The 57513-nt window shown below is 69.3% G+C and carries 48 protein-coding genes and 1 tRNA gene (2 of these 49 cut by a window edge); 25 read left to right on the forward strand and 24 right to left on the reverse strand.

Going from position 1 to position 57513, the window contains the following annotated elements; translation table 11 throughout:
• On the forward strand, positions 1-2007 hold the 3' portion of the coding sequence (locus ACLNGM_RS08385) for a GumC family protein (protein WP_416357941.1). 78 nt of this gene lie to the left of the window's left edge; only the last 2007 of its 2085 coding nucleotides appear in the window; its start codon lies off the left edge, out of view; it ends in the stop codon at positions 2005-2007.
• A 12-nt stretch (positions 2008-2019) separates the two neighbouring features.
• On the opposite strand, the gene ACLNGM_RS08390 is transcribed toward ACLNGM_RS08385, so the two are convergent.
• The 10 genes from ACLNGM_RS08390 to aceA all read right to left on the reverse strand — a co-directional run bounded on the left by ACLNGM_RS08390 (position 2020) and on the right by aceA (position 16049).
• Positions 2020-3975: a polysaccharide biosynthesis protein gene (locus ACLNGM_RS08390; protein WP_416357942.1), complete on the reverse strand. Its 1956-nt coding sequence runs from the start codon at positions 3973-3975 to the stop codon at positions 2020-2022.
• A gap of 114 nt (positions 3976-4089) precedes the next feature.
• Entirely contained in the window at positions 4090-5904 is a 1815-nt protein-coding gene (edd, locus tag ACLNGM_RS08395) for a phosphogluconate dehydratase (RefSeq protein ID WP_416357943.1), read from the reverse strand.
• 42 nt (positions 5905-5946) lie between these two features.
• Positions 5947-6648, reverse strand: coding sequence for a 6-phosphogluconolactonase (gene pgl / locus ACLNGM_RS08400; protein WP_416357944.1), 702 nt, complete (start codon positions 6646-6648; stop codon positions 5947-5949).
• Between the two features lie 7 nt (positions 6649-6655).
• The gene (zwf, locus tag ACLNGM_RS08405) at positions 6656-8134 is read right to left on the reverse strand and encodes a glucose-6-phosphate dehydrogenase (protein WP_090962913.1); all 1479 of its coding nucleotides are present in this window, start codon (positions 8132-8134) and stop codon (positions 6656-6658) included.
• Between the two features lie 127 nt (positions 8135-8261).
• Complete coding sequence (locus ACLNGM_RS08410) at positions 8262-10850, reverse strand: HWE histidine kinase domain-containing protein (protein ID WP_416357945.1); 2589 nt, start codon at positions 10848-10850, stop codon at positions 8262-8264.
• Positions 10847-11455, reverse strand: coding sequence for a biliverdin-producing heme oxygenase (locus tag ACLNGM_RS08415; protein WP_416357946.1), 609 nt, complete (start codon positions 11453-11455; stop codon positions 10847-10849). The genes ACLNGM_RS08410 and ACLNGM_RS08415 overlap by 4 nt, the downstream gene beginning before the upstream one ends.
• Before the next feature lie 66 nt (positions 11456-11521).
• Positions 11522-12814 carry an NAD(P)/FAD-dependent oxidoreductase gene (locus tag ACLNGM_RS08420; protein WP_416357947.1) on the reverse strand — a complete coding sequence of 431 codons (1293 nt, stop codon included), beginning with the start codon at positions 12812-12814 and terminating at the stop codon, positions 11522-11524.
• On the reverse strand, positions 12807-14360 hold the full coding sequence (locus ACLNGM_RS08425) for a glutamine synthetase family protein (RefSeq protein WP_416357948.1): 1554 nt from the start codon (positions 14358-14360) through the stop codon (positions 12807-12809). Before ACLNGM_RS08425 ends, ACLNGM_RS08420 begins: the two co-directional genes overlap by 8 nt.
• A 109-nt stretch (positions 14361-14469) precedes the next feature.
• Positions 14470-14727: a hypothetical protein gene (locus ACLNGM_RS08430; protein ID WP_416357949.1), complete on the reverse strand. Its 258-nt coding sequence runs from the start codon at positions 14725-14727 to the stop codon at positions 14470-14472.
• 35 nt (positions 14728-14762) lie between these two features.
• Positions 14763-16049 carry an isocitrate lyase gene (gene aceA / locus ACLNGM_RS08435; protein ID WP_416357950.1) on the reverse strand — a complete coding sequence of 429 codons (1287 nt, stop codon included), beginning with the start codon at positions 16047-16049 and terminating at the stop codon, positions 14763-14765.
• A 187-nt stretch (positions 16050-16236) separates the two neighbouring features.
• On the opposite strand from aceA, the gene ACLNGM_RS08440 reads away from it, so the two are divergent.
• From ACLNGM_RS08440 to ACLNGM_RS08470, 7 genes are all read left to right on the forward strand, one after another.
• Positions 16237-17646, forward strand: coding sequence for a helix-turn-helix domain-containing protein (locus tag ACLNGM_RS08440; RefSeq protein ID WP_416357951.1), 1410 nt, complete (start codon positions 16237-16239; stop codon positions 17644-17646).
• Positions 17647-17715: 69 nt separating this feature from the next.
• A complete protein-coding gene (locus ACLNGM_RS08445; protein ID WP_416357952.1) occupies positions 17716-18525 on the forward strand; it encodes an aspartyl/asparaginyl beta-hydroxylase domain-containing protein in 810 nt (269 codons plus the stop codon).
• Complete coding sequence (locus ACLNGM_RS08450; RefSeq protein ID WP_416357953.1) at positions 18522-19046, forward strand: GNAT family N-acetyltransferase; 525 nt, start codon at positions 18522-18524, stop codon at positions 19044-19046. Before ACLNGM_RS08445 ends, ACLNGM_RS08450 begins: the two co-directional genes overlap by 4 nt.
• Before the next feature lie 84 nt (positions 19047-19130).
• A complete protein-coding gene (locus ACLNGM_RS08455; protein WP_416357954.1) occupies positions 19131-20222 on the forward strand; it encodes a polyamine ABC transporter substrate-binding protein in 1092 nt (363 codons plus the stop codon).
• Between the two features lie 65 nt (positions 20223-20287).
• A complete protein-coding gene (locus ACLNGM_RS08460) occupies positions 20288-21439 on the forward strand; it encodes an ABC transporter ATP-binding protein (RefSeq protein ID WP_416357955.1) in 1152 nt (383 codons plus the stop codon).
• Positions 21440-21444: 5 nt separating this feature from the next.
• Positions 21445-22350, forward strand: a complete 906-nt coding sequence (locus tag ACLNGM_RS08465; protein ID WP_416357956.1) for an ABC transporter permease subunit — start codon at positions 21445-21447, stop codon at positions 22348-22350.
• Positions 22350-23168, forward strand: coding sequence for an ABC transporter permease (locus ACLNGM_RS08470; protein ID WP_416357957.1), 819 nt, complete (start codon positions 22350-22352; stop codon positions 23166-23168). Before ACLNGM_RS08465 ends, ACLNGM_RS08470 begins: the two co-directional genes overlap by 1 nt.
• Here the strand turns inward: ACLNGM_RS08470 and ACLNGM_RS08475 are convergent, their stop codons facing one another.
• From ACLNGM_RS08475 to ACLNGM_RS08495, 5 genes are all read right to left on the reverse strand, one after another.
• Positions 23169-24368 carry a hypothetical protein gene (locus ACLNGM_RS08475; RefSeq protein WP_416357958.1) on the reverse strand — a complete coding sequence of 400 codons (1200 nt, stop codon included), beginning with the start codon at positions 24366-24368 and terminating at the stop codon, positions 23169-23171. It abuts the gene before it with no gap.
• Between the two features lie 44 nt (positions 24369-24412).
• On the reverse strand, positions 24413-26296 hold the full coding sequence (locus tag ACLNGM_RS08480) for an AsmA-like C-terminal region-containing protein (protein ID WP_416357959.1): 1884 nt from the start codon (positions 26294-26296) through the stop codon (positions 24413-24415).
• Positions 26297-26420: 124 nt separating this feature from the next.
• Positions 26421-28115, reverse strand: coding sequence for an ABC transporter permease (locus ACLNGM_RS08485; protein ID WP_416357960.1), 1695 nt, complete (start codon positions 28113-28115; stop codon positions 26421-26423).
• Positions 28116-28194: 79 nt separating this feature from the next.
• Positions 28195-29241 carry a Fe(3+) ABC transporter substrate-binding protein gene (locus tag ACLNGM_RS08490; RefSeq protein ID WP_416357961.1) on the reverse strand — a complete coding sequence of 349 codons (1047 nt, stop codon included), beginning with the start codon at positions 29239-29241 and terminating at the stop codon, positions 28195-28197.
• Positions 29242-29472: 231 nt separating this feature from the next.
• Entirely contained in the window at positions 29473-32463 is a 2991-nt protein-coding gene (locus ACLNGM_RS08495; RefSeq protein ID WP_416357962.1) for a PAS domain-containing protein, read from the reverse strand.
• A gap of 243 nt (positions 32464-32706) precedes the next feature.
• Between ACLNGM_RS08495 and ACLNGM_RS08500 the strand changes: the two genes are divergently transcribed.
• From ACLNGM_RS08500 to ACLNGM_RS08515, 4 genes are all read left to right on the forward strand, one after another.
• Positions 32707-33195 carry a phasin family protein gene (locus ACLNGM_RS08500; RefSeq protein WP_090962927.1) on the forward strand — a complete coding sequence of 163 codons (489 nt, stop codon included), beginning with the start codon at positions 32707-32709 and terminating at the stop codon, positions 33193-33195.
• A gap of 81 nt (positions 33196-33276) precedes the next feature.
• Positions 33277-33353, forward strand: a tRNA-His gene (locus ACLNGM_RS08505).
• A 144-nt stretch (positions 33354-33497) separates the two neighbouring features.
• Positions 33498-34475 carry an ABC transporter ATP-binding protein gene (locus ACLNGM_RS08510; protein ID WP_416357963.1) on the forward strand — a complete coding sequence of 326 codons (978 nt, stop codon included), beginning with the start codon at positions 33498-33500 and terminating at the stop codon, positions 34473-34475.
• Positions 34472-35233, forward strand: coding sequence for an ABC transporter permease (locus ACLNGM_RS08515; protein WP_416357964.1), 762 nt, complete (start codon positions 34472-34474; stop codon positions 35231-35233). The genes ACLNGM_RS08510 and ACLNGM_RS08515 overlap by 4 nt, the downstream gene beginning before the upstream one ends.
• A gap of 21 nt (positions 35234-35254) precedes the next feature.
• Here ACLNGM_RS08515 and ACLNGM_RS08520 read toward each other — a convergent pair whose 3' ends face one another.
• The 7 genes from ACLNGM_RS08520 to ACLNGM_RS08550 all read right to left on the reverse strand — a co-directional run bounded on the left by ACLNGM_RS08520 (position 35255) and on the right by ACLNGM_RS08550 (position 40200).
• Positions 35255-35572 (reverse strand): ester cyclase, encoded by a 318-nt coding sequence (locus ACLNGM_RS08520; protein ID WP_416357965.1) that lies wholly within the window; start codon positions 35570-35572, stop codon positions 35255-35257.
• 132 nt (positions 35573-35704) lie between these two features.
• Positions 35705-36301 (reverse strand): glutathione S-transferase family protein, encoded by a 597-nt coding sequence (locus ACLNGM_RS08525; protein ID WP_416357966.1) that lies wholly within the window; start codon positions 36299-36301, stop codon positions 35705-35707.
• Positions 36301-36864 carry a glutathione S-transferase C-terminal domain-containing protein gene (locus tag ACLNGM_RS08530; protein WP_416357967.1) on the reverse strand — a complete coding sequence of 188 codons (564 nt, stop codon included), beginning with the start codon at positions 36862-36864 and terminating at the stop codon, positions 36301-36303. The genes ACLNGM_RS08525 and ACLNGM_RS08530 overlap by 1 nt, the downstream gene beginning before the upstream one ends.
• Positions 36789-37220, reverse strand: coding sequence for a glutathione S-transferase family protein (locus ACLNGM_RS08535; protein WP_416358416.1), 432 nt, complete (start codon positions 37218-37220; stop codon positions 36789-36791). Before ACLNGM_RS08535 ends, ACLNGM_RS08530 begins: the two co-directional genes overlap by 76 nt.
• On the reverse strand, positions 37112-38500 hold the full coding sequence (locus ACLNGM_RS08540; RefSeq protein WP_416357968.1) for an iron-containing alcohol dehydrogenase: 1389 nt from the start codon (positions 38498-38500) through the stop codon (positions 37112-37114). Before ACLNGM_RS08540 ends, ACLNGM_RS08535 begins: the two co-directional genes overlap by 109 nt.
• 250 nt (positions 38501-38750) lie before the next feature.
• A complete protein-coding gene (locus ACLNGM_RS08545) occupies positions 38751-39698 on the reverse strand; it encodes a LysR substrate-binding domain-containing protein (RefSeq protein WP_416357969.1) in 948 nt (315 codons plus the stop codon).
• A gap of 118 nt (positions 39699-39816) precedes the next feature.
• Complete coding sequence (locus ACLNGM_RS08550) at positions 39817-40200, reverse strand: hypothetical protein (RefSeq protein ID WP_090962935.1); 384 nt, start codon at positions 40198-40200, stop codon at positions 39817-39819.
• 348 nt (positions 40201-40548) lie between these two features.
• On the opposite strand from ACLNGM_RS08550, the gene ACLNGM_RS08555 reads away from it, so the two are divergent.
• From ACLNGM_RS08555 to ACLNGM_RS08590, 8 genes are all read left to right on the forward strand, one after another.
• The gene (locus ACLNGM_RS08555; protein ID WP_416357970.1) at positions 40549-41607 is read left to right on the forward strand and encodes a sugar phosphate isomerase/epimerase family protein; all 1059 of its coding nucleotides are present in this window, start codon (positions 40549-40551) and stop codon (positions 41605-41607) included.
• A 13-nt stretch (positions 41608-41620) separates the two neighbouring features.
• On the forward strand, positions 41621-42799 hold the full coding sequence (locus tag ACLNGM_RS08560; protein ID WP_416357971.1) for a Gfo/Idh/MocA family protein: 1179 nt from the start codon (positions 41621-41623) through the stop codon (positions 42797-42799).
• A 303-nt stretch (positions 42800-43102) separates the two neighbouring features.
• Complete coding sequence (locus ACLNGM_RS08565; RefSeq protein ID WP_416357972.1) at positions 43103-44680, forward strand: sugar ABC transporter ATP-binding protein; 1578 nt, start codon at positions 43103-43105, stop codon at positions 44678-44680.
• Positions 44677-45675: an ABC transporter permease gene (locus ACLNGM_RS08570; protein WP_416357973.1), complete on the forward strand. Its 999-nt coding sequence runs from the start codon at positions 44677-44679 to the stop codon at positions 45673-45675. The genes ACLNGM_RS08565 and ACLNGM_RS08570 overlap by 4 nt, the downstream gene beginning before the upstream one ends.
• A 78-nt stretch (positions 45676-45753) precedes the next feature.
• Positions 45754-46701, forward strand: coding sequence for a substrate-binding domain-containing protein (locus ACLNGM_RS08575; protein ID WP_416357974.1), 948 nt, complete (start codon positions 45754-45756; stop codon positions 46699-46701).
• A 130-nt stretch (positions 46702-46831) separates the two neighbouring features.
• Complete coding sequence (locus ACLNGM_RS08580; RefSeq protein WP_090962941.1) at positions 46832-47290, forward strand: RrF2 family transcriptional regulator; 459 nt, start codon at positions 46832-46834, stop codon at positions 47288-47290.
• Between the two features lie 126 nt (positions 47291-47416).
• Entirely contained in the window at positions 47417-48052 is a 636-nt protein-coding gene (locus ACLNGM_RS08585) for an RBBP9/YdeN family alpha/beta hydrolase (protein ID WP_416357975.1), read from the forward strand.
• Positions 48053-48241: 189 nt separating this feature from the next.
• A complete protein-coding gene (locus ACLNGM_RS08590) occupies positions 48242-48577 on the forward strand; it encodes a response regulator (RefSeq protein WP_416357976.1) in 336 nt (111 codons plus the stop codon).
• A 135-nt stretch (positions 48578-48712) separates the two neighbouring features.
• Here the strand turns inward: ACLNGM_RS08590 and ACLNGM_RS08595 are convergent, their stop codons facing one another.
• Together ACLNGM_RS08595 and efp are read right to left on the reverse strand one after the other, a co-directional pair.
• The gene (locus tag ACLNGM_RS08595; RefSeq protein ID WP_416357977.1) at positions 48713-51667 is read right to left on the reverse strand and encodes a PAS domain S-box protein; all 2955 of its coding nucleotides are present in this window, start codon (positions 51665-51667) and stop codon (positions 48713-48715) included.
• A 114-nt stretch (positions 51668-51781) separates the two neighbouring features.
• The gene (gene efp / locus ACLNGM_RS08600) at positions 51782-52351 is read right to left on the reverse strand and encodes an elongation factor P (RefSeq protein ID WP_416357978.1); all 570 of its coding nucleotides are present in this window, start codon (positions 52349-52351) and stop codon (positions 51782-51784) included.
• Positions 52352-52501: 150 nt separating this feature from the next.
• Here efp and epmA point away from each other — a divergent pair, with 150 nt between their 5' ends.
• From epmA to ACLNGM_RS08625, 5 genes are all read left to right on the forward strand, one after another.
• Positions 52502-53554, forward strand: a complete 1053-nt coding sequence (gene epmA / locus ACLNGM_RS08605) for an EF-P lysine aminoacylase EpmA (protein ID WP_416357979.1) — start codon at positions 52502-52504, stop codon at positions 53552-53554.
• Positions 53551-54600 (forward strand): lysine-2,3-aminomutase-like protein, encoded by a 1050-nt coding sequence (locus tag ACLNGM_RS08610; RefSeq protein ID WP_416357980.1) that lies wholly within the window; start codon positions 53551-53553, stop codon positions 54598-54600. Before epmA ends, ACLNGM_RS08610 begins: the two co-directional genes overlap by 4 nt.
• A 171-nt stretch (positions 54601-54771) precedes the next feature.
• Complete coding sequence (locus ACLNGM_RS08615; RefSeq protein ID WP_416357981.1) at positions 54772-55338, forward strand: NUDIX hydrolase; 567 nt, start codon at positions 54772-54774, stop codon at positions 55336-55338.
• A 105-nt stretch (positions 55339-55443) separates the two neighbouring features.
• Complete coding sequence (locus ACLNGM_RS08620) at positions 55444-56835, forward strand: Wadjet anti-phage system protein JetA family protein (protein WP_090962951.1); 1392 nt, start codon at positions 55444-55446, stop codon at positions 56833-56835.
• Positions 56825-57513 carry the 5' portion of a DUF4194 domain-containing protein gene (locus ACLNGM_RS08625; RefSeq protein ID WP_416357982.1) on the forward strand. 16 nt of this gene lie beyond the right edge of the window, so the window shows 689 of its 705 coding nt (coding positions 1-689); it begins with the start codon at positions 56825-56827; its stop codon lies beyond the right edge, outside the window. Before ACLNGM_RS08620 ends, ACLNGM_RS08625 begins: the two co-directional genes overlap by 11 nt.

The following is a 57513-nucleotide window of genomic DNA, read 5'->3' on the forward strand; positions in this document are numbered from 1 at the left end:
CACGAGAGCTTCCTCGATCCGGCCTATCTCGCCGCCTCGGTCTGGCGGGCGAGACGCAAGATTCTGCTGGCGGGCGTTCTCGGCGCTGCGGTCGCCGGCGCCTTCGCCCTGTCGCAGCCAAAGCAGTACACCGCCACCGCGCAGATCGTCCTCGACCCGCGCGAGTTGAATCTCGTCCAGAACGAGCTGACCCCGACGGCGAACGGCCTCAACACCGACGCCGCGCTCGCCCTCGTCGAGGGCCAGATCTCTGTGATGACCTCGAACAGCGTGCTCCTGCGCGTCGTTCGCGAGGCGAACCTCACCGCCGACACCGAGTTCAACGGTCTGCGCGAGACGTGGCTCGGCAATCTGTCGGCGACCCTCTCCGCGCTGATGTCGGACGATCCCGTCGCGGCGGCCGACACGCGCGAGCTGCGCACCGTCACCAACCTGTGGCGCCATATCTCGGCGGTGCGCAACGCCAACAGCTTCGTCATCAACGTCTCGGTGACCAGCGAGGACGCCGACAAGGCGGCGCGTCTCGCCAACCTGACGACCCAGAACTTCATCGCCGAGCAGGGACGCGCGCAGTCGGACCTTGCCCGGCGCGCGACCGAGGCCCTGTCGTCGCGCCTCGCCGAACTTCGCGCCCGCGTCGTCCAGGCCGAGGACGCGGCGGAGGCCTACAAGGCGCAGAACCAGCTCGTCGGCGTCGGCGGACGGCTGATCGACGACGACTACATCACCCGCGTCAACAACCAGCTGGCGGACGTCCGCTCGCAGATCACCTCGCTGAACGTGCGCGCCCGCTCGCTGCGCGAAGCGAGCGTCGAAGACATCGCCGCCGGCTCCTTCCCGGAAGGCCTCAACTCGGAATCGCTCCTGCGCCTGCGTCAGGTCTATTCGGAGGCCGCGCAGAACCAGGCGATCCTCGCCTCGCGCCTCGGGCCCCGCCATCCCCAGCGCATCGCCGCCGACCAAGCGCTCTCCACCGCGCGCCGCGCGATCGAGACCGAACTGTCGCGCATCGTCGCCTCGGCCCAGACCGAACTCGCCAGAGCCCAGGCGACCGAGCGCGACCTGACCGGCCAGATCGACACCCTGCGCTCGCGCCAGATCGAGACCAGCGGCGCCTTCGTGCGGCTGCGCGAACTGGAGCGCGAGGTCGACGCCTCGCGCGCGGTCTACGAGGCCTATCTTCTGCGGGCCCGCCAGACGAGCGAGCAGGAGCGGCTCAACACCACCAACGTGCGCGTGATCTCCGACGCCACGGTGCCGTTCCAGCCCTCCAGCCTGTCGCGCAAGATCGTGGTGATCCTCGGCTTCGTCGGGGGCATCGGCCTCGGGATCGCGCTGGCGCTTCTCGTTGCGATGGTGCGCGCCATCAACGGCACCGCCTCGCCCGCGGTCGCGGCACCGGCGAAGGCCACGCGCGCCAGGGAGCGCAAAATGCCGGATCACATGGCGGAACCCGCCGTCGTGCCGGTCGCCGCGGTCGCTGCGGCAGCGCCCGTCGCGGCATCGCCCGAGCCCTCGACGCCCGAACCTGCCCCGGCGCTCGACACCAGCGAGGGCGACTGGTCGCTGCGCGGCGGCTCGTTCGACGCCGCCGATGCGGAGCCGGAGGAAGCCCGCCAGACGCCTATCGTCGCGACGGGCGCCGAAGAGGACGACCGGATCGTCGAGCTGGTCGCGGTCGAGGCGCCGGAGGAAGCCATCCACGAGCCGGTGGCCGAAGCCGAGCCGCCCGTGGTGCCCCGGATCGACGAGACCCCTTCCGACGACGAGGATGACGCTCCGACGGGCGTCAGCGAGATCGAGGCACGCCGCGAGGCGCTGCGTCAGAGAATCCGCGAGCTCGGCGCCGTGCGCGGCGCCCGCAGCCTCGGCGCGCCGCATCTCGCACCCGCTGCGCCGGAGACCCTGTCTGCCGACGAACGGCGCGAGCGCATCAGCCTGCGCCTCGCGGCCGCTCGCGGGCGCCGTGCCGACATCGCCGACCGGGCCGACGTCGAACACGGCTGAACGCCAGGGGCGCTACGCCTCCGGGCGCGGCGCCGGCAGGGCGGGGCTGATGAGGGCCGCGTTCGACAGGCGCGCGCGGCCGAACTCCGGCACCACGTCCGAGAGAAGCGCGACGGCCGCTGGGGCGTCGCCGGCGGCGATCGCCTCTGCGATCGCTTCGAAGCGGGCGCCCAGGAAGGCGACGTCCGAAACGCGCGAGCGGGCGATCAGAAGCCCAGGCAGGCCGGTGTCCTCGCGGGTTTCGCCCTCGCCGAACAGTTCCTCGTAGAGCTTCTCGCCCTTTCGAAGCCCCGTGTACTCGATGCGGATGTCCTTGTAGGGCCGGAGGCCCGCCAGCTGGATCAGCCGCTCGGCGAGTTCCGTGATGCGGATCGGCTCGCCCATGTCGAGCACGAAGATCTGCCCCTCCGCCGCGCGGTCGGCGATGCCGTGGCCGGCGGCATGGAGGATCAGCCGCGAGGCTTCCGGGATCGTCATGAAGAAGCGGGTGATGTCGGGATCGGTGACGGTGAGCGGCCCGCCGCGCGACAGCTGGTTCTGGAAGAGCGGGATCACCGAGCCCGCCGAGCCCATGACGTTGCCGAAGCGCACGGTCATGAAGCGCGTGCCGGCTTGGCCGAGGTCCAGCGCCTGGCAATAGGCTTCCGCCGCGCGCTTGGTGGCGCCCATCACGTTGGTCGGGTTCACCGCCTTGTCGGTCGACACCATGACGAAGGCGAGCGCCCCGCAGCCGAGGGCGGCGTCCGCGACGTTGCGCGAGCCGAGAAGATTGGTCTCGATGCCCTCGAGCGGGTTTTCCTCGACGATCGGCACGTGTTTCAGCGCCGCCGCGTGGAAGATCACCTCCGGCTTCCACTCGTCGAAGATCGCCATGATGCGCGCACGCTGGCGCACGTCGGCGACGCGCTCGACGGTCTCGACGCCCGGATGCTGGTCGGCCATGCGGCGGCCGATCGAGTAGAGGTTGAACTCGCCGGCGTCGATGAGGACGAGGCGCTTCGGTTTGAACGAGGCGATCTGCGCCACGAGCTCGGAGCCGATCGAGCCGCCGGCTCCCGTCACCGCGATGCAGCGGCCTTCGATCAGCCGCGCCACCTCGTCGATGTCGAGCCGGATCTCGCGGCGGCCGAGGAGGTCTTCGAGCGAGACGGGAAGCACTTCGATCGGCGCCTCGCCGAGATCGCCGGCGCGCGAGATATCGGGCAGGCGCTTCACCGCGATCTTGAGGGGCGCCGCAACCTCGACCACGGCCGCGAGCTCGGCGGGCGGCACCTGGGCCTTGGCGACGATCAGCTGGTTGATCGGCGTCGCGCCGAGCTCGGCCCGGCGGGCGATCTCGGGCAGGTCGGCGAGGGCCCCGAGCACCTTCACGCCGTGAAGCTGGCGCCCCTGGTTCTTCGCCTTTTCGTCCACGAGACCGACGATGTGGACGCCGTGGTGGGAGCGCCGGGCGTCGCGGATAAAGAGGTCGGCATTGTCGGCGAAGCCGTAGATCACGACGTTCTCGACCGGCACGCGGATGCCGCTCGTGTCGAAGAAGCGCGCCGACAGGCCGCGCTCCTTCCACAGGCGGTAGGCGAGGCGCGGGCCGCCGAGACCGACGATCATGATGAACCACGTCATCACCAGCGAGGAGCGCGGCAGATAGAGGCCGCGGAAGAGGATGAAGTGGCCGGCGAGGAAGACGACGTTGATCGCCGTCACCGCCTTGATGATCGACAGGACGTCGAGGAGCGAGGCATAGCGCCAGGCGCCGCTGTTCAGCGAGAACAGCGGGAACATCGCCGCCGACAGCGCCGTGAACGCGACGATCAGCGACCAGATCTGCCAGTTGTTGAAGGTGATGCGGAAGCCGAAGGCGAGGCCGAGCGACAGCGAGATCGCGATGGCCGCGATCAGGACGTCGTGGACGATGCCGAGCGAGCGGAACGAGCCGCGGGGCAGAAGGGACAGAAGGCGAGGCAGCATCGGCAGTTCCGAAGGGCAGGGGCGCGGAAAAGCCGCCGGGGCGGCTTCACCTCCTGCGAACCTCTAACCGAACGGCGGCAAATGTCACGCGAACGGCCGGCTGCTGTGCCGGCGTCAGAAGACGCTGGCACCCGTATCGGCGGTGCCGACGGCGCGGCGGAACACGGCGAAGAGCTCGCGCCCGAGCCCGACCTCGTTGCCCGAAAGGTCGGCTTCGGCGTTGGGGCGACGCGCGAACTCGGCGGGATCCACCAGCACTTCCAGCGTGCCGGCTTCGCCGTCGAGGCGGATCAGATCGCCGTCGCGGATCTTGCCGATCGGCCCGCCGTCGAGGGCTTCCGGCGTCACATGGATCGCGGCCGGCACCTTGCCGGACGCGCCGGACATGCGCCCATCGGTGACAAGGGCCACCTTCTGGCCGCGGTCCTGCAGAACGCCGAGCGAGGGCGTCAGCTTGTGCAGCTCGGGCATGCCGTTGGACTTCGGTCCCTGGAAGCGCACGACGGCGACGAAATCTCCCGTCAGTTCCCCCGCCTTGAAGGCGCGCTGCAGCGAGTCCTGGTCGTGGAAGACGCGGGCTGGCGCTTCGACGACGCGCTTTTCCGGCTTCACCGCCGAGACCTTGATGACGGCCTTGCCGACATTGCCGTTGAGGACGCGAAGGCCGCCGTTCGAGGAGAACGGCTTGTCGGCGGTGGTGAGAACCTTCGGATCGCCGCTTTCGGCCGGCGCCGGTACGCGCACGACCTGCCCCTCGTCCCCGAGCTTCGCCTCGACCGTGTAGGCCGAGAGGCCGGTGCCCCAGGCGGTGCGCACGTCGTCGTGCAGGAGCCCGTGGGACAGGAGCTCGCGGATCAGGAAGCCCATGCCGCCGGCCGCCTGGAAGTGGTTCACGTCGGCGAGCCCGTTGGGATAGACGCGCGCGAGCAGCGGCGTGACCTCCGAGAGGTCTGAAATGTCGGCCCAGGTCAGCTGGATGCCGGCTGCGGCGGCCATCGCGACGAGATGCAGCGTGTGGTTGGTCGAGCCGCCGGTGGCATGGAGGCCGACGACGCCGTTGACCACCGCCCGCTCGTCCACCACGAGGCCGGCCGGCGTATACTCGTTGCCGAGCGCGGTGATCGAGAGGGCGCGGCGCGTCGCCTCGCGGGTCAGGGCGTCGCGCAGCGGCGTGTTCGGATTGACGAAGGACGAGCCCGGCGTGTGCAGGCCCATGATCTCCATCAGCATCTGGTTGGAGTTGGCCGTGCCGTAGAAGGTGCAGGTGCCCGGCCCGTGGTAGCTTTTCGATTCGGCCTCGAGCAGCGCGTCGCGGCCCACCTTCCCTTCCGCGTAGAGCTGACGGATGCGCGCCTTCTCATCGTTGGGCAGGCCCGTCGTCATCGGGCCCGCCGGCACGAAGATCGCCGGCAGGTGGCCGAAGGAGAGCGCCGCGATGACGAGCCCCGGCACGATCTTGTCGCAGACGCCGAGATAGACGGCGGCGTCGTACATGTCATGGCTGAGGCCGACAGCGGCCGACATGGCGATCACGTCGCGCGAGAAGAGCGACAGCTCCATGCCGATCTGGCCTTGCGTGACGCCGTCGCACATGGCCGGCACGCCGCCCGCGACCTGCGCCGTCGCGCAAGCCTCGCGCGCCGTCTGGCGAATGATCTCAGGGTAGGTCTCGAACGGCTGATGGGCCGAGAGCATGTCGTTGTAGGACGTGATGATGCCGAGATTGAGCGTCGTGTCGCCGGTCAGCCGCGCCTTGTCGGTCGGGCCGCAGGCGGCAAAGCCGTGGGCGAGGTTGCCGCAGTTGAGGGCGGTGCGCTTGGGCGCGCTCTCGCCCTTCAGGCGGATGCGGTCGACATAGGGCTCACGCGTCGGCTTGGAGCGCTCGCGGATGCGGTTGGTGATCTCTTCGATGCGGCGGTCGGCGGCCATGGCATCATCCCTTCGGGTCGCAGGGGTGTGGTTTGCGGCGCGTCAGGGCGCCCAGAAGACTTGCAGGGGTTCCTCGCGCGGCGCGCGCAGGACGGAGCGGACCGGCATTTCGGCGACCGTTCCGTCGGCCAGCGCCTTCTGCAGCGTCTCGCGCTTCTCGTCGCCTTCGATGTGCAGCGCGAGAAGGCGCGCCTCGAGGAGAAAGGGCAGCGCCAGCGTGATGCGCGGCTCGCCGGCGCCCGGCGCCTCGATCGCGAGGACGCGGTGCCCAGCTTGCGGGTCGATCGCCTCGGCTAGGCGATCGGCGCCCGGAAAGAACGAGGCGGTGTGCCCGTCGTTGCCCATGCCGAGGATCACGGCGTCGAACGGGCGGGGCAGGGCCGCCAGGCGCCGCGATACCTCGTCCTCGGCCTCGCGGGCGCTCGCCCCCTCCTCGAATAAAGGTTCGAGCCGCGCGCTCGCGGCCGGTCCCGTCAGGAGGTTCTCACGCACGAGGCGCGTGTTGGAGCGGTCGCTCGTCTCGGGCACCCAGCGCTCGTCGACGAGGCAGACGGTGACGCGCGACCAGTCGAGGTCGGCCTTCGCCAGCGTCTGGAAGAAGAGCTTCGGCGTCGAGCCGCCGGAGACCGCGAGCACCGCCTGGCCGCGCGTCGCGACGCCGCCGCAAAGGACCGCGGCGACGCCGGTCGCCAGCGCCTCGGCCAGCGCTTCGCGCGTCGGATAATGGTGCTCGCGTATTGTCATCCCAGCCTCAATCGGGTTCGTGCCAGGTGCGCCCGTCGCGCTCGATCAGGGCGATCGAGGAGGAGGGGCCCCAGGTGCCGGACGTGTAGCCCTGCGGACGCACGGCGCGCGCGTCCCAGGCCTTGAGGATCGGGTCGACCCATTCCCACGCCGCCTCGACCTCGTCGCGGCGCATGAACAGGGTCTGGTTGCCCCGGATCACATCCATCAGAAGGCGCTCGTAGGCGTCCGGGTTCCGCACGTGGAAGCTCTCGGCGAAGCTCATGTCGAGCGGCACGTGGCGCAGGCGCATGCCGCCGGGGCCGGGGTCCTTGATCATCAGCCACTGCTTCACGCCCTCGTCGGGCTGCAGACGCATGACAAGCTGGTTCTGCTGCACGTGGCCGGCGGCGTTGTCGAAGATCGAGTGCGGGATCGGCCGGAAGGTGACGACGATCTCGCTCATGCGCTCCGACAGGCGCTTGCCGGTGCGGATGTAGAAGGGCACGCCCGCCCAGCGCCAGTTGTTGATCTCGGCCTTGATGGCGACGAAGGTCTCGGTGTCGCTCGTCGGCTCGCCGAGGTCCTCGAGGTAGCCCTTCACGGCGCCGCCGTTGGAGGCGCCGGCCTTGTACTGGCCGCGCACGGTGAGGTGCTCGATGTTGCTCTCGTCAATGCGTTTCAAAGAGCGCAGGATCTTCAGCTTCTCGTCACGCAGCGCGTCGGCGTCCATCGCGGACGGCGGCTCCAGCGCCACGAGGCAGACCAGCTGCAGGATATGGTTCTGCACCATGTCGCGCAGCGCGCCGGCCTTGTCGTAGTAGCCCGCGCGCCCCTCGAGGCCGACGCTCTCGGCCACCGTAATCTGGACGTGGTCGACATAGGCCGAGTTCCAGAGCGGCTCGTAGAGCATGTTGGCAAAGCGCAGAGCCATCAGGTTCTGCACCGTCTCCTTGCCGAGATAGTGGTCGATGCGAAAGACCTGGCTTTCGTCGAAGTGCTCGCCGATCAGGGCGTTCAGGGCCTTCGCTGAGGCGAGGTCGCGCCCGACGGGCTTCTCGACGACGATGCGTGTCTTCTCGTGCGCGAGGCCGTGGCGCTTCACCGAGGAGGCAAGGTCGCCGAAGAGGCTGGGGCTGACGGCGAGATAGAAGGCGCGGATCCGGTCCTGGCCCGCCTCGTCGAGAAGGCTCTTCAGCTCGGCCCAGCCGGTCTCGCTCCTAGCGTCGACCTGGCGGTAGTAGAGACGCGACAGGAAGCGCTCGACGGCCTCCTCGGTGCGATGGGCCTCGCCGACGAAGCTGTTCAGTGCCTCGCGGCCGAAGGCGCGGTATTCCTCGTCGGTGAACGGCGTGCGCGAGGCGCCGATGATGCGGGCGCCGGGCGGGATCTGGCCGTCGAGGTCCCGGTGGTAGAGCGCGGGCAGGAGCTTGCGCTCGGCCAAGTCGCCGTTGCCGCCGAAGACGATGTAGTCGAAGCATTCGACAGGAATGATCTGACTGGACACGCGAAGCCTTCTCCGTTCAGCGGGGAACCAGTTTACAGCCGATCCGATCCCGCAGCCGTGGATAATTCAATCGATTGAAAAAGGAAAGGTCGAACCGTCCGGGCCAAGGCCCGAACGGCGGGACGCATCATGGTTTGCGAGGACGGCGCGCGGCCGCGCGGGCGATCGCGCTGACCAGAAGATCGCTGACGAACGGCTTCTTCACCGCATCGGCCCCGCGTGCTTCCTCGGGAAACTCGATCGCCTCGCCGTAGCCGGTGACGAACACGAAGGGGATGCCCTTGGTGTTGAGGTCGCGCACCAGCGGGAATGAGGTTTCCGAGCCGAGATTGACGTCGAGCAGCGCGACGTCGATCGCCTGACCCTCGATCACCTTGCGCGCCTCGCCGACGCTGGCGGCGGTGAAGACTTCCGTCATCCCGTGTTCGGCGAGCATCTGCTCGGCGTCGAGCGAGATGATGAGGTTGTCCTCGACCACGAGGCCGCGAAGGCCGGCGAGGGCCGCGACGGGCGCCGCGGCGGACTGCGTTTCGACCGGGGCCTGCGCGACGGGCGCGCCCGGATCGCCGGCAAGATGGAAGACGTTGCCGGGCAGGGTGAAATGCGCGCGCACGCCGGCGAGGTGGTAGTCGATGCGCGCCTCGCCCGACAGGTCGTGCGGGATGGAGCGCTCGATGATCGTCGATCCGAAGCCGCGGCGCGTCGGCGCGGTGACGGGCGGTCCGCCGCTCTCGGCCCATTCGATCCGGCAGGCGTCGTTCTCGTCGATGTACCAGTTCACGGCGACGCTGCCCGAGGAGTCCGACAGGGCGCCGTACTTGGCCGAGTTGGTCACGAGTTCGTGGAACACCAGCGCCAGCGTCGAGAAGGTCACGGCCTCGACGACGATCTCGGGGCCCGACATCAGGACGCGTCCCGCCTTCTCGCCGATATAGGCCGAGACCTCGGTGCGGATGATGTCGCTCAGCGTCACCGCGCCCGCGTCGGCGCTGGTGATCTGGTCGTGGGCGCGCGCCAGCGCCTGGATGCGCCCGCCGATGATCGCGGCGAACTCGTCGACGGTCGCGGCGCCCGGCTTCGACTGAACGACCAGCGCCCGGATCAGGCTGAGGACGTTGCGCACACGGTGGTTCAACTCGGCGATCAGGAGTTCCTGGCGTTGCGTCGCCAGCGTCTGCTGGCGCTGCGATTCCTCGTTGAAGCGCAGGAGCACCTCGAGGATCGACACGCGAAGCCCCTCGGCGGCCTTGGTCTCGCTGACGGTCCATGGGAAGCTCTTGCCGTGGACGGTCTGCTTCCACGCCTCGAAGCTCTTGCGCGGCGTCAGGCGCACGCCGTTCGGGCCGACCGTCCGCTCCTTGGTCTTCGGGTCGCCCGCCCAGGTGACGGTCTGGATGATCTCGCGCCGGAAGAACAGGAGATAGTCGCGCGGCGAGCGCGAGATCGGGATCGCAAGGACCCCCGAGGCGCGCTCGATGTAGTCGGCCGCCGGCGGATGGACCGCCGAAATCTCGTCGGTCGCGAAGATCCGGCCGGAGCCTGCGCGATTGAGGAAGCGCGCGAGATGGGCGATCTCTTCGGGCGACGGGCAATGGCCGTAGCACTGCGCCTCGCCCTTCACATAGACCGCGAAGCCGTCGGCCGGGATGATCTCGCGCAGGTCGTCGGCGAACTCGCCGATCGTGTCGAGCGTCGAGGAGGCCGCGACGATGCGCGAGACGAAGCGGTCGTGCAGGACACGACCGGCTTCCTCGAGCTGACGCTGCTCCTTGGCGAGGCGCCCCTCGATGATCAGCGAGACCATCTGGCCGAACAGCTCGGCCGCCGCGCGCACCTCCATCGCGAGATGGCGCGGGGCGTAGTTGTGAAGCGCGAAGAGGCCCCAGAGCTGACCGTCGATGACGATCGAGACCGACATGGAGGCCGAGACGCCCATGTTGGTGAGATATTCGATGTGGATCGGCGAGACCGAGCGCAACACCGACAGCGACAGGTCGAGCGCCTTGCCGTGCGGATCGAACTCCGGGATCACCGGCACCGTCTCGGACTGGACGTCCGCGATGAGGCGCACCTGGTTGCGCACGTAGAGCGCGCGCGCCTGGGGCGGAATGTCGGTCGCCGGATAGTTCAGGCCGAGGAACGAGCCGATGCCGGAGCGCGCGGCCTCCGCGATCACGGAGCCGGCGCCTTCGCTCGCGAAGCGATAGAGCATCACCCGGTCGAAGCCGGTGATGCCGCGCAGTTGGCGCACGCTTTCCTTGTAGAGCCCGTCGAGACCCTGCGTCTTCTGGACCCGCGTGATCATGCTCTTGACGAGCGCGCCGGGATTGGTCGACGGCCGCTCGGCCTGCGGTTCGGCCTCGATGATGATCGAGCCGCCCGACACGTGGATCGCCACGTCGAAGCGCGTGCCGGTGCCGAAGAGGTCGAGGCCGACGATGCGCTCGGCCCCGTTGTCGCCCGACAGGATCTGCAGGCGGCCGCGGATCGAGTGGAGCGCGCTTTCCGAGACGATGGTGAGGACGGATTCGCCGAGAAGACTTTCGGGCTCGCGCCCGACGACGTCACCGATATTGGTCGAGACGCGTTCGATCAGCCAGTCGGTCGACACCGCCAGCAGATAGCCGAAGTTCTGGATCCGACCCAGAAACTGGATCGGCTCGCGCTCGCAGTTGGTGATGTCGACGTCGCCGAACGGCGGTGGCTGGATCGTCAAGCGCGGGTCGTCCTCTTGTCGTCGTCCCCGCACAGCATGCGGAAGTAGCGGAACGTCGCGTCCGCTGCCGCCACGGCCCGCCGCATGTCCGCCTCGCCCGCCGGCTCGGCCGCCATGCGATCGAGCAGCCATGTGAACGGGCGCGCGTCGCTGGAGGCCTCCAGATAGTGAGTCGGCCAGCGCGCGCCAGAAAGTCGCTCATCACGTTTGATGGCGCGCGACATGTATTTAGCGCCCAGGCGCGAGCCTTCCAGCACATAGGCGATGCCGAAAGCCTCGAAGATATCCGGTCGCGGCAACGCAAATGGCGCCGCCGCACGCGGTTCGACGCCGAGGACCTCCGCGTCGCGACGCGCCGCCGCCAGGCGATCGGCATGGTCGCCGTCCGCGCCCGGCCGTCCGAGCGGGCTCTGCGCCAGCACTGGCTCGATTGCTTCGTGGGCCTGAAGGTTCATGGCGATGAAGCGCCGATAATGCCCGCCGGAGGCATCCGCGAACATATCGGCGAAGGATGCGTCGAGCGCCTCGTGCGCCGCTTGTGTGTCCGCGCGCAGCCGATCCCGCAGCGAGGGTTCGGAGCGGGAAGGGGCGGGGATGGCGCTCAAATCCTGAAACTTCTGATAGATCGGACAAAATGGAAACGCGACCGTTCCTTTCGCCCTTTTCCGTCATCACAACCGATCGCGCAAGGCGTACCACGTCATGGCGAGAAACAGGAGCGGCGCGCGCAGCCACGTCCCGCCGGGGAAGGCGGGGATGTCGAGATCGCGAAGGGCGGCGAGCGGGTCGCCGTGGCCGGTCAGCCGGTCGGCGTAGAGCTTGCCTGTCCAGTGCGTCAGCATCACCCCGTGGCCCGAGAACCCGGCGACGACGTCGAGGCCCGGCTGGGTTTCCGCGACATAGGGCATCCGCGGCATAGTGACGGCCACCGAGCCGCCCCAGGCGTGGGTGAAGCGGACGTCGGACAGGTGCGGCCAGATCGAGACGACCTGTTTGCGGATCTGCCCGGCGATGTCGCCGGACGCCGAGGTGTAGGCCTCGCGACCGCCGAAGAGGAGCCGCCCGTCCGCGCTCTTGCGAAAATAGCGGACGACGAAGCGGGAATCGTCCGCCGCCTCGTTGCCCGGCAGCACGCGGTCCGGCTCGGCCAGCGGCTCGGTCGCCGCGATGAAGGAGCGGATCGGCATGACATGGGCGGCGCTCCGCGGCTCCAGCCGGCCGCCATGGGCGTTTGTCGCGAGAAGCACGCGCGCGGCGGTGATCGTGCCGCGCGCCGTTCGCGCCTCCCAGAGCCCGGCGGCAGTCCGCGTCAGTCCCTCGATGCGCGTCTCCTCGCAGAGCCTCGCTCCCGCACGGGCGGCCGCGCGCCCCAGACCGACGAGGAGCTTCATCGGATGGAGGTGGCCGGTGCCGACGTCGCGAAGGCCGGCATGGTAGGTGCCGGAGCCGAGGCGCGCGGCGGTCTCCTCGCGGTCCATGAAGCGCAGATGCGGGTAGTCGTAGCGCTCGGCGAGATGGTCGGCATGCCGGCGGAACTCGTCGACATAGCGCGTGCGATGGGCGAGCGAGATCTGGCCGGGGCGGAAATCGGCGGCGATGCCCTCGCGCACCATGGTCTCGTGCAGCCCGGCCTTGGCCTCCTCCGCCATCGCGAAGAGGCGGCGGGCGGGCTCCAGCCCGTATTTCTCTTCCATCTCCTCCGGCCAGAGGCGCTGGCCGGTGCCGAACTGGCCGCCGTTGCGCCCCGAGGCGCCGTCGCCGAGCCGGGCGGCCTCGCAGACGACGACATCGATGCCGGCGCGGGCGAGGTGGAGCGCGGCGGACAGGCCGGTGAAGCCGCCGCCGATGACGAGCACGTCGGCACGGGCCGAGCCGTCGAGCGCAGGGTAGCGCGGGCGCTCGCCGACGGAGTCCTCGTACCAGGACCGGCCCGGCGAGATCGGGGACTGGTAGGGCTCAGACATTCAGGAGCAGGAACTCGCGCTCCCACGGGCTGATGACCTGCATGAAGGTCTCGTGCTCGCCGCGCTTGATGCCGGCATAGGTTCCGACGAACTCCTTCGACAGCACCTCCTGGAACGCCTCCTCCGCCTCGAAGGCGGCGACCGCCTCGAGAAGGCCGCGCGGCAGCGAGATCACGCCGTCCTCGTTGACGGTCCGGTCGGTCGGCTGGTCCGGCTCCACCGCGTTGACCATGCCGAGCCAGCCGCAGGCGAGCGAGGCTGCGAGCGCCAGATAAGGGTTGGCGTCGGAGGAGGGCAGGCGGTTCTCGACGCGCCGGGCGGCCGCGTCCGACGCCGGCACGCGGAAGGCCGTGGTGCGGTTGTCGAAGCCCCAGGCGTTGTTGGTCGGCGCCGACATGCCGTAGGTGAGGCGGCGATAGGAGTTGACGTAAGGCGCCATCATCACGAGCGCGGCCGGCACGTAGCGCTGCATGCCGCCGAGGAAGTGGTAGAACAGCGGCGACGGCGAGCCGTCTTCGCCGGAGAAGACGTTGCGCCCGGTCGCGAGATCCACCACCGACTGGTGGATGTGCATGGCCGAGCCCGGCTGGCCCTGAATGGGCTTGGCCATGAAGGTCGCGTAGATGTCGTGCTTCAGCGCCGCCTCACGGATCGTGCGCTTGAACATGAAGACCTGGTCGGCCAGCTCCACCGGGTTGCCGTGCCGCAGGTTGATCTCGAGCTGCGCCGCGCCGTCCTCGTGGATCAGCGTGTCGATCTCGAGACCCTGCCCGTCGGAGAAGTGGTAGATGTCGTCGATCAGCTCGTCGAACTCGTTGATGCCGCCGATCGAATAGGCTTGGCCCCCCTGGATCTGGCGTCCCGAGCGGCCGATCGGCGGCGTCAGCGGATAGTCGGGATCTACGTTCTTGGAGACGAGGTAGAACTCGATCTCGGGCGCCACCACCGGGCGCCAGCCACGGTCCTCGTAGAGCTTCACGACGCGCTTCAGCACATTGCGCGGGGTGTAGCCGACCGCCTCGCCCGCCGTGTCGACGAGATCGCAGATCACCTGCGCCGTCGGGTCGGTTTCCCAAGGCACGGCCGACAGCGTCGAGAGGTCCGGCACGAGCTTCAGGTCGCCGTCGTTCGGCGAATAGCGGAACGAGCCGGTCTCCTCCGGGTATTCGCCGGAGATCGTATGCATAAAGAGCGCGGAGGGGAGCGCCAGCGACGTGTTGCCGGTGAATTTCTTGGCCGGCATCATCTTGCCGCGCGCGACGCCCGCAAGGTCGGGCGTGATGCATTCGAGATCTTCGATGCCCCGCACCCGCAGCCACTCGGCGGCTTCCGCCATTGAACGCACGCCGCGCTTGGAGTCGAGGAAGCCGGAGCGGTCCGCGGCCGCGGCCGGCACGGTCTTGGCGATTCGCGGCCGTTCCGCCGGCGCGCCCGACACCTTGCCGATCGTCCGCCCCTCCGGTGCACCGCGTCGCTTGGGCTTGTCGCGCTTGATCTTCGACAAGGCGCCGGCGTCGTGCTTGGGCGGTCGGGTACGGTCCTGCATGCGGTCCTGCTGGCAAGGGGCAGATGGTAAAAGCATAGCCGGTTGCCGGGAAAGCCGAAAGCCTCCGGCGGCGGGCGCTGGAGGCTCAGGTCGAGGGCAGGGCGCCAGCTCAGATGCGGCCGGCGAGCACCACCGGGATCATCAGGTCGCCCCAGCTTCCGTCGCCGCCGTGATGGCGGGCCGAGCGAACGAGCTCCACCGAGACGCCGGCCTCGACGGCGCGCATCACGGACTGGTTGAGGCGGTGCAGGTCGTTGGCGAGGATGCGGATGGCGTTCTGCGCGTCCTCCGACAGCGCGCTCGCCTGCGCCTCGGCGCGCTCGCGGACATGGGTGCGGGGACGCTCGATCGGGCTGACGTTGCTCATGGTGCTTCTCCCTGTCGCGGTTGGGTGGCGGATGGTCATTCAGCGGCGTGACGGAACTGCGCGGCTTCGGTCGAGCCGTGCATGGCGGTGGTGGAGGACGCGCCGCCGCCGATCACCGTGGCGAGGGCGTCGAAGTAGCCGGTGCCGACCTCGCGCTGATGGCGCGTCGCGGTGTAGCCATTGGCCTCCGCCGCGAACTCGGCCTCCTGCAGCTCGGAATAGGCTGCCATCTGCCGGTCGCGGTAGCCGCGCGCCAGTTCGAACATACCGAAGTTCAGCTGGTGGAAGCCGGCGAGCGTGATGAACTGGAACTTGTAGCCCATGGCGCCAAGCTCGCGCTGGAACGTCGCGATCGTCGCCTCGTCGAGATTCTTGCGCCAGTTGAACGAGGGCGAGCAGTTGTAGGCCAGCATCTGGTCGGGGTGCTCGCGCCGCACGGCCTCGGCAAAGCGCCGGGCTTGGTCGAGGTCAGGCTTGGATGTCTCGCACCAGATGAGGTCGGCATGCGGCGCGTAGGCGATGGCGCGCGCGATGCAGGGCTCGAGCCCGTTCCGCACGTGGAAGAAGCCCTCCGGCGTGCGGCCCCGGTCGTGATCGACGAACGGCCGGTCGCGCTCGTCGATGTCGGAGGTGAGGAGCGTCGCGGCCTCGGCGTCGGTGCGCGCGATGACAAGCGTGGGCGTGCCCATCGTGTCGGCGGCGAGCCGTGCGGCCGTGAGGTTGCGGATATGCGCCGCCGTCGGGATCAGGACCTTGCCGCCGAGATGGCCGCACTTCTTTTCCGATGCCAGCTGGTCCTCGAAGTGGACGCCGGCCGCGCCTGCCTCGATGAAGGCCTTGGTGATCTCGAAGGCGTTGAGCGGTCCGCCGAAGCCGGCCTCGGCGTCGGCGACGATCGGCGCGAACCACGTGTCGACCGAATGGCAGCCCTCCGCCGTCTCGATCTGGTCGGCGCGCTGCAGCGTGCGGTTGATGCGGCGGCAGAGCTCGGGCGCGGCGTTGGCGGGATAGAGCGACTGGTCGGGATACATCGCGCCGGCCGTGTTGGCGTCCGCCGCGACTTGCCAGCCCGACAGGTAGATCGCCTTCAGCCCGGCGCGGACCTGCTGCATCGCCTGGTTGCCGGTCATCGCGCCGAGCGCGTTGACGAAGTCCTCCTCGCGGAGAAGCTTCCAGAGCCGGTTGGCGCCGTTCTCGGCGAGCGTGTGGCGGATCGCGACCGAGCCGCGCAGCCGCTCGACATCGGCCACCGTATAGGCGCGCTCCATACCGTCGAAGCGGCCTTCGGGCGCGCTGGGAACGAGCGTGTAAAAATCAGTCATCGCGATGGCTCCTGTGTCCGGTCCGTCCTGGCGCGCCGTCTCGAAGCGGCGTCCGTGGAAAGAAATTGACAAGCCTGGGCTCTCGGAGCGACCCTGATCTGCAGGAATGACCTCGAAATTCGTGTCGGTTTGTCGCGATCTTGACAGGCGGGCCGGTCGGTTTGTTGAATCCAGTCAAGGAGCGGATGTGGCCGACAACAAGGTCTTCGCCGGACCCAAAGTGCGGCGCCTGCGCAACCAGCTCGGCCTGACTCAGACGGCGATGGCCGGCACGCTCGGCATCTCGCCGTCCTATCTGAACCTCATCGAGCGCGACCAGCGGCCGCTGACCGTGCAGCTTCTCCTGAAGATGGCGCAGGCCTTCTCGCTCGACCTCGGGGAGTGGCAGGGGGGCGACCGCGAGAAGGTGGTGGCCGACCTCCGGCGCATCTTTGCCGATCCGCTGATCGCGGGCGAACTGCCGGGCGAGGGCGAGCTCGTGGAACTGGCCGACGCCGCGCCCAACGTCGCCGCAGCCTTCGCCAAGCTCCATCGAGCCTATGGCGAGACGCAGACGCGGTTGTCCGACCTGTCGGCCGCGATGGGTCGCGGCGAGGGGGCGGGGCTCCGGCTGTCCCGCCTGCCGCTCGACGAGGTGCGCGACGTCCTGGAAACCCGCCCGCACCATCATGCCGCGCTGGAGGGCGCGGCCGAGCGCCTGCGCACCGAGGTTGGACCGGTCAGCGAGGACCTCGGCGGCGCGCTGCGACGCTGGCTGCGCGAGCGGCACGACATTGCGGTGCGCGTCCTGCCGGTCGAGGTGATGCCGCTCTGGCGGCGGCGCTACGACCGGCATTCGCGCCGCCTGTTCCTGTCGGAGCGCCTCGACGCCGCGGGCCGCCTGCGCGAGACCGCGGCGGAGGCCGTGCGCCTCGCATTCGGCGACGCTGTGGAGGCCGAGGTCGCGAGCTTCGGCTTCTCCAGCGACGAGGCGCAGCGCATCGCGGTGCGCGAACTGACACGCTACGCGGCGCTCGCCCTCGTCATGCCCTACGGTGCGTTCCGCGAGGCGGCCGTGTCGGTCGGCTACGACGTCGAGCGGCTGGCCGCCCGTTTCGGCGCGAGCTTCACCGACGCCGCGGAGCGGCTGACCTCTCTCCAGCGGCGCACGGCACCTGGGCTGCCCTTCTTCTTCCTGGAAACCGACCCAGTGGGCCATGTCCTCCGGCGGGCAGGCGCGCGGGGTTTTCCAGCGGCGCTCTTCGGCGACGCCTGCGCGAGGCTCCCGCATGTGCGCGCCGGCGATGCGGTCGTCGCCGAGCGCGCCGAGATGCCGGACGGCACGGCCTGGCTCCTCGTCGCGAAGGGAGAGGCCGGCCTGCCCGGCGACTTCCCCGATCCCGGCCGGCGAACGCGCGTCCTTCTCGGCTGCGAATGGGACGCGGCGGCGGAGACGGTCTATGCGCGCGCGCTCGGGACGGCGCGCGCCGTCGGCATCGGCCCGGCCTGCCGGACCTGCGAGCGAGAAGCCTGCGCGTCGCGCGCCGAGCCTCCGCTGACGCGCCCGCTCGCGCTCGACGAATGGGTATCGGGTCTGACGCCTTACGATTTCCGTTGAAACGGGCGTGGAAAGAGCGCCATGCAAAGGACGAACGGCCGCGCGGCCGTGACAGTATCGGACACGATCATGACAGACACGTCGTCGAACAAGGCCGGCCCCCAGCAGACCGGCAAGACGCAAGGACTCGAGGACACGATGAGCCGCCGGGGCACGGCGGCCCGCGTCGTGCAGGGCCTCGTGGACAAGGCCGAGGCGCTGAACCTGAAATACGCCCCCAACGGCAACCCGCCGGTCTATCCGACCGACGAGTTTCCCTGGGCGCGCGAGGTCGAGGCCGAATGGCGCCTGATCCGCGCCGAGCTCGACAAGATTCTCGTCCGCAAGGGCGACCTGCCGGCCTTCCACGAAATCTCGTCCGAGGTCCGCTCGATCTCGTCGGACCAGAACTGGAAGACGTTCTTCCTGTGCGGCTACGGCATCAAGTCGGAGGAGGCGATCCGTCAGTGCCCCGAGACCTGGCGCATCCTGCAGAAGATCCCCGGCCTCAAGTCGGCGATGTTCTCGATCTTCGAGCCCAGCAAGCACCTGCCGCCGCACCGCGGGCCCTATAACGGCGTCCTGCGTTTCCATCTCGGCCTGATCGTGCCCGACCAGCCGGACAAGATCGGCATCCGCATCGCCGACGACACGCGCCACTGGCGCGAGGGCGAGGCGCTGATCTTCGACGACGCCTACGAGCACGAGGCCTGGAACCATTCGGATTCGGTGCGCGTCGTGCTTTTCGTCGATTTCGAGAAGCCGCTGCGCTTCCCGGCCAGCGTCACCAACAAGGCGGTGCTCAACCTTGCCGTCTTCACCCCCTTCATCCGCGAGGGCTACAAGGCCCACAAGGCCTGGGAGAAGATGTTCTACGGCGAGGGGCGCAAGCACCGATGAGCGCGGCCGGCGCTCCCGCGTCCGCCGACTGGCGGGGGATGGTGCCGAGCGACACGGCGGCCGTCGTGGCGCTCGCCGACCGGGTGCACCCGACGTTCCACGAGGACGAGGCCGTCTTCCGCGATCGGCTCTCGCTGTTTCCGGACGGCTCGCTGGTGCTGGCGGCGCCGGGCGGCGGGCTCGCGGCCTATGCGATCGCCTATCCCGTGCGCCGCTTCGCCCCGCCGCCGCTCGACACGGTGCTCGGCCGCCTGCCGGAGGGTGCTGACGCGCTCTATATCCACGATGTGGCCGTCGCGCCGGAATGGCGAGGGCGAGGGCTTGCCGAGCCTGCGATCGCCCGGCTCCTCGCGCTGGCGGAGCCGTTCGGTGCGGCGGTTCTCGTCTCGGTCTACGGCACGCCGCCCTTCTGGGCGCGGCACGGCTTCCGGCCCGTCGAGGACGAGGCGCTGACGTCCAAGCTCGCGAGCTACGGCGAGGACGCCGTGTTCATGCTGCGCGAGACTATGAAGGAAGGATGAAAGTCGGCCGCCGGCCCTAGGCAAATCAGGACGCTTTCGCAATATTGCCTTGCAATACAGCTCGATGCGAAAGGTGCCCGTCCGATGCGATTGACCCCCTTCCTGCTTGCCGGCGTACTCGCCGGTCTCGGCACTCATGCGGCCTTCGCGCAGGAAAAGGTGCTCAACGTCTTCAACTGGTCGGACTACATCGACACCTCGATCATCGACGATTTCACCAAGGAAACCGGGATCCGGGTGGTCTACGACACCTACGATTCCAACGAGATCCTGGAAACGCGCCTGCTAGCCGGCGGCAGCGGCTACGACGTCGTGGTGCCCTCGGCCGAGTATCTGTCGCGCCAGATCGATGCGGGCGTCTTCCAGAAGCTCGACCCCTCGAAGCTGCCGAACCTGAAGAACATGTGGCCGGTGGTCACCGAGCGCGTGGCGGCCTACGATCCCGGCAACGCCCATTCGGTCAACTACATGTGGGGCACGACGGGCATCGGCTACAACGCCGCCAAGGTGAAGGAGCTCGCGCCCGACGCGCCGCTCGACTCCTGGGCCCTCGTCTTCGATCCGAAGTTCGCCGAGCCCTTGTCGAAGTGCGGCATCGACATGCTTGACGCGCCGGGCGAGATCCTGCCGGCGGCCCTCCAGTATCTCGGGCTCGACCCGAACGCGACCGACGCGGATTCGCTCGGCAAGGCGCAGGAGCTCCTGATGAGCGTGCGCCCCTTCATCCGCAAGTTCCACTCCTCGGAATACATCAACGGGCTGGCCAACGGCGACATCTGCGTGGCGGTCGGCTTCTCCGGCGACGTCTTCCAGGCGCGCGACCGCGCGGCCGAGGCCGGGCGCGGTGTCGAGATCGGCTACTCGATCCCGAAGGAAGGCGCGATGATGTGGTTCGACCAGATGGCGATCCCCGCCGATGCGCCGCATGTCGAGGAAGCGCACGTCTTCATCAACTACATGATGCGCCCCGAGGTGATCGCGAAGGCGACGGACTTCGTGTCCTATGCCAACGGCAATCTCGCCTCGCAGCCGCTGATCGAGAAGGAAATTCTCGACGATCCGGCGATCTACCCGGACGAGGCGACGCTCCAGAAGCTCTTCATCAAGCGCCCCTACGACTCGCGCGCCCAGCGCCTGGCGACACGCGCCTTCACCACGGTGAAGACCGGCCGCTGACGGCTGAAACGGCCGGGCGCTCGCGTAGCGCCCGGTGTCAGGCAACCGCGACACGAAGGACGGGCATGGCGGGCGCACAGAAATCCCTCGGCAACATCCGACGCAATTTCGATCCCTGGAACGATCCCACCGCCAAGCCCCTCATCGAGTTCGACCACGTCACCAAGCGGTTCGCCGACTCGGTGGCGGTCGACGACCTGTCGCTCGGCATCTACACCCGCGAGTTCTTCGCGCTGCTCGGGCCGTCGGGCTGCGGCAAGTCCACGCTCCTGCGCATGCTGGCGGGCTTCGAGGAGCCGACGAGCGGCGACATCCGCTTAGGGGGAACAAGCCTCAAGGGCGTGCCGCCCTACCGCCGCCCGCTGAACATGATGTTCCAGTCCTACGCGCTCTTCCCGCACATGAGCGTCGAGAAGAACATCGCCTTCGGCCTGAAACAGGACGGCATGGCGCGATCGGAGATCGACGCGCGCGTCGACGAGATGCTGAAGCTCGTCAAGCTCGAGCCCTTCCGGCGCCGCAAGCCCAGCCAGTTGTCGGGCGGCCAGCAGCAGCGCGTGGCGCTCGCCCGTTCGCTCGCCAAGCGGCCGAAGGTGCTCCTACTCGACGAGCCGCTCGGCGCGCTCGACAAGAAGCTGCGCGAGGAGACCCAGTTCGAACTGATGGACCTCCAGCAGGAGCTCGGCTTGACCTTCGTGATCGTCACCCACGATCAGGAGGAGGCGATGACCATGGCCGACCGCATGGCCGTGATGCGGGCCGGTCGCATCTGTCAGGTCGCCCCGCCCGCCGTCGTCTACGAGGCACCGACCTCGCGCTATGTCGCCGATTTCGTCGGCAACGTCTCGCTGATCGAGGCGGAGGTGGAAAGTGTCGCCGGGGGGCTGGCGGTCCTGCGGTCCGCGTCCGGGCGCATCGAGACCGAGACCACGGTTCCGCTCTCGCCGGGGCAGACGGTCGCCTTCGCGATCCGCCCGGAAAAGGTGCGCCTGTCGCGCCGCGCTCCGGAAGCGGGCGCCGCCAACACGCTGACCGGCACGGTGTGGGACATCGGCTATCTCGGCGACGTCACGCTCTTCAATATCAAGCTCACCGACGGCACGCTGGTGCGCTCCACCGTGATCAACGCGGCGCGCGTCGCGTCCGAGCAGATCGCCTGGGAGGAAGAGGTCACGCTCTCCTTCGCGCGCGACGCCGGCGTCGTGCTGGCGGAGTAGGGCGGATGGCCGAGCCTTCGAAGACCGGCGGCGGATGGTGGCGGGGCGCCGTGATCGGCATCCCCTATCTCTGGCTGCTGGCGCTGTTTCTCGTCCCCTTCGCGATCGTCCTGAAGATCTCGCTCTCGACGACGACGATCGCGCAGCCCCCCTACACGCCGGTCTTCACCCTGGAGAACTGGGACGCCTTCGTCGCGGCGTTCCGCGAGCTCAGCTTCGACAGCTATCTCTGGCTCGGCGACGACCCGCTCTACCTCGACGCCTACCTCTCGTCGCTGCGCATCGCCGCAATCTCGACGGGTCTTGCGCTTCTCGTCGCCTATCCGCTCGCCTACGCCATGTCGCGGGCGTCGTCGACGATGCGCCAGATCCTCGTGATGCTGGTGATCCTGCCGTTCTGGACGAGCTTCCTGATCCGCGTCTACGCCTGGATCGGCATCCTGCGCGGCGAGGGCTACCTCAACCAGGTGCTGCTCTGGAGCGGTCTCGTCTCCTCGCCGCTCGAGATCCTGAACACCGAGACGGCCGTCTTCATCGGCATCGTCTATTCCTACCTGCCCTTCATGGTGCTGCCGATCTACGCCAGCCTGGAGCGGCTGGACGGGCGGCTGCTCGAGGCCGCGAGCGATCTCGGCTGCACGCCGCTGCGCGCCTTCTGGCAGGTGACGTTCCCGCTCTCGCTGCCGGGCGTTCTCGCCGGGGCCTTCCTGGTCTTCATCCCAGCGGTCGGCGAGTTCGTGATCCCCGATCTACTCGGCGGCTCGCAGACGCTGATGATCGGCAAGACGCTCTGGGACGAGTTCTTCACCAACCGCGACTGGCCGGTCGCCTCGGCGGTGGCGGTGCTGCTGCTCCTCGTCCTCGTGATCCCGATCATGCTGTTCCAGCGCGTCCAGGCGAGGGTGAACTGATGGGACGCGGCCTCTCACTCTTCAACGTCGTGTCGCTGGTCGTCGGCTTCGCCTTCCTCTACCTGCCGATCCTGCTTCTCGTGGTCTATTCCTTCAACGCCTCGCAGCTCGTCACCGTCTGGGGCGGGTTCTCGACGCGGTGGTATACGGCGCTGGCCGGAAACCGGCTCTTCCTCGACGCCGCCTTCGTCACCTTGCGGGTCGGCATCGTCTCGGCGACGCTGGCGACGATCCTCGGCACGCTCGCCGCGCTCGCGCTCGTGCGCCACAAGCGCTTCCGCGGGCGGCTCCTGTTCTCCGGCATGGTGTTCGCGCCGCTCGTCATGCCCGAGGTGATCACCGGTCTTTCGCTCCTCCTCCTTTTCGTCGCGATCGACTTCGACCGCGGCTTCTGGACGGTGACGATCGCGCACACGACGCTGACGATGTGCTTCGTGGCCGTGGTGGTGCAGTCGCGGCTGGTGTCGTTCGATCTGTCGCTGGAGGAGGCGGCGCAGGATCTCGGCTGCCCGCCGGGGAAGGCGTTTTTCCTCGTCACCCTGCCGGTGATCTGGCCGGCGGTCGCCGCCGGCTGGATGCTGGCCTTCACCCTGTCGCTCGACGACCTCGTGATCGCGAGCTTCACCTCGGGGCCGGGCGCGACGACGCTGCCGATGCGCATCTACAGCCAGGTGCGCCTCGGCGTGACGCCCGAGATCAACGCGATCTCGACCATCCTGATCGCGGTGGTGGCGGTCGGCGTCGTGATCGCCTCGCTGCTGACGAAGCGCCAAGAGGTCCGGCGGCTGCGCGACGAGCGCCTGGCCGCCGGGGCCTGATCAGCCCTTGCAGCCGCAGCTGTCCGCGTGCGCCGTCTCGATCGCCGAGAAGGTGGCTTCCAGCGCTGCCGGCAGCGGGTGGGAGGGCGCTGCGGCTGCCGCCATCAGATAGTCGAGCGCCTCGAGGTCGGAGAGGGCGCGCACGAAATCGGCGCGCTGCAGCGGATCGGCGGCTGGCTGCACCAGGCGCTGGCGAAGCGCCGCGAGGAGTGCGAGCGAAGGTCGGGCGTCGGACGCGCTCGGTCCCGGCGCCGGGATTGCCCCGGTCTGCATCGGGTCGGTGCCGGCGACCGCGGGGCCGCCGAGGACGCCCGCCGTTTCGGCGCGGCTCGACAGGTCGCGGATCGCGCGCGCGATATCGCTTTCGCTGGCCAGCGCTTCGCTCGCCTTCAGCGGCGGCAGGTGGGGATCGGAACTGCCCTCCGACACGCCGACGTCCTGCCGCGTCGCCACGCGCATCACGGGGCCGTAGATTTCGCTTGCCTGGAAGCCGACGCTGGAGCGCAGGTTGCTGGCGACCAGCGCCTCGCCCGGCCGGTCGTCGGGAGCGAACCGGGGGATGGGCGCCGGCCGGAGCGCGGTGCGGGCGGCGTCGAGGCTGACGCGCGCCGCCTCGCGCTGCGTCTTCACGAGGGCCGCGAGCCGGTCGGGCGACTGGCCGATGCGCGCCGCCTGCGCCCGCAGCGTCGTGAGATAGGCGTCGATGCCGCTGCACAGGAACGGCGTTTCCTTCTGGGACAGGAAGTCGCCGAGATCCTCGCGGATCCGGGCGGCGATCCAGCGCGCGTTGGCGTCGAGCGGACCGACGGTGCGGCCTCTAGCCTTGGCAAGATCGGCTGCTGTACGCAGCGCCGCCGCGTTGCGGCCCGGCTGCGCCCGACCGGCTGGGGGGAAGATCAGAACGCCCGGAAGCGCCGCATCCGACGCACCGGCCTCGGCGCCGGCCGCAGCCTTGAGAGCTGCAAATTCGCTCTCGCGAATGGCGCCGAAGCGGGCGTGGAAGGCGTCGGCGCAGGCAGCGGGCGAGGCGGGCTTGGCTGGCGCCGCGGTGGTCGCCGCAGGCGCCTGCGGCGTCCGAGAGGCCCCGACGACGAGAACCGACGAGGCGACGGCCGGAGTGCCCGAGACGGCGGCCGTGGCGGCGAGGGCGAGGAACAGCGAGCGGACCGCAGCGGTGCGGCGGTGGGTCGTCGTGGCCATGGGCGTCCGGCTCCCGGGCAAGGGTGGCACCCCGCCCGCCGGATTCAGATCGGCGCCTTGGGCGCGTCCACGGTCATGACCGGGCGGGGCCATTCTCCCTGGATCGTAAACGGAATGGGTTGAGAGGAGGTGAACGCATCGCCCGCGCCCGACGCCTCGACCACGGACGATTGCGTCGTGCCGAAGAGATTCAGGCGTCGCGTGTAGGCGTCGAGGACGCCGCGCGCCTCGCTCTTGCCCGCGGTGGTGGTCATCGACAGCGTGTCGAGGCGCATGCGCGTGCCGAACCCTTCGAGCGAGGCGGTGAGCGACTGGAACCCCTGCGCTGCCGAGGCCGTGCCGGCTTCGATCTCGTGGCGGCCGGATGCCCGCATCAGCTCGTTGGCAAAGCCCCGCATCCGCCCGTCCGAGACGCGCAGGGACAGGGTCGAACGCCCATTGGCCAAAAGGTCGCCCCAGCTGGCGGCCGGGCCGCGGAACGAGACGTCGAGGTCGCCCGACCCGGCCGACACCGGCAGGGGCACGCCGGACAGGGCGTCGAGCTCGCTCATGTTGACGGCCGAGAGGCGCAGGCTGGCGTCGACGCTCGGATGCCCGTTCGTCGAGGCGAAGCGCAGGCGCAGGCCGCCGCGCCCGCCGAGCGCCGCCATATCGCCGATGTCGAGCGTGCCGGAGCCGCCGACCACCTTGATGGCGGCGGCGAGTTCGCTCGCCGCCACGGGGCCGAGTTGGGCGCGTTCGGCCGACAGGCGCAGATCGATATCGAGGTCGCGCCCGAGCGCGAAGTGCATCGGCCGCTGGAGATCGAGAACGTTGCGCGGGATCGGGGCGATCGCCTGGAAGGCGCGGCCGAGGTCGAGGTCCGAGAAGGCGAGGGTTCCGGACAGCGAGCGTCGCCCGTCGGCGCTGGAAAGGTCCGCCTCCATCGCACCGCGCGCCTGGTTGCCGCCAAGGTCGAGCTGGACCGCGCCGAAGTTCAGTCGCTCGCCCGACAGCTCGATGCGCGTTTCCAGCGCGAGCGCGCCGAGATCGGGCACCGACGGCTCGCCGAGCCAGCGCGCTGCCCGCGACAGGGAAGGGGTCGCAAGGCGCACGAGGCCGGACAGCTGAAGCGGCGTGCGTCCGGAGCCCTCGCCCGAGAAGCTGACCTCGCCGGAAGGGCCGGACAGGACGAGCCGGAGCGGGCTCGTCTCGCCGTCGAAGAAGGGGACGGGACGGTCGAGCTGACCCTGGACCTTGGCCGGTTGGCCGTTCCAGACGAAGGAGCCGGACAGGTTCGCAGACGCCCCATCGCCGTTCCAGCGGAAGTCGATGTCGGCGCTGGAAACAGGACTGTCCATTCCCGGCAGGCGGACCAGCCCGTCGCGCAGCCGCAGTTCGTTGACGCCCTGGAACCGCGCGAGGAGGGCCCGCATCGCCTCGCGCCCGCCGGCTGGCGTTGACGGCGCGGGCACGGCGGCGGCCGGCGGTGTCCCGGCTGAAGGCGAGCCGGGGGGACTGAGCGTTGCGGGATCGGCAGGGCCGAGTTCCGGCCGCACCATCGTCACGCGGCGGATCTCGGCGCGTCCCGCCAGCGCATCGAGCAGGTTGAAGTCGGCTTCCAGCCGGTCGACGTCGAGCTGCAGCGCCGCGCCGTCCGCCGAGGTGACGGCGCGCACGTCGGAGAGGATCACGCTCGGGCGTGGGAGGAGCGAGAATTCCGCCGTGCCCGCCACCGAGACCGGCGCGCCGACCAGCCGGCCGAGCCGGGCCTCGATTTCGGCCTGCGCCGCGGGCAGGGTGAGGGGAAAGGTCGAGAAGGCCGCGACGAGGCCGCCGCCCAGCACCAGCGCCGCCACGCCGCCGATCGCCAGCGAGCGCTTGACCCCGCGTCGGCGCGGGCTCGCGTCCGTCGGGACACGAGGTGACGGATCGCGCGCTGGGGTCAAGAAGGGCCTTTCGGATGGCGGAATCGGGCGGTCGGTCGGACCGACGGCCGACGGATCGTCCCTTGTGTCGCATCGAATTGTGCCGGAGCCAAGGCGTTGGCGCGTCCGGCTTGCCCGAACCTTGTCAGTCGGCGCGCGGACGGCCGTCCCGTGCGAGGCTTCGCGTGAGCACGATGACGGGCAGGATGCCGGTCGCGACGATGAGGAGGCTGGCGATCGCCCCGTCCTCGAAGGCCGCGCGCGAGGCCTGCGCGTAGACGAAGGTGGCGAGCGTGTCGAAGTCGAAGGGCCGCAGGAGGATCGTCGCCGACAGTTCCTTGGCGGCTTCCACGAAGACGAGGAGCATGGCGGTGAGGAGCGCCGGCCGCATCAAGGGCAGGAGGACGCGCCGCAGCGTGCCGCCCGGTCCGTGCCCGAGCGCGCGCGAGGCCATGTCGAGATGCGGCGACAGGCGCGCGAAGCCGTTGTCGAGCGAGCCGTGGCCCATCGCCATGAAACGTGCCGTGCAGGCGAAGACGATGGCAAAGCCGGAGCCGGACAGGAGAAGTCCGGTCGACACGCCGAACGCGGCGCGAAGGGCGGCATCCAGCGCGTTGTCGAAGGCGGCGAAGGGGACGAGGATGCCCATGGCGAGGATCGTGCCGGGCACCGCGTAGCCGAAGGCGGCCAGACGCGACAGGACGCGCAGCGGCCGGGCGTTGGTCAGGCGGATGCCGTAGGCGACGAGAAAGCCGATCGCGACCGTCAGGAGCGCGGTCGAACCGGCGACGACGATCGTGTTCTGCAGGGCCCGCCAGAGCTGGGGATCGGCGAAGTCCTCCGGGCGCCGGAAGGCGTAGCCGCCGAGGATGGCGAGCGGCACGCCGAAACCGGAGGCGATCGGCGCGAGGCAGGCCGCGGCGGCTGCCCAGCCCTTCCAGCCGGCGAGCTGCTCGGCGCCGGCGCGCACGGTGTCGGAGCGCCCGGCCGTGAAGCGCTGACGCCGCCGGGCGAAGCGCTCGACCCACAGAAGAAGCAGGATGAAGGCGAGCATCAGGAGCGCGATCTGCGTCGCCCCAGCGAGATCCCCCCGGTTCAGCCAGGTCGCGTAGACCGCGAAGGTCAGCGTCTGGACGCCAAGGAATTCGACAGCACCGATGTCGTTGACGGTCTCCATGAGGACCAGCGCGACGCCGACGGCGATTGCGGGGCGCGCCATCGGCAGGAGGACGGTGGCAAGGATGCGCAGGCGACCCGCGCCGAGCGTGCGCGCGACGTCGGCCGCCTTGCGACCCTGCATCAGGAAGACGAGCCGCACCGTCAGGAAGACATAAGGGTAGAGGACGCTGGACAGGACGAGGACGGCGCCGCCGGCCGAGCGGATGTCGGGGAACCAGTAGTCGGAGCGCGTCGTCCAGCCGAACAGCGCCCGGAGGCCGGACTGGACGGGCCCGACATAGTGCAGGAGCTCGTTGAAGCAGTAGGCCGCGATATAGGTCGGCACGGCGAGCGGCAGCACCAGGGCCCAGGCGAAGACGCGCTGGCCGGGGAAGCGGAAGCTCGTGACGAGCCAGGCGGCGAGCGTGCCGACGACGGCGGTCGCAACGCCGACGCCCGCCATCAGCGCCAACGTCGTGCCGGTGGCGCGCGGCAGGACGGTGCGGGCGAGGTGCGACCAGTTCGCGGTGCCGCCGGTGAGCGCGATCGCCACCAGCGACAGGACGGGAAGCGCGACAAGGAGCCCGACGGCAAGCGCCGCGGCCAGGAACAGGCGCTCCGAGCCGACGCTCGCCCGCCGCACCGGCACGATGCCCGCGCTGCCCAACCGCAATTCGCTCAAAGCCGACCCTCGTGCGTCCACGCGTCGGCGCGGGCGGCCTTTCCAGCCGCCCGCGCCATCATTCTTGCGAGAGGAGGGATCAGGACTTCGGGCCGTTGTCGAAGCCGACCTCGTCGACGAGTTCGGAGGCCTTGGCGCGGTTGGCCGCGATGTCGCTCAGCGACAGCGTGTCGGGCTTCAGTTCGCCAAAGCTCTTCACCGTCTCCGACAGGGCGACGCCCGGCTTCAGCGGGTACTCGTAGTTCACCTCGGCGTAGATGCGCTGGGCTTCGTCGGTGGTGAGGAATTCCATGAACTTCACCGCGTTGTCGCGGTTCGGCGCATTCTTGGCGAGGCCCATGCCGGAGATATTGACGTGGGTGCCGCCGTTCTCGAAGGTCGGCAGGATCACCTTGATGGCGTTCGCCCACTCCTTCTGCTCCGGCTCCTTCTCGTTGTTCTGCATCAGGCCGACGTAATAGGTGTTGCCGATGGCGATGTCGCACTGGCCGGCCGCGATGTTGCGCGCCTGGTCGCGGTCGCCGCCCTCGGGCGCCGAGGCGAGGTTGTCGCGCAGGCCCGTCAGCCAAGTCCGCGTCGCCTCCTCGCCATGGTGGGCGAGATAGGCCGCGACCAGGGCGACGTTATACTGGTGCTGGCCCGAGCGGATGCAGATCTTGCCCTTCCACTTCGGGTCGGCGAGGCTCTCGTAGGTGATCGCCTCGTCGCCGACACGCTCCTTCGAGGCGTAGACGACGCGGGCGCGCGAGGTCACGCCCGACCATTCCTTGCCCGAGTCGCGAAACTCCGCCGGGATGTCCTTCTCGATCACCGCATCTTCCAGCGGCTGCAGCACGCCGGCCTGCTTGGTGGCGTCGAGGCGGCCGATGTCGACCGTCAGCACGACGTCGGCCGGCGAGTTCGCGCCCTCCGCCTTGATGCGCTCCTCGAGACCCTTCTCGATGAAGATCGTCGCCGTGGTGAGGCCGGTCTCCTTGGTGAAGGCATCGAGCAGCGGCTGGATCAGTGCCGGCTGGCGCGAGGAGTAGATGTTGACGTCGGCCGCCTGCGCCGCGGCCGGCGCGGACAGGGCGAGGGCGCAGGCGCCCAGTCCGAAAGCGGCGCGGCTCGAAAGAAGCTTGGTCATGTCGGGTCCTCGGGACAGCACCGACGCCATGCGCCGGTCGCGGATGGGGACGGCAGCGCCGGAACGGCCCCGCCGGGCGGCCCGCGAAACTTGCGTTTCGCAGTCCGGTTTCGGATGCCCGAGTCATGAGATGAAATCAAGTAGATCCGGCAGTAACGTTCCGTTCAACTGCCAGATTGGAATCGTTCCAATAGCAACGCGACAATGCTAATGCTTGCGAAGCATTTCGCGTCAGTCGGCCAGCACCCGCTGCGCAGGGAATACGATCTCGACCAGCGTTCCCTCGCCGGGCGTCGAGGCGATGGAGAACTGGGCGCGGTTCGCCTCGGCCATCGCCTTGGTCAGCGGCAGGCCGAGGCCGGTGCCTTCGCCGCGCTCGTCGCGGCCGGCATTCACCTGCTGGAACGGGGTCAGCGCGATCTCGATCTCGCGCTCGGTCATGCCGATCCCCGAATCGCGGAAGCGCAGGGCGACCTCGCCCGCCGCCCCATAGTGGGTCGAGGCGACGATCTGGCCGCCGGCCGGCGTGAAGCGCACGGCGTTGGCGATGAGGTTCAGGGCGATCTGGCGCACCGAGCGTCGGTCGGCGACGACGCTCGGAACGCTCGCAGGCAGCACCGAGCGGACGATGACGCGCTCACGGTTGGCCTGCGGCTGCATCAGCGACACGACCTCGGCGACCACCTCGTTGAGCGACACCGCCTCGAAGGCGAGGTCGACCTTGCCGGCCTCGATCTTGGAGATGTCGAGGAGGTCGTTGACGAGATCGAGCACGTGGTGGCCCGAGCGCTTGATGTCGCCAAGATACTCGAGATAGCGCTCGTGGCCGATCGGGCCGAAGCATTCCGAGGCCATGACGTCGGCAAAGCCGATGATGGCGTTCAGCGGCGTACGCAACTCGTGGCTGATATTGGCGAGGAAGCGGCTCTTGTGGAGGCTAGCGTCCTCGGCGAGGCGACGCGCCTCGATGAGATCGGATTCGGCGCTCTTCCACTGGGCGATGTCGCGGATCACCACGCACCAGCCGCGGCCCTGGCTGAGACGGCCGAGCGTCACGAAGAGCGGGATCGTGCGGTCGCCGCCGGCGACCCGTGCCTCGACCTCGCGCCCGTCGTTGAGGATCGCGGCGAGCCCGTTGTCGCGCAGCGTGCCGATATAGTCGGTAAGGACGCGGCGGCTGTCGGGCGCCAGCAGCTCCTGCAGCGGCAGCCCGACGTAGGACTCGGGCCGCAGGCCGAACAGCGCCTCGGCGGCACCGTTCATCTTGCGTAGCCGCTCGCCCTCGTCGAGGAGGAGAATGCCGTCGGTGGCCGTGTCGAGAACGGCCTGGAGTTCCTCGACCTCGCCCTGGAGGTCGAGAAGGATCGGCGTCATGTCCTCTTCGGGCTCGGCCTCGGCCGGAGGGAAGGACATGAGAAGGCAGGAGCGCCCGGCGACGCTGATGCGCTGGAGATGGAGGCGCGCGCGCTCGAACGAGCCGTCCGCGCACTGGATCAGCGCCGTCTCGTCGTCGAAGCCGGAACCCGACGTCTGCACGAGATAGTCGAGGCCGCCGGCGGCTTCCAGCGCGTCGAGGTCGTCGTAGCGCGTCAGCGTGAAGAAGCGCCGGTTCGCAAAGATCAGCCGCTCCTGCATCTGCACGAGCACCGCGAGCGGGAGCGCGTCGAGCATGTCCTCGAGCTCTTGGACTGGCAGGAGCAAGGTCGAGCCGTCGTCCGTCACGGTCTCGGAGGAAGCGGTCTCGACCGGCACGGGCGCGGCCGCCTGCGCGTCGGCGAGAGCCTCGTGCGCGCGCAGGCCGAGCTTTGCCCCGATCGCCTTGAAGGCGGCGACCTCGGCGTTCGACAGGTTGGCCTCGCGGCGGCGCCGCTCGGCGACCGTCTCGCCGCCAGGTATCGGAGGCGCCGTGCGGCGCCCGAAAGCGGTCGCGGCTTCCGCCTCCGCCGCGTCGTCGGCCGCAGGCAGGCTCGCAGCGGAGACGTCGATCCGGGCGCTGCGCTCGGGGAGCGCGAGCGCAAGGCCGATCGCCGCCGGATCGCTCTCATGCTCGGCCGGACGCACCACGCCGAAGCCGCGGAAGCCGAGGAATTCGCGATCGCGGCTGTAGAGAGGTAGCCCCGCGAGATCGATCGGCGCGCGGCGGTCGGTGCCCTCGATCGGCCACAGGATCGTGCGGCCCGACCACGTGTCGCGCCGCTGCAGGAGGCGCTCGATCTCGCCGGTCTCGTCGAAGCCGAAGACGCGCGCGACATCGGCGAAGGGCCTGCCGATCACGTCCGCCGCGCGCGGGCCGACGATCGCGGCGAATTCTGGCGACAGCTGCGAGAAGCAGGTCTCGGCGTCGGTCTGCCAGACGAAGCGGACGGGCTCGGCGTCGAGGACGGCGCGGAAGGGCTCGACGGACGCAGCCGCCGGAGGTGTAGCGGGCACCGCGTCGAGCATGCCCGCCATCTCGTCCGGAACGCTTTCTTCGGGTTCGGCGAGGACGGGCGCGATCTCGTCGTCCGGTTCCGCTTCGGCATCGGGGGCCGGTTCGGGGGAGCCGGGTTCCGCGATCTTGGCCTCGGTCGACGCTTCGCCGGCGGGAGCCGCTGCCGGCTCGGCATCCTCCACCGCGGCCGGTTCTGCGACAGGTGCTTCGGCCACGCCCGGCATGTCGATATGGATGAGCACCAGCCCGTCGCCGACGCGGGTGAAGGACAGGGCGCCGGCCTCGTCCTCGACCACGAGGCGGTCCTCGTCGGCCTGGAGGAACTCCTGCCCCTGGATGGCCAGAAGCGAGTGTTCGTCCTCGGGCAGGCGATTGGTCGCCGCCAGCAATCCGGTCGGCCCGACGACGCAGGCGAGGGCCTCGGCGAGACCCGCGTCGTGCAGGAACTCGCGCGCCTGTTCGCCGGGCGAGAAGGCCGCGTCAGCGCCGAGCTTCACGGTGAGAAGCGCCAGATGCGTGCGCCCAGCCGAGATCGCCTCGAGCCGCGCCAGCAGCGCCTTGCCGAGGCCGCTGGCTTCGGGCGGGCGCAGGAGAAGCTGGGTGCGGCCCTTGCCCGCGAAGGCCTCGCGCGCCGAGCGGATCTGGCGCATGGCGTCGGCATCCGGTGCTTCGGCCAGCCCCAGCAGCCGGCGACCGGCCGCGTTCATCCAGAGGATCTGCGACAGCCCGGCATCCAGCACGGCCACGGCCGAACCGGTCTGCGCGGCGGCGCGGACGGACTTCAGCGACATGATGTCGAGGGCGGACGGAATGGCCTTGCGCTCCTGCGGGCGGTCGATCGGTTACTGCTTCGTTAATAAGGCGACCGGGAGATCAAATCCAGAACCGACGGCCGCCGCTGCGCTTGAAAGCCGGGGCAGGGTTAACATGGCTGTGTGAATGCCGTGCCGGCCCTGTTCGAGCCCGGCGCACGCCCCTAGTTTGTCGTTGGCGGGCTGTGGATCCGCCATCATCCGGTCGAGGAGAATGCCGTCATGTCCGATACCGAGAACTTCAACTCCGGCGATCCGGCGCGCGACGCCTTCGACAACGCCAAGCGCGCCCAGGCCGCCATGGGCATGGACCCGTCGAAGATGGGCGAAGCCTTCCGCACGATGACGCAGACGTCGATCGAGCAGTCCAAGGAAGCCTATGCCCGCATGAAGTCGGCCGCCGACCAGGCGACGCAGACGCTCGAGGCGACGATCGAGAACGCCCATTCGGGCTCGCTCAACCTCACCAAGCGCGCGCTCGAGGGCATGCGGGCGCAGGCCGATATGAACTTCCAGCATTTCGAGAAGCTCGCCTCCGCCAAGTCGATGGCCGAGTTCGTGGAGTTGCAGACGAGCTTCATGCGCCGCCAGATGGAACTCTTCGCCGATCAGGCCAAGGAGATGCAGTCGCTGTCGCAGAACGTCGCGCAGGACGTCATCCGTCCGAGCCGCGACGCGGCACAGAAGGCCACCGGCCAGGACAATTTCTGAGACGTCAAAGTCTCGGGCGCCGATCGCGCGCCCGAGGCTTGCCTTTGCCGCAAAAGTTTTCTATTGCGGGCCCATCGGTATGCGGTTGTAGCTCAGCTGGTTAGAGCGTCGGATTGTGGCTCCGAAGGTCGGTGGTTCGAACCCACTCAACCGTACCACCGCTTCCCCTTCAGCATGCATCGTCTCGCGCCGCGCTGTGATGCGCGTCCGCTGACCGTATCGGGTCGCGCCGGGACTTGTCCAAATCGCAAGGCGCCCGAATTGTGCGTGCGATCGGCGCCCAAGCGCCGGACGGAGGCCCCATGCCCAATTCCCTGTCCGCGTCCGAGGCCGGCGTGCCGCCGGCTGCGGCGCGCGAGCCCATTCTCTCGGTCCGCCATCTCTCCAAATCCTATCGCTCGGGCGCCAAGGTGCTCGACGACATCAACCTGTCGATCGAGCCCGGCGAGATCTTTGCGCTGCTTGGGCCCAACGGCGCCGGCAAGACGACGCTGATCAGCATCATCTGCGGCATCGTGAACCCGGGCGAGGGCGAGGTTCGCGTCGGCGGCCACGACATCGTGCGCGACTATCGCCGAACGCGCTCTTTGATCGGGCTCGTGCCGCAGGAACTGACCACCGACGCGTTCGAGACCGTGTGGGCAACGGTGAGCTTCAGCCGCGGCCTCTTCGGCCTCGCGCCCGATCCCGCCCATATCGAGAAGGTGCTGCGCCAACTGTCGCTCTGGGACAAGCGCAACGCCAAGATCATGACCCTGTCAGGCGGCATGAAGCGGCGCGTCCTGATCGCCAAGGCGCTGAGCCACGAGCCGCGCGTCCTCTTCCTCGACGAGCCGACGGCGGGCGTCGACGTGCGCCTGCGCCAGGACATGTGGCAGGTGGTGCGGGGCCTGCGGGACGGTGGCGTCACCGTGATCCTGACGACGCACTACATCGAGGAGGCCGAGGAGATGGCCGACCGGATCGGCGTGATCCGGGGCGGGCGCATCGTCCTCGTCGAGGAGAAGGCCGCGCTGATGCGAAAGCTCGGCCGCAAGGAGATGGTGCTGACGCTGCAGGAGCCGCTCGCCGCCGTTCCCCCGGCGCTCGCCGCCTATGATCTGTCGCTGTCCGGCGAGGGGACGGAACTCACCTACGTCTACGACAGCCAGTCGGAGCGGCCGGGCATCAGCCGGCTTCTGGAGGACCTGTCGGCGGCGGGCGTGCGCCTGCGCGACGTGACGACCCGCCAGAGCACGCTGGAAGACATCTTCGTCAGCCTGGTCGAGGCCCGCCCATGAACCTCCATGCGATCCGCTCGATCTATCTCTTCGAGATGGCGCGCGCCTGGCGCACGCTCCTCCAGAGCATCGTCGCGCCGGTGATCTCGACCTCGCTCTACTTCGTGGTGTTCGGCTCGGCGATCGGCTCGCGCATGGATGCGATCGAGGGCGTCTCCTACGGCGCCTTCATCGTGCCGGGCCTCATCATGCTCTCGCTTTTGACGCAGAGCATTTCCAACGCCTCGTTCGGCATCTACTTCCCGAAGTTCACGGGCACGATCTACGAGATCCTGTCGGCGCCCGTCTCGGCGATCGAGATCACCATCGCCTATGTCGGCGCGGCGGCGACGAAGTCGGTGATCCTCGGGCTCATCATCCTCGCCACCGCCGCGCTCTTCGTGCCGCTCAAGATCGAGCATCCCGGCGTCATGCTGGCCTTCCTGGTACTGACGGCCGTGACCTTCAGCCTCCTTGGCTTCATCATCGGCATCTGGGCGGAAGGCTTCGAGAAGCTGCAGATCGTGCCGCTCCTGATCGTCACGCCGCTGACCTTCCTCGGCGGCAGCTTCTATTCGATCTCGATGCTGCCGCCGGTCTGGCAGACGGTGACGCTGTTCAACCCGGCGGTCTATCTCGTCAGCGGTTTCCGCTGGAGCTTCTACGGCACGTCCGACGTCGGCGTCGGCTGGAGCCTCGCCGCGACACTCGGCTTCATGGTCCTGTGCGTCGCCGGTATCTGGTGGATCTTCCGTACGGGGTGGCGCATTCGCGCCTGACCCCGGCGGGTGGCGTCGCCGTCAGATCGACGAGACGCCGAGCTGCTTGAGGAGCCCGAGATTGTCGAGCAGCGCCCAGTGCTCGACGAGCTTGTCTCCCCGGAAGCGGAAGAGGTCCATGACCCCGATGTCGATCGGCTTGCCGGTCGTCTCCAGACCCATCAGTTCGCCGCCATGCGTGCCCTGCACGCGCAGATGGATCAGCACGAGATCGCCCTCGGCGACCGCGTGGCTGATCGGCAGCTTCAGGTCGGGAATGCCGGGGTTCAGGACATCGGCGAGCTTGCGCACCCCCTCGATCCCGCGCACCTCGAAGGGCAGGCCGGGATCGTGGCGCACGAAATCGTCGGCGATGTGGGCCGCCTACCAGGCCTCGTCATGGGCCTGGAACGCCTTGAAGTCGTTCCTGGCCAGCTGCTTGTTCTCTTCCGGCGTCGCCATGTCCCGTCCTCTCGAGACGGTTCTGTCGTGTCATAGGCTGGGCACGGTCGTCGCGAAGGCGGGGCGGTCGGCGACCTGCGCGCGCAACGCCTCAAGCTGAGGATAGGCCTCGACCCACGGCTCGCCGGGAAAGCGCAGGGCGAGGTAGTCGAGGGCGACCACGCTCGCGATCACCGCGATCGACGGCGTGCCCCCGTCGTAGTCCGGCGGATCGCGTTCCAGCTGGCGCATCCCCTCGACGATCGTGCGCCGGCGCTTGAGGCCGACGCGGTGCTCGCCGAAATTCGGATCGACCTGCATCCGGTTGGTGACGATGTTGGCCATCGCGTCGACGACGCCCATCGCGCGGCCCGCAAGACTGATCGTCCGGTCCAGGGGGCCGGAGAGGAGCGAGGGCTCCGGCACCTTGCGCTCAAGCCAAAGGACCACAAGCAGGCTTTCGGTGATCGGCAGGCCTTCGTCGGTCTCGAGCGTCGGCACGCGCGCCGCGCTGTTCAGGGCGAGGAGGCCCGGATCGTCGCTCCACGGATTGACGATCTCGGTGCCCGAGAGGTCGAACCCCTTTTCGCCCAGCGCGATGCGGGCGATCCGGGCGTAGGGCGACGTCGTGTTGGTGAGGATGCGCATCAGGCGGCCTCGGCCTGCGGGGCGGCGGCCTCGTCGGGAATCGCGCTGTAGCCGAAGTGCGGGAAGTGGACGTGGACGCAGCCGACCCGCTCGTTCTCGTGACGGATCACGATCTCGTCCCGGTTGGCGGTGACGAGGATGCCGTGGATCGGATCGTTGGCGTCGTCGGACCGGATCGCGACCGCGTCGCCCGCCTTCAGGCCGCTCGGGTCGTCGAGATCGACGCCTTCGAGCGCGACGGGTTCGGCGGCGCGGGCGATCCGCAGCGCCTCGTCGGCGCCGAGCGGGCTGCGTGTGCCGTGGCCGAGCGCTGCGACGCGCTCCATCCAGGCGAGGATTACGGGATCGAAGGGCAGGAGACGGTCGGCCTCCTCGCCCGCATGGGTGCGCACGAACCAGAGCGGTTGATAGGCGGAGAGGTCGGCGGCCGATACCGCGTCGCCGAGGAGGAAGGGGCGGCCGTCGCGCAGCATGTCGGCGAGATGCGTCATCTGGGCGGCGACGCGCTGGCGGTTGAGGCCGCGGTCGCGCAGCGAGGCGGTCTTCGAGAAGTCATGCCGCATGAAGGCGATGCGGTCCTCGATGAATTCGGGCGGCACGCCGTCGCGATGATCGAGGTCGCGATCGAGGCGGCCGGGATGAAGGTCGTCGTGTCCGCCCACCACGACAGGACGGCGGCCAGCCCCGTCTGCCCGTCGGGATAGAGCGTCGGTTCGGGATAGCGGCGTTCGAGCTCGCGGAAGATGAGGAGCGTGTCGCAGTAGACGTCGGCGCCGATCTGCAGCACCGGCGAGCGGCGATAGCCGGCCGTCAGCGGCACAGTGTCCGGTCGTGGCGGCCAGATCGGCGTCTCCACCGAGCGCCAGGCCAGCCCCTTGAGCCCGAAGGCGAGACGGACCTTCTCGCCGAACGGGGACAGGTCGTAGTGATGCAGGATCGGCTGGTCCATGGCGTCGTTCCTCCCGAGAACGCGTTGAGATGTCGGCGAGGTCTCAGGCGAGGCAGCGCCGGAAGATGGCCTCGGCCTGCCCGACCGTCATCTTGCGGGCCGAAGGGCAGGCGATCACGGTGTGGTCGTTGGCGGTGGCCGGGTCGAAGTCGCGAGCGGCGATGCCGGCGTAGAGGCCCGGCACAGCGCGCTGCGCCATCTCGCGCACGCGCGCCTCCGGCAGCTGCTCGGCGGTGAAGGCCAAGGGGGAAGCCGATGTCGCGGTAGAGCGAGCGGATCGCCTCCGCGCAGGCTTCGATCATCTCGGGCCGCGACAGGCCGGCGGTCTCGACCTCCAAGGCTTCCGCGAGCGGCTTCACCTTGTGGGGCAGGACGGCGAGGTTGAAGGCCGTCACATGCGGCAGGAGAACGCCGACGCCATAGGGATGGGGCAGGTCGAGATGGCCCTCGAGCGGCAGCGACAGGGCGTGGCCATGGCCGAGCCGGGCGTTGCCGCAGGCGATGTTGGCCATGCAGGAGGCCACGAGATTGTCCTCGCGGGCACGCTCGTCGTCGGAATTGATCGAGGCGCGCAGCGATCCGTACTGGAGGCGCACGGCCGCGATCGCCAGCGCATCGGTGATCGGCGAGCCGATGGCGCTGAAATAGGCCTCGACGGCATGGGTCAGCGCGTCGACCGCGGGCAGCGCCGCCACGCGCATCGGCAGCGAACGCAGCGTCACGGGATCGAGGATCGCCGCATCCGGGAAGCTGAGCGGTCCGCCGCCGAGAAGCTTCAGGTGGCGCTCCTCGTCCTTGACGATCGTCCACTGCGAGACCTCGGAGCCCGAACCGGCCGTGGTCGGCACCATGATCATGGGAAGCGCCCGCTTGTCGAACCGGCCGACGCCGGTGCATTCGGCCATCGGCTTGCGGTTGGTCGCGACGATCGCGATGCCCTTGCCGGTACACATCACCGAGCCGCCGCCGATGCAGACGACGCCGTCGATGCCCTCCCGCCGGACGCGTGCGCCCTCCGTGTCGATATGCGAGCATCGCGCGTCGATGCCGCAGTCGTCGAAGCGGGCGGTGGCGATCTCGGCCGCTTCCAGCGCAGCGAGCGCCTCGGCGTGGAACGGCTGCTGCGAAATCACGGGGTCCGACACGACAAGGACGCGGCTCATCGCCAGATCGCGCGCGAGCGTCCCGATCGTGGCGAGCGAACCCTGGCCGGCGACGACGCGCGTCGGCATGTAGAAATGGCTGATCAACGACGTTTCCTCCCGAAGCGTCGAGGCGGGTCTGGCCGCCGGTCGGACCGAAGATGCCGCGGCGGCCGAGGGCCGCGCCAATAGGGCTTTTGTGCAGCCGCTATCACCCCACCCTATGGCGCGCGATCAGCTGTGAGTGGCTCGGTCGTGGGTCGGCGAGCGAAGAAAACAGACCGCAGCGCGTGGGGCGTGTAACACCGGACTGCGCGAGCGAACGCAGTCTGTGCTGGGGTGGCCCGTCCTTAGGGAACTAGCCGCTGACGCGCATCTGCGCGCCGCTCCATTCGCCCGACCGGACGAGATCGCGCAGCGTCTCGCGGCAGAGCTTCTCGACCGCCTGCACGGCATGCGACAGCGGCCGGTCGATCGGCTCGACGAGATGGACCGTCCGCAGGAAGGCCGGCATGAACGGCCAAGTCCGGATGACGCCGCCTTCGGTCTCGCGCCGGATCGCATGAGCGGGAAGCACCGAATAGCCGAGACCCTTCTCGACCAGCGACTTGATTGCACCGTAGGCATCGATCTCGATGGCGGCGGACAGACGTGTCCCATCCGCCGCCGCCCGTTCGTCGAGAAGATCGCGTAGCCCATGGCCGGGGCTTGGCAGGATCAGCGGCAGGCCCGCCAGCAGCGAGGCCGGAACGGGCGATCCCGACGCGGGCAGCGCCGCCGTGTCGGGATCCGACGCCGGGCCGAAAAGGTGCAGCGCCTCCGACAGGAGGCCGATAGAGCGCAGGCCCCGATCCTCGACGAAGGCGTAGAGAAGACCGAGATCGACGCGGCCGAGCCGCAGCCAGTCGAGGACGTATCCGCTCATCGCCTCTGCGATGCGCAGCTTGACCTTCGGCAGGCGCTCCTGCGCCGCCAGCACAAGCGGAACGCCGAGCACCTGCGCGATCGAGGAGGGGAGGCCCAGCCGCACCTCGCCCGCTGGCTCGGCGCCGCTGCCGCGGATCTCGCGCTCGGCCTCCTCGAATTGCGCGACGATGGCGCGCGCGTTGCGCAGGAGGATCTCGCCCGCTTCGGTCGGCTGCACGCCTTGCGCCGTGCGGAACAGGAGCGGCACGCCGAGATCGGCCTCCATGTTGCGCACATGAAGGCTCAGCGAGGGCTGCGCGATGTTGAGCCGCCCCGAGGCACGCGAGATCGAGCCGCTCTCCACGATGGCGACGAAATATCGAAGCTGCCTGACGTCCACGCCCGAATCCTCCCGTACCGAGGATAGCCGCTCGCCGATGCCCCGTCATCGCGAGGAACGCCGCACGCAAAAAGGCCGCCGCACCGAAGCGCGACGGCCTTTCCGTTCAGTGGCGGTCTTAGTTCGCCGGGGCGACCGTGTCGTCACCCGTCGAGGTGCCCGGGACCGGGACCGAGGTGTCGCGCGGCACCGGGGTCGCATCGCGCGGCACGACGACCGTGCTCGCAGCCTCGGCGTCGATCGCCGAACCGATGCCCGACGTATTGCCCGGGACCGGGATCGAGCTGGTGGCCGCGTCGGTCGTCGCCGGGGGCGCATCGCGGTTCGTCTTGATCTGCGAGGCCTGGTCGGCCGGCAGGACGCTGTCGAGGCCGGACTCCGTACCCGGAACCGGGACGGCGCTGGAATTCTGCGGGGTATCGACGGAGGTGGCCGTCTGAGCGAGAGCGGCGCCGCTCGTCAGGGCCAGGGCGGACACGGCTGCAAGAATGGTGAGTTTCATGGAGTGATCCCTTTCGTTTTGCCGAATAAGCAAATCGAGCGGCTTCGCGTTCCATGGCGCGCAAGATTATTTCTGAAATATGTCGGGTAGCCTTCCCAAGGGTTCCGCTGCGTGAGGTCTTCGCCCCGCTCATGCGGATGGAGCGGCGTTCGCGGCGTCCGCTTCCGGGCAAAGCGATTGCCGCCAAACGCTCGCGCGAGACGGGTGGGAGGCTCGCGCGAATCGTGCCATCGTGCGCCCGCGCTGCCTGAGAGGAGACAGGCCGCGCGGGTGCCCGACTGCGCCGCATTGCCGCTTGTTCGCGGTGGCGGCCGGCGGCGACCGCTTCGCAGGGGAGGACGACGCAGGATGAAGACCATCAAGGGACCGGGCATCTTCCTAGCGCAGTTCGCCGGGGACGAGGCGCCCTTCAACTCCTTCGACGCGATCTGCGGCTGGGCCGCCGGGCATGGCTACAAGGGCGTGCAGATCCCGACCTGGGACGCTCGCCTCTTCGACCTGAAGCGCGCCTCGGAATCCAAGAACTATTGCGACGAGATCGCCGGCGTCGCCGCGCGCCACGGTCTCGCGATCACCGAACTCTCCACCCACCTGCAGGGCCAACTCGTCGCCGTCCATCCGGCCTATGACGAGGCCTTCGACGGCTTCGCCGCGCCGCACGTGCGCGGCAATCCGAAGGCCCGGCAGGAATGGGCGACCGATCAGGTGAAGCGCGCGCTGACCGCCTCGCGCCATCTCGGTCTCAAGGCGCACGCGACCTTCTCCGGCGCGCTGGCATGGCCCTTCGTCTACCCCTGGCCGCAGCGCCCGGCCGGCCTCGTCGAAACAGCCTTCGACGAACTGGCACGTCGCTGGAAGCCGATCCTCGACCACGCGGACGAACAGGGCGTCGACGTCGCCTACGAGATCCATCCGGGCGAAGACCTCCACGACGGTTCGTCCTACGAGATGTTCCTGGAGCGGACGGGCAACCACGCCCGCGCCAACCTTCTCTACGATCCCTCGCATTTCGTTCTGCAGGGGCTCGACTACCTCGCCTATATCGACATCTACCACGAGCGCATCCGCGCCTTTCACGCCAAGGACGCCGAGTTCAATCCGACCGGTCGCCAGGGCGTCTACGGCGGCTTCCAGTCCTGGGCGAACCGCGCCGGCCGCTTCCGCTCTCTCGGCGACGGACAGGTCGATTTCTCCGGCGTCTTCTCGAAACTGACCCAGTACGGTTTCGACGGCTGGGCGGTGCTCGAATGGGAATGCGCGCTGAAGCACCCCGAGCAGGGGGCGGCCGAGGGCGCGCCCTTCATTGCCGCCCACATCATCCGCGTGACCGAGCGCGCCTTCGACGATTTTGCCGCAGGCGGCACCGACGACGCCGCCAACCGCCGCATGCTCGGCCTCGACGCTTAAGGAGACTCAGAGGATGGCCATCGAGGCAGGCAAGGGAACCGAAGGCGGCGCGCGGCGCATCCGGCTCGGCATGGTGGGCGGCGGGCAGGGGGCCTTCATCGGCGCCGTCCACCGTATCGCGGCGCGGCTCGACGACCGCTACGAACTGGTCGCAGGCGCCCTGTCGTCGGACGCCGAGCGGGCTCGCGCCTCGGGAGCGGACCTTGGGCTGGCTCCGGAGCGCTCCTATGCAAGCTTTTCCGAGATGGCGAGCGCCGAGGCCGCACGAGACGACGGCATCGAGGTGGTCTCGATCGTCACGCCCAACCACATGCACGCGCCGGCGGCTAAGGCCTTCCTCGAGGCCGGCATTCACGTGATCTGCGACAAGCCGCTCTCGGTCTCGGTCGCCGAGGCCGAGGACCTCGTCGCGCTCCAGGCGAAGAGTGGGCGCATCTTCGCCCTGACCCACAACTACACGGGCTACCCGCTGATCCGGCAGGCGCGGGCGATGGTCGAGACGGGCGAACTTGGAGAGATCCGCCTCGTGCAGATGGAGTATGCGCAGGACTGGCTGTCCGAGCGCGCCGAGGCGACCGGCTCGAAGCAGGCCGAGTGGCGCACCGACCCGGCGCGCTCGGGTGCCGGCGGCTGCATCGGCGACATCGGCACGCACGCCTACAATCTTGGCGCCTTCGTCTCGGGCCTGAAGACGCGCGAACTTCTGGCCGAACTCACGACGTTCGTCGAAGGCCGGGCGCTCGACGACGACGTGCGCGTGCTCCTGCGATACGAGGGCGGCGCCAAGGGCGTCCTTTGGGCGAGCCAAGTCGCGGTCGGCAACGAGAACGCGCTGCGGCTGCAGGTCTACGGCACCAAGGGCGGGCTCGAATGGTGCCAGGAAAACCCGAACCAGTTGTGGTTCTCGCGGCTGGGGCAGCCGAAGCAGCTTCTGACCCGCAACGGCGCGGGCTCGCTCCCCGCCGCCGCGCGCATGACGCGCGTGCCGCCCGGGCACCCCGAAGGCTATCTCGAGGGATTTGCGAACATCTATTCCGAGGTGGCCGAGGCGATCCTGGCCGCGCGCAGTGGCGGGGCGCCGGATGCCGCGGTGACCTATCCCTCCGTCGCGGACGGGCTCGCCGGCATGCGCTTCATCGAAGCGGCGGTCGCCTCCTCGCGCGGCGGCAGCGTCTGGACGCCGGTCGGATGATCGGTGACCATGTCGAACGTTGTTTGAGCTGGAAACGGGAGACCGCTCGTCAACGCCCCGCAGTGGTGCTGTAGTCCCACAGGGTGTGCGGCTACCGCTAACGGTTGTGTGAAGATGTGGCGACGAGGGTGTCGGCGTCGGCGGCGATGAGGTACGTAACTCAAAAAGCCGCCGGAGAGTGGTTGGGAGACGCGGACCGAGGTCCGTGCGCGCCGGGAGGAACGGCACGATGAGACGTTCAAGACGGGACGCCGGCGCGAGCCGGGGAGGCGTCCGCACACGACTGCCTTCGTGGAGCGCGGCATGACGGTGCCGGCTCCCCCGCCGAAGCGCATCGACGGCGCGGATGCGGGCCGTCCGGCCGTGGTGACGGCCGACGGCGTGTCCAAGTCGTTCGGGCCGGTCGAGGTGTTGAAGGACATCCGCTTCGACCTGCGGGCCGGCGAGGTGCACGCGATCATCGGCGAGAACGGCGCCGGCAAGTCCACCCTGATGAAGATCCTTGCGGGCCATCTTCAGCCGACTGGGGGACAGCTCGTCCTGAAGGGCGAGCCCGTGCGCCTGTCCGGGCCCGTGGAGGCCGAGCGGCGCGGGATCGTGCTGGTGCACCAGGAAATCCTTCTCGCGCCCGACCTGACGGTGGCCCAGAACATCCGTCTCGGCCGCGAGGTGCGCCGCGGCCTGACGCTCGACGACCGCGCGATGAACGCGTCGGCGAAGGCCGCGCTGGAGGGGCTGGGTGCGGCGATCGACCCGCGCGTGCGCGTCGGCTCGCTGTCGATCGCGCAGCGCCAGCTCGTCCAGATCGCCCGCGCCCTGCTCGTGCCGCACGAGGTGGTGATCTTCGACGAGCCCACCGCCTCGCTCACCCCGCACGAGACGGAAGCCCTTCTCAAGGTGATCGCGGATATTCGGGCGCGCGGTGTCGGCGTCCTCTACATCTCGCACCGCCTGCCGGAGGTGAAGCTCCTCGCCGACCGCATCACGGTTCTGCGCGACGGGCGGCGGATCGGCACCCATGATGCCGCCGAACTCGAACCCGCCGACATGGCCCGTCTGATGGTGGGGCGCGACGTCTCGAAACTCTATCCCGACCGCGTGGCGCAAGGGCGCGGCACGCCCCTCCTGTCGGCCGAGAACATGCGCGTGCCGGGCTATGTCCGCTCGGGCGGGTTCGAGGTCGCGAAGGGCGAGATCCTCGGCTTTGCCGGCCTCGTCGGTGCCGGACGCACCGAGCTTCTGGAGGGTGTCTTGGGTCTTCGGCCCGCCGAAGGCACGGTGCGCCTCGACGGCAAGCCGGTCCGCTTCCGCGACGCGCGCGACAGCATGGAAGCGGGGATCGTCTATCTCAGCGAGGATCGCAAGGGCAAAGGGCTGCTCCTCGCCCAGAGCCTTCGCACCAACCTGACGCTCGCGGCACTCGACCGCTTTGCCAGCGGCCCGCTGCTCCAGCCCGCGCGCGAGGACGAGGCGCTGACGACGGCGATCCGCGACTTCGACATCCGGACCCGCCGGCGCGATCTCCTCGCCGGGCAATTGTCGGGCGGCAACCAGCAGAAGCTGCTGCTCGCCAAGATGATGCTCCTCGACCCGCGCGTCGTGGTGGTCGACGAGCCGACCCGCGGCATCGATATCGGCACCAAGGAGCAGATCTACCGGTTCCTCGCGGGCCTTGCTGCCGAGGGCCGCGCGGTGATCGTCATCTCGTCCGAGATGCCGGAGCTCATCGGCCTGTGCGACCGCATCGTCGTCATGCGCGAGGGGACGATCGCGGGCGAGGTCGCGGGCGATGCGATGACCGAGCGCAACATCGTGATGCTGGCGACGGGCGCCGGCGAGAAACAGGCCGCCGTGGCGGTCGAGGGAGCCGAACTCGCATGACCGACGCAACCTCGCCAGCCCAGGCGCCGAGCCCCCGCCGCGAGATCGACCTGCGGGCGGTCGCGCCCTTCGTCGCCCTCGCCGCGCTTCTCGTCTTCGGCGCGCTGATCAACCCGAACTTCCTCGGGATCGACAATCTGTCCAACGTCGTGACCCGTTCGGCCTTCATCGCGATCATCGCGGTGGGGGCGACCTTCGTCATCTCGGCCGGCGGGCTCGACCTGTCGGTCGGCTCGATGGCCGCCTTCGTCGCCGGGACGATGATCCTGTTCCTGAACTCGGCGCCGGTGGAGGGCGCCGTGCCGACGATCGCGCTCGGCATGGCGATGGCGCTCGGCGTCGGGGCGCTCTGCGGCCTCGCCAACGGCCTGATGACGACGCTCGGCCGCATCGAGCCCTTCATCGTCACGCTGGGCACGATGGGCATCTTTCGCGCCCTTACCATCTGGCTCGCCGAGGGCGGGTCGATCGCCATGCGCTCGCAGGAGCTGCGCGCCGCCTACCGTCCGGTTTATTTCGGCAATGTCCTTGGCGTGCCCGTGCCGGTGATCGCGTTTCTCGTGGTCGCCGCGCTCGGCGCCTTCGTCCTCTACCGCACGCGTTTCGGCCGACACGTCATGGCCGTCGGCTCCAGCGAGGACGTGGCGCGCTATTCCGGCATCCGCGTCAACCGCGTGCGCACGATCACCTACGTCATCCAGGGCCTCTGTGTGGCGGTCGCCGTCCTCGTCTACGTTCCGCGCCTCGGCGCCGCGACGGCGACGACGGGCCTCCTGTGGGAGTTGCAGGCGATCACCGCCGTCGTCATCGGCGGCACGGCGCTGCGCGGCGGCGTCGGGCGGGTCTGGGGCACGATCTGCGGGGCGCTGATCCTCGAGCTCGTCGGCAACATCATGGTCCTGTCGGACCTCGTCAGCGAATATCTTATCGGTGCGGTGCAGGGGGCGATCATCATCCTGGCGATGCTGATCCAGCGCTTCCTCGCGCGCCGCTGAGCCAAGCGGGCGGCGCCCTGTCCGGGGCGCGCCGCTCGCGGGAAACCAGACAAGCTCCGGCATTCGGGAGGAACACATATGAAACGCATCGTCGCCGGGCTCGCGGCCCTTGCCGTCCTGTCCACCGCCGGTCTCGCGCTCGCGCAGGACAAGAAGCTCACCATGGCCGTGTCGATCCCGGCCGCCGATCACGGCTGGACGGGCGGCGTCGTCTATCATGCCGAGCGCGAGGCCAAACTCCTCGAGGAGCGTTATCCCGGCCTCGACATCGTGGTGAAGACCTCGCCCGACGGCGCGTCCCAGGCGAACGCTCTGGAGGACCTGACCGCGCAGGGCATCAACGCCCTCGTCACGCTGCCGCACAATTCCGACGAGTTGACCGATCCGATCCGGCAGGTGAAGGAGAAGGGTGTCTTCGTCACGGTGGTCGACAGGGCCCTCTCCGACCCGTCGATCCAGGACCTTTATGTCGCCGGCGACAACCACGGACTCGGCCGCGTGGCGGGCGAGTACATGAAGGAGCGGATGGCGGACGGCGGTGACATCGTCATCATCCGCGGCCTGCCGATCGTCATCGACGAGGAGCGTCAGAAGGGCTTCGACGAAGGCATTGCCGGCTCCAAGGTCAACGTCCTCGACCGCCAGTTCGGCAACTGGTCGCGCGACGACGCCTTCAAGGTGATGCAGGACTACCTCGCCAAGTACCCGAAGATCGACGCGGTCTGGGCGCAGGATGACGACATGGTGGTCGGCATCCTCGAGGCGATCGCCCAGAGCAATCGCTCCGACATCCAGTTCGTGGTCGGCGGGGCCGGGATGAAGGACATGATCAAGAAGGTGCAGGACGGCGACAAGATGGTGCCGGTCGACGTGCTCTATCCGCCCGCGATGATCGCGACCGCGATGGACCTGACGGCCGCGGGTCTCTTCGACCAGAACCCCGTACGCGGCAACTACGTGCTCGACGCGACGCTCGTCACCAAGGACAACGCGCAGGAGTTCTACTACCCGGACTCGCCGTTCTGATCGGGCTGCAAGGGGCGGCGGCTGGGACGCCGCCCGTCGCCTCCTTCGCGGCGCGCTGGAAATCCGGCGCGCCGCGGTCTACCTGTCGGGACGTGCCCCTGTTCCGCTTCCCGCCAACGAAGTCCCCGCCATGCTGACGATGAAGGGCAAGTACGGCCTGAAGGCCATGCTGCATCTTGCCGAACTGCCCGAAGGCCAGCGCGCGCTCTCCGAGGAGATCGCAAGGGCGCACAACATTTCCAAGAAGTTCCTTGACACCATCCTCGGCGAGTTGCGCGTGGCCGGCATGATCCACGCCCGCAAGGGCCGGGGCGGCGGCTACATTCTCGCCCGCCCGCCGTCGGAAATCCGCGTCGGGCACATCCTGCGCGTCCTCGACGGGCCGCTGGCGCCCATCCCCTGTGCCAGCCGCACCGCCTATCGCCGCTGCGACGACTGCCGGGACGAGCGCTCCTGCGCCGTGCGGCGGATCATGCTGGAGGTGCGCAACGCCATCTCCGCGGTCCTGGACGAGCGCACGCTGGCGGAAGCGGCAGGTGCGCCGGAAAGCCTCGAGGCCGAGTTCCGCGAACTGGCCCTCGGCGCGTAAGGCGGGCGGACGGCGGATCGGCTTTCCGCCTCAGTCGATAAAAAGAGTATGTTGTGCGTGTCGACCGGCGACCGCCGGCCTTACCTTCCCTGTCGACGTCGATGCGGCAGGAAAGGCACGCGACCCATGACCGAGACGCTGATCGTCCCCGGCCTCAACGGCTCGCCCGCCGGCCACTGGCAGCACCACTGGCTGGAGATCGACCCGCAGGCGACGCTGGTGGAGCAGGAGGATTGGGCGCGGCCGGTCTTGACGGACTGGCTGCACCAGCTCGAGGCGGCCCTGATGGCCAGCCGGCCAGGGGTGATCCTCGTCGCGCACAGTCTCGGCTGCGCGCTGGTCGCCGCGCTCGCCGGCCGCCCTGCGGCCTCCCATGTCGGCGGTGCGCTGCTGGTTGCCCCGGCCGACATCGCCAGCCTCTCGCAGACCGTGCCGAGCGCGGCGTCCTTCGCCGACAGCGCGGGGTCGCGCCTGCCGTTCGCCTCGATCCTTGTCGCCAGCCGCAACGACCCGTACATGAGCTTTGCGGGCGCCGATCGCTGCGCCTCGACCTGGGGCTCCGCGCTCTACGACCTCGGCGAGGCGGGACACGTCAACATCGCCAGCGGCTTCGGCCCCTGGCCCGACGCGTTGACGCTGGCCGAAGGCTTGCGCGGTCGCCCGGCGCGTGCGGGGCGGGTTCGGACGGCTGCGCCGTCAGCGGCCTTGCGGGACCGAAGCTACGCGCCGCGGTTGCACGATTCCGGTCTCGGCCTCGGCTGAACGTCCGTTCAGGGGGTTTCCATCTGTTGCCAGCGCACCATCTAGACATTCCAAGCGCTCGTCCGGCTATGTTGAAGCCGGGATGGAACCACCCTCATGAGATCGGCGGAGCCAGCTTTTTCCAGGCTCCCGATCGGACGGACAGGCATCGGAATGCACGGTGATTTGCAGGCTGGGTCGCGGAAGGTCGTGCTCGTCGTCGACGACGAGCCGCTGGTGCGGCTGAACGCGGTCGACATGTTCGAGGAAATGGGGTTCGAGGTGCTGGAAGCCTCGGATGGCGCGTCGGCGCTCCGGGTGCTGGAGCGGCGGCCGGACGTCGCGCTTCTCTTCAGCGACTGTCGCATGCCCGGCATGTCGGGTCCCGAACTCGCGCGGGCCGTGGCCGAGCGTTACCCGCAAGTGCGTATCGTCCTCGTGTCGGGCTACGTCAACGTTCAGAAGCTCGACTGGCCGCTGCTGCCCAAGCCCTACGACGCCAACTCGCTTCGCAAGGTCGCAGGCGACATCGCACCGTCGAACTGACGGTCGGCGCTCGATCGGCGCCAAGCCTGACCCTCGCTCCCACAACGCCGGGAGCGGCTTCGGCCGCCACCGGGCTTTTCTTGTCCAATGCGTAAGCGGGCGGCGCCGCAGTTCGGGCCGGGCGCGAAAGGCGGTTCAGGTCTCGTCGAACGCGTCCCGCAGCTTCATGGCCAGATCCTCCAGCGAGAAGGGCTTCGTCAGAAGCCGCACTCCGGCGTCGAGCACGCCGTGGTGCACGATGGCGTTGCGGGTGTAGCCGGTGGTGAAGACGACCTTGAGGTCGGGACGCGCCCGCCGTGCCTCTTCGGCCAGCATGCGCCCGTCGATATCGGGCATTACGACGTCGGTGAACAGGAGGTCGATGTCGGCCCGCTGCGCTAGGAGGCGCAAGGCCTCCGCCGCGCCCTCGGCCTCCAGCGTGCGATAGCCGAGCTCCTGCACCGCCTCGATCGTCACGCGGCGCACGCTCTCGTCGTCCTCGACCACGAGGATCAGTTCGGCGGACGGATCGGTCAGCTCCGGCAGCGCCGCCGCGACCTGATCCGTCACCTCGTGCTCGCCGACGAGCCGCGGCAGGTAGATCTTCACGCTCGTGCCCCGGCCGGGCTCCGAATAGATCTTCACGTGGCCTTCGGACTGCTTGACGAAGCCGTAGACTTGGCTAAGGCCGAGGCCCGTGCCCTTGCCGATCTCCTTGGTGGTGAAGAACGGGTCGAAGGCCTTGGCCATCACCTCGGGACTCATGCCGGTGCCGGTGTCGGTCACCGCCACGAGAACGTACTGGCCCGGCACGATGCCGATGTCGGCCGCGGCATATCGGTCGTCGAGATGGGCGTTCTGCGTCTCGATCGTCAGGCGTCCGCCGTCCGGCATCGCGTCGCGGGCGTTGACGGCGAGGTTGACGATGACGTTCTCGAGCTGGTTGGCGTCGACCGAGCAGGACCAGAGGCCACCGCCGAGCACGGTTTCCAGGCGGATGTTGCCGCTCAGCGTCCGGCGCATGAGTTCGGACATGCCCGAGACGAGCTTGTTGAGATCGACCGCCTGCGGGTTGAGCGGCTGCTGGCGCGAGAAGGCAAGAAGCCGGTGCGTCAGCGTCGCCGCACGGCGCGCGCCCTCCATCGCGTTCTCGGCGTAGCGCCGCAGCCGCGCCTCGCCGTCGGGCAGACGCCGGCCGAGGAGGTCGAGCGAGCCGATGATCACCGACAGCATGTTGTTGAAGTCGTGCGCGATGCCACCGGTGAGCTGGCCGACGGCTTCCATCTTCTGCACCTGGCGCAGCACCTCGGACGTGCGCTCGAGTTCGGCGGTGCGTTCGCGCACGCGCTCTTCCAGCGAGGCGTTGAGCTCGATCAGCGCGGCTTCCGCCCGCGCGCGCTCCAATGCCTCGCGCGTGCGCGCGGCGACCTCCTCGCAGAGCCGGATCTCGTCCGGCGTCCAGCGTCGGGGCGAGGGCTCATGCAGGTAGAGGATCGAGCGCAGGCTCCCGTCGCGCAGCATCGGCACGACGATCAGCGCTTGGCAGCCGATTCCGTCCCAGGTCTCGAGGAAGCGCTCGCCGATCCGCGGATCGCGGCGCACGTCCTCCACCGTCAGGGTCCGGCCCGCGCGCAGTTCCTCGATCGTCGTCGGTCCGAACTTGCGCAGGATGCGGTTCTCGCCGGCAAGGCTCGTGACCTCGGGTGAGCGGGTCCAGTCGCGCGCCACGCGCACGATCTCGCCGCTGGCGTCGACATCGCCATAGCCGCAACGCGCGACGCGCAGGCGTTGGCCGAGCAGGCGCGTCGTCGTCGACTCGACGCTTGTCGGGTCCGGATGGCCGAGCAGCGTGTCGCTGAGTTCCAAGAGGAAGGCGCGCCGCTCCTCCTCCAGCTTGAAGTCGTGGATGTCGGTGCAGGTGCCGAACCAGCGGATGATGCGGCCCGCCGCGTCGCGCATCGCTTGCGCGCGGCCGAGCACCCAGCGGTACTCGCCCGAGCGGTGCCGGAGCCGGTACTCGATATGGTAGGGTTCGCCGGTCGCGAGGCACCGACGCCACACGCCCCAGGCCCGCTCCTGGTCGCCCGGGTGGAACATGCCGTTCCAGGCCTCGCCGTCGGTCGAGCCGTGCGGCATGCCGGTGAACTCGTACCAGCGGTCGTTGTAGTAGTCGTGGAACCCGTCGGGCAGCGTCGTCCAGACCATCTGGTCGATCGTGTTGGCGATCGCCTGGAAGCCTGCCTCGCTGGCGCGCAGGCGATCCTCGCCGGCTCGGCGCTCGTCGATGTCGATCACCGAGCCGACGAAGCCGAGGAAGGCGCCGGTCTCGTCGAACCGCGGCGAGGCGGCGTCGATCGCCCAGCGATAGCGGCCGTCGCGGTGGCGCAGGCGGTATTCGAGCCGGAACGCCTCGTGCGCGGCGTTGGCGCGGCGGAACACGCGGCCCGCCTCCTCGGCGTCGTCGGGATGCGTGGCGTCGAGCCAGCCGAAGCCTTCCGCGGCTTCCGGCGTCTGCCCGGTCGTCTCGTACCAGGATCGGTTCAGATAGGTGCAGCGCCCCTCGGGATCGGTGACCCAGAGCATGACCGGTGCATGGTCGGCCATGTTGCGGAAGCGACTTTCGCTCTCGGCCAGCCGACGCTCGCCGACGACCCGCCCGGTGGTCTCTGACACGATGCACAAGACGCCCGCGACTTCGCCGCCTTCACCGTGGACGGGCGAATAGCTGATGTCGAAGTACACCTCTTCCCGGAAGCCGTGACGTTCGATCTGGAAGGGGCGATCCTTGGCCGAGATGGTCTCGCCCGTCCGCACGACGCCGGCCAGAAGCGGTCCGAGGTCGTCCCAGAGTTCGGACCAGTTCTCCCGGGCAGGGCGCCCGAACGCGCGCGGGTGCTTCGTGCCGATCGTCGGCGCATAGGCCTCGTTGTAGAAGGCGTGGTAGTCCGGCCCCCAGAAGAGGACGATCTGCGCGTGCGACGACAGCAGGAGGTCGACGGAGGTTAGCAGCGCGGGCGGCCAGGCGGCCGGGGGGCCGAGCGGGAAGTCGCTCCAGTTGCGCGAACCGATCAGCGCGCCGATCGCGCCGCGTTCCTCGAGAGGGAGCACCATGCGAGGTCGTGTCTCCATAGTCACTGCGGGGGAGGGAGCCTCGTCGGCTCCCACCCGTGGGTCCGAACGCGCTACCGCCGGATTGGTTCGCCGGCTTATGGCGCGGTCGGTCCCTTAGTCCTTGGCGCGCTCGACGTAGGAGCCGTCCGCCGTCATCACCACGATGCGGGTGCCGGCCGCGATGTGCGGGGGAACCAGCGTGCGCACGCCGTTCGACAGGACGGCCGGCTTGTAGGACGAGGACGCCGTCTGGCCCTTGGTGGTCGGCTCGGTCTCAGTGACCTCGTAGACCGCGCGCTGCGGCAGCTCGATCGAGATCGCAAGGCCGTTGTAGACCGCGACCTGGACCGCCATGCCTTCCTGTAGGTAGGGCGCGTAGTCGCCGACGACGCTCTCGGGCACCGCGACCTGGTCGAAGGTCTCCGGGTTCATGAAGTGGAAGCCCTCGTCGTCCGAATAGAGGAACGTGTGCTCGCGCTCCTCCACGAAGGCGCGCTCGACCTGCTCGGTGGTGCGGTAGCGGTCCGACACCTTCACGCCGTCCGAGATGCGACGCATGTCGAGCTGGGTGACGGGCGTGCCCTTGCCCGGATGGATGTTCTCCGCGGACAGGATCACGTAGAGCTTGCCGTCGTCGCGTTCGACGACGTTGCCTTTGCGGAGCGAACTGGCGATCACCTTCACGGGCTTTGTTCCTGATTTCGGTCTGATGTTGTAAGGGAGCTCGTCCGAGCCTCGATCCCCGGGCCCTAGCGCATCTGACGGTCCGCCGCCAGTCGGGCGGGCCCGTTTCGATCGACGCCCCGCCAACGCGCCCCCTTGTTCAAGGCCGCCATGACCGATGCCTCGCCCTGGTGGGCGCCCCATGTCCACGCCGACCGCCGCCCGCGGCTGATGCTGCGCAACGCCCTGTCCGGCGCGCTGCGCGCGTGGTTCGCCGCGCGCGACTTCGTCGAGATCGAGGCCGGGGCACTGCAGGTCTCGCCCGGCAACGAGGCGCATTTGGCGGCATTCGCCACCGTCGAGGCGCGGTCGGACGGCACGCGCCAGCCGCTCTACCTCCACACCTCGCCGGAGTTCGCCTGCAAGAAGCTGCTCGCGGCCGGCGAGCCGCGCCTGTTCTCGCTCGCGCCCGTCTATCGCAACGGCGAGCGCAGCGCGCTGCATCATCCGGCCTTCACGATGCTGGAATGGTATCGCGCGGGCGAGACCTACGAGGCGCTGATGGGAGATTGCGCCGCGCTTCTGGCGCTCGCCGCCGACACGGCCGGCGTCCGGCGTTTCGCCTTCCGCGACCGCCGGGCCGATCCCTATTTCGAGCCGGCACGCATCAGCGTCGCCGAGGCGTTCCAGCTCTTTGCGGGCATCGACATCCTGGCGAGCGTCGAGCCGGGCGGCGCGACGGATCGCGACCGGTTGGCGGCGGCGGTGCGCGCGCTGGAGCTTCGCACGGCGCCCGACGACACCTGGGCCGATCTCTTCAGCCGCGTCCTCACCGAGCGGATCGAGCCGCGCCTCGGGCAGGGGCGTGCGACGATCCTCTACGACTATCCGGTGCCGGAAGCGGCGCTGGCGCGTGTCAGCGCCGGGGATCCGCGCGTTGCCGAGCGGTTCGAGCTCTACTGCTGCGGCGTGGAACTCGCCAACGGCTTCGGCGAACTCACCGACGCCGCCGAGCAGCGCCGTCGCTTCACGGCCGAGATGGACGAGCGCGAGCGCGTCTACGGCGAGCGCTATCCGCTCGACGAGGACTTCCTGACCGCGCTCGGTGCGATGCCGGAGGCCAGCGGTATCGCGCTCGGCTTCGACCGGCTGGTGATGCTGGCGACCGGCGCCTTGCGCATCGAGGACGTGATCTGGACGCCGGTCGCGGATCTCCGGTCGTGACGCGCCCCTTGCGCAGCGCCGCCGCGCTGGTCGAGGCCGGCCTCGCCCCCACGGAGCGACTTGCCGAGCTGGAACAGGTGGCCGCGCGCTACGCCGTCTCGGTGACGCCGGACATAGCCGATCTCATCGAGGACCCCGACGATCCGATCGGCCGGCAGTTCGTGCCGAGCGCCGCCGAGCTCCGAGCGACGCCGGACGAGAATGCCGACCCGATCGGCGACGACGCGCATTCGCCGGTCCCCGGCATCGTCCACCGCTATCCCGATCGCGTCCTCCTGAAGCCGCTGCACGTCTGTCCGGTCTACTGCCGCTTCTGCTTCCGGCGCGAGATGGTGGGGCCGGACGGCAACGGCAGCCTGTTGGAGGCGGAGCTCGACGCCGCGCTCGCCTATGTCGCCAGCCGTCCCGAAATCTGGGAGGTCGTCGTCACCGGGGGCGACCCGTTCTTCATGTCGCCGCGCCGGGTAGAGGCGCTCGGGCGCGCGCTCGGGGCGATCGGGCACGTCAAGGTCATGCGCTTCCATACGCGCGTACCCGTGGTCGAGCCGGCGCGCGTCGATGCGGCGCTGGTCGCCGCGCTGCGCGCCTTTCCCGGCGCGACCTTCGTCGCGCTCCACGCCAACCATCCCCGCGAGTTCACCCCGAATGCGCTGGCCGCGATCGCCCGCCTCGTCGACGGCGGCGTGCCCCTCGTCAGCCAGTCGGTGCTCCTGCGCGGCGTCAACGACGACGCGGACACGTTGTCGCGTCTGATGCGCTGCTTCGTCGAGAACCGGATCAAGCCCTACTATCTCCATCAGGGCGATCTCGCGCCGGGAACCAGCCACCTGCGCACCACGGTGGCGGAGGGGCAGGCGTTGATGAAGGGCCTCCGCGGCCGGATTTCCGGCCTTTGCCAGCCGACCTACGTGCTCGACATTCCCGGCGGCCATGGGAAGGTGCCGATCGGGCCCGGCTTCATCGAGGAGGCCGGCGAGGCTTACGAGGTCGCCGATCCGACCGGGCAGGTGCACCGCTACCCGCCGGCCAGCCACACGCCGAAGTAAAAAACGCAAGACGCGCGGCCCGATCGGGCGTATAGATTGAACGCCCGTTCAACGCGCGTGCCCGGCTGGTCCGACGGTGCCGTCGATCGACGCGATGACCACACAAAATTTCATTGAAACGGCCATTCAACGACGCATACGTGTGCCTCCCGCGCTAGGGTTGTGAGCGACGTGCCCAGGCTTTGGAAGGCGATGATGCAGACGGCGATGCAGATGTTCGATCCCGGACCGGCCAAGGGGCCGCGCGATCAGATCGCCGCGCTTCCGGTCCGCCTTCGCGAGGACGGCGAACTGGAAGTGCTGCTGGTCACCTCGCGCGAGACGCGCCGCTGGATCATTCCCAAGGGCTGGCCGATGAACGGCCTCGACGACCACGATGCCGCCGGCGTCGAGGCGCGCGAGGAGGCCGGCGTGAAGGGCAAGCTTCTGGCGGCCCCTGTCGGGCGCTACGCCTACTGGCAGCGCGGCCGGCTGGAGACGCGTTTCCTGCAGGTCGACGTCTTCCTCCTGCGCGTCGAGAAGGTGCTGAAGACGTGGAAGGAAAAGGACCAGCGCGAGCGTCGCTGGTTCCGGATCGTCGATGCCGCGGAACATGTGCAGGAGGCCGATCTCGGTCAGGTCTTCCTGCGGCTGCCAGGACACGAGCCCGCCCGGCAGTTCTTTGGTCTCGACGGAAAGCGCGGCAAGAAGGCGGCGCGCCAGCGGCCGCCGGTTGATCCCGTCCCGCGAGAGGGTTAAGAGCGGGGAACAGGTCCACGCAAGGTCCGGTCCGGGTCGCCCGGCCCGTGATCGGGCCGTGAGGCGCCCTAGCGCCCGCCCCGCGCAACCAGCTTTCGGATCGGAATGCCGCTCTTCGACGTCCTGCCGCCGGATCTCTTCAAGCCGTTGGCGGCTCCGGCGAAGCGGCTCTATTCCGACCTCCTTCTCCATATCTTCCACGAGACCTTCGAGCCCTCGGCCGAGGCGCCGCGGCGGGTCGACGTCCTGCGTGCGATCGAGACGTTCCTCGCCGCGCGCGAGGACGACGAGCCGGACATGCCTGCCGGCCGTCCCGAGGAGCGGGCGCGGGCGGTCTACGACCGTCTGGTCGAGACCGGCTGGATGGTGGAGCATCGCGACCGCTACCTGCGGCTCGTCGATCTCGATCCGGAAGCCGCAGGGCTGCTCCAGCTTCTGTCGCGCATCGAACGCGGCGAGACGCGCTCGTACGGCGGCGCGGTCCTCGAAGTGCTGAGCGGCCTCGAGGGCGCCGCCGCCCATCCGGACGAGCGCTCCGAAGCCCTGCGCAACGCGCTGCGCGGCGCCGAGGACTTCATGGGCCACATGCGCACGGTCGCCGTCTCGCTTCGGCAGGCGGAGGAGCGCATCCTGCGCCAGCCGTCGCTGCGCGCCATCTTCCGGCAGTTCTTCGGCGACTTCGTCGAGCGGCACCTCATCCGCGACTTCAAGACGCTCCAGACCAAGGACAACCCGTTCCGCTTCCGCACGGCGATCATCCGGCAGGCGACGGAGATGTTCGAGAACCGGGCGCTCCTATCGACGCTCGGCGAGGCCTATGGTCGCGAGGGGCGGCTCGGGGACGGCGCCGACGGCGAGGCGGAGATCCGCGAGGAGCTTTCGCGCATCGTCCATGTCTTCGAGGCGGCCGAGCGGCACCTCGACGCGATCAACGCGACGGTGGCGCGCATCGAGCGCCGCATGGTCAACGCCGCACGGCAGATGGACCGGATCGCGGGCGGCTCCACCGCCGACCTCGCCGAAGCGCTGCGTCTCGTGGCGGCGCGGCGCGAGGACGGCGAGATCCCCGTCGCGCCGATGTTGATCCCGCGCATCCTGCCGCTCGGGCCGCCGCACGTGCCGACGCCGCGCCGCGACAAGGCGCCCGTCGCGATGGTGGCCCTGCGCGACCTGACGCCCGATCCGGCCGCCGTGCTCTACGCCCGCGCCAAGGAGGAATACGTCCGGCGCACCCGCGTCACCGCGCCGGTGCTGTCGGCCTATGTCGAGCGGGTTCTCGGCTCCCGCATGGAGGTGCGCGCGCGCGACGTGACGCTCGCCTCGGTCGACGACTTTGTCGCCTTCCAGCGCCTGCGCGAGCTGCCCTCGATCTTCGGCGGCCTCCTGTCGAAGCGCTACGAGATCGAGTTCCTGGAGGACCGCTGCGCCAACCGCTGGATCACATGCCAGGATTTCGTGATCCGCCGCCGGCCGGGAGCCCAAGTCGATGCCGCCTGAGACCGACGAATTCCGCGACATCGTGGACGGCGACTGGGCCGGCGGCCACATCGCCGGCAAGCGACCGACGGCCGAGGAGATGACGCGCGCGCTGCAGGTGATGATGACGCGCCAGTGCGTCTATTCGCATACGCCCAACGTCGGGCGCACCTACGATCTCGTGCGCGCCTATCCGACCTTCTTCGAGCGCTATTTCGGCTCGCTCGGCTACCGGCTGATGGTGTCGCCGCGCGACCAGATGGTGGCGCTCGCGGTGCCCGCCGACGTGCCGCGCTACGACGGCATGTTCGAGCGGCTGCGCAAGGACGAGACGATCGTCCTCCTCGCGCTGCGCCTTCTCTGGGAGGAGGCGCTGCGCGCCCACGAGGCCGGCGACGGGAGCGTCGTCAGCGCCACCACCGACGATCTCGTCGATCGCATCGCGGCGCTGACGCAGGCTCCGCCGCCGGAGGAGGTCCGGCTTCTCGAGATCCTGCGCACCTTCGCCCGCCACGGCGCGCTGCGGCTCGGCGAGCGCGACCGCGTGCGCCGCGTGTCGCCGCTCGCCGTCCTGCCCGGCATCGGCATTCTCGTGCCCGATTCCTATGTGAAGGAACTGATCCTGTGGGCGGGCGCCCCGGCCGCTCTTCCCTCCGGGCCGAAAGCCGCCGACAACGATCCGGGGAACCCGTCCGAGGA

The sequence above is a fragment of the Aureimonas phyllosphaerae genome, from assembly GCF_047943035.1.
Taxonomy (GTDB): Bacteria; Pseudomonadota; Alphaproteobacteria; order Rhizobiales; family Rhizobiaceae; genus Aureimonas; species Aureimonas phyllosphaerae.

Coding starts and splice junctions, on each gene's coding strand:
- ACLNGM_RS08390 (WP_416357942.1), bottom strand. CDS start 3,975: ATGCTGCCTCGCCTTCTGTCCCTTCTGCCCCGCGGCTCGTTCCGCTCG.
- edd (WP_416357943.1), bottom strand. CDS start 5,904: ATGGCCGCCGACCGCCGCATCGAAGAGATCACCAACCGCATCCGCGAG.
- pgl (WP_416357944.1), bottom strand. CDS start 6,648: ATGACAATACGCGAGCACCATTATCCGACGCGCGAAGCGCTGGCCGAG.
- ACLNGM_RS08420 (WP_416357947.1), bottom strand. CDS start 12,814: ATGTCTGAGCCCTACCAGTCCCCGATCTCGCCGGGCCGGTCCTGGTAC.
- ACLNGM_RS08425 (WP_416357948.1), bottom strand. CDS start 14,360: ATGCAGGACCGTACCCGACCGCCCAAGCACGACGCCGGCGCCTTGTCG.
- ACLNGM_RS08430 (WP_416357949.1), bottom strand. CDS start 14,727: ATGAGCAACGTCAGCCCGATCGAGCGTCCCCGCACCCATGTCCGCGAG.
- aceA (WP_416357950.1), bottom strand. CDS start 16,049: ATGACTGATTTTTACACGCTCGTTCCCAGCGCGCCCGAAGGCCGCTTC.
- ACLNGM_RS08445 (WP_416357952.1), top strand. CDS start 17,716: ATGACAGACACGTCGTCGAACAAGGCCGGCCCCCAGCAGACCGGCAAG.
- ACLNGM_RS08450 (WP_416357953.1), top strand. CDS start 18,522: ATGAGCGCGGCCGGCGCTCCCGCGTCCGCCGACTGGCGGGGGATGGTG.
- ACLNGM_RS08455 (WP_416357954.1), top strand. CDS start 19,131: ATGCGATTGACCCCCTTCCTGCTTGCCGGCGTACTCGCCGGTCTCGGC.
- ACLNGM_RS08460 (WP_416357955.1), top strand. CDS start 20,288: ATGGCGGGCGCACAGAAATCCCTCGGCAACATCCGACGCAATTTCGAT.
- ACLNGM_RS08465 (WP_416357956.1), top strand. CDS start 21,445: ATGGCCGAGCCTTCGAAGACCGGCGGCGGATGGTGGCGGGGCGCCGTG.
- ACLNGM_RS08470 (WP_416357957.1), top strand. CDS start 22,350: ATGGGACGCGGCCTCTCACTCTTCAACGTCGTGTCGCTGGTCGTCGGC.
- ACLNGM_RS08475 (WP_416357958.1), bottom strand. CDS start 24,368: ATGGCCACGACGACCCACCGCCGCACCGCTGCGGTCCGCTCGCTGTTC.
- ACLNGM_RS08490 (WP_416357961.1), bottom strand. CDS start 29,241: ATGACCAAGCTTCTTTCGAGCCGCGCCGCTTTCGGACTGGGCGCCTGC.
- ACLNGM_RS08495 (WP_416357962.1), bottom strand. CDS start 32,463: ATGTCGCTGAAGTCCGTCCGCGCCGCCGCGCAGACCGGTTCGGCCGTG.
- ACLNGM_RS08500 (WP_090962927.1), top strand. CDS start 32,707: ATGTCCGATACCGAGAACTTCAACTCCGGCGATCCGGCGCGCGACGCC.
- ACLNGM_RS08510 (WP_416357963.1), top strand. CDS start 33,498: ATGCCCAATTCCCTGTCCGCGTCCGAGGCCGGCGTGCCGCCGGCTGCG.
- ACLNGM_RS08515 (WP_416357964.1), top strand. CDS start 34,472: ATGAACCTCCATGCGATCCGCTCGATCTATCTCTTCGAGATGGCGCGC.
- ACLNGM_RS08525 (WP_416357966.1), bottom strand. CDS start 36,301: ATGCGCATCCTCACCAACACGACGTCGCCCTACGCCCGGATCGCCCGC.
- ACLNGM_RS08530 (WP_416357967.1), bottom strand. CDS start 36,864: ATGCGGCATGACTTCTCGAAGACCGCCTCGCTGCGCGACCGCGGCCTC.
- ACLNGM_RS08550 (WP_090962935.1), bottom strand. CDS start 40,200: ATGAAACTCACCATTCTTGCAGCCGTGTCCGCCCTGGCCCTGACGAGC.
- ACLNGM_RS08555 (WP_416357970.1), top strand. CDS start 40,549: ATGAAGACCATCAAGGGACCGGGCATCTTCCTAGCGCAGTTCGCCGGG.
- ACLNGM_RS08560 (WP_416357971.1), top strand. CDS start 41,621: ATGGCCATCGAGGCAGGCAAGGGAACCGAAGGCGGCGCGCGGCGCATC.
- ACLNGM_RS08565 (WP_416357972.1), top strand. CDS start 43,103: ATGACGGTGCCGGCTCCCCCGCCGAAGCGCATCGACGGCGCGGATGCG.
- ACLNGM_RS08570 (WP_416357973.1), top strand. CDS start 44,677: ATGACCGACGCAACCTCGCCAGCCCAGGCGCCGAGCCCCCGCCGCGAG.
- ACLNGM_RS08575 (WP_416357974.1), top strand. CDS start 45,754: ATGAAACGCATCGTCGCCGGGCTCGCGGCCCTTGCCGTCCTGTCCACC.
- ACLNGM_RS08580 (WP_090962941.1), top strand. CDS start 46,832: ATGCTGACGATGAAGGGCAAGTACGGCCTGAAGGCCATGCTGCATCTT.
- ACLNGM_RS08585 (WP_416357975.1), top strand. CDS start 47,417: ATGACCGAGACGCTGATCGTCCCCGGCCTCAACGGCTCGCCCGCCGGC.
- ACLNGM_RS08595 (WP_416357977.1), bottom strand. CDS start 51,667: ATGGTGCTCCCTCTCGAGGAACGCGGCGCGATCGGCGCGCTGATCGGT.
- epmA (WP_416357979.1), top strand. CDS start 52,502: ATGACCGATGCCTCGCCCTGGTGGGCGCCCCATGTCCACGCCGACCGC.
- ACLNGM_RS08620 (WP_090962951.1), top strand. CDS start 55,444: ATGCCGCTCTTCGACGTCCTGCCGCCGGATCTCTTCAAGCCGTTGGCG.